Raw genomic sequence first — 57671 nt, forward strand, 5'->3', positions numbered from 1 at the left:
CATTCCAAAGGAGGTTTGGTTCCGCGTGGGAGAGGGACTGGTCCACTCTCTGGAGTCCATGGGGCTGGTGGACGGACCGGGGGTCCGCTCCGTGGTGTTTTTGCAGGGGTGCGCCCTGCGCTGCCGCTACTGTCACAATCCGGATACCTGGGCACGGGAGAACGGACGGGCGGAGCGGTATACCCCCCGGCGGCTGGTGGAGCGGCTGGCCCGCTTCCGCCCCTATTACGGGCAGGAGGGCGGGGTCACCTTCTCCGGCGGAGAGCCTCTGCTCCAGCCGGACTTTCTGGCCCAGTGCCTGGAGCTGTGCCATCAGGCCGGCATCCGCACCTGCCTGGACACGGCGGGCTGCGGCCTGGGGGATTACGGGGCCATCCTGGCCCACACCGACCTCATCCTGCTGGATGTGAAGCACTACACCCCTGAGGGCTGGCAGCAGGTCACCGGCGGGTCCATGGAGCCCTTCCGGCAGTTTCTGGCCGCCGCCCAGGCGGCGGAGGTCCCCCTGTGGGTCCGCCATGTGGTGGTGCCCGGCCTCACCGACGGGGAGGCTCACCTGGCAGGGCTGGAGGCCTATCTAAAGACCATCCGGCACATCCAGCGGGTGGAACTGCTGCCCTACCACACCCTGGGGGTCCACAAGTATGCCGCTCTGGGCATCCCCTATCCCCTGGCGGGGGTGCCGCCCCTGGCGGGGGACGCCCTGGCGGACTGGAATGAAAGACTCAACCGAACCTGTTGTGAAAAAAGTGAGGAGCGTTTATGAGCATTGATGTGAATTGCACCGCCTGGCAGGGTTTCCACACCGGTGAGTGGAGACATTTGGTGAACGTTCGGAATTTTATCCAGAAAAATTACACTCCGTATACGGGAGACGCCGATTTTCTGGCCCCGATTTCCACAAAAACGGCGGCGGTGTGGAAAAAGGCGGAGGCCCTCATCGTGGAAGAGGTGAAAAAGGGCATCATCGATGTGGAGACCCACGCCGTCTCCGGCATCGACAACTTCGCCCCCGGCTACATTGACAAGGACAACGAGGTCATCGTGGGCCTGCAGACCGATGCGCCCCTCAAGCGCATCGTCAACCCCTTCGGCGGCATCCGCAACGCCACCTCTGCCCTGGAGCAGTACGGCTATCAGCTGGACCCGGAGATCGAGCGCCACTTCCGCCTCTACCGCAAGACCCACAACGAGGGCGTGTTTGACGCCTACCCCAAGCGCACCCGCCTGGCCCGCCACGCGGGGCTGCTCACCGGCTTGCCCGACGCCTACGGCCGTGGCCGTATCGTGGGCGACTACCGCCGGGTGCCTCTGTACGGCACCGATTTTCTCATCGAGGAGAAGAAAAAGGACCTGGACATGATCGACGGGCCCATGACCGATGAGCGCATCCGCCTGCGGGAGGAAGTGCAGATGCAGATCCGCGCCCTGGAGGAGATGGCCCGTATGGCCGCCCGGTACGGCTGCGACATCACCCGCCCGGCGGAGAATGCCCATGAGGCGGTGCAGAACCTCTACATGGCCTATCTGGCGGGCATCAAGGAGAACAACGGCGCGGCCACCTCTCTGGGCCGGACCTCCACCTTCCTGGACATCTACCTCCAGCGGGACCTGGAGCGGGGGGTGCTGGACGAGCAGGGGGCCCAGGAGCTCATCGACCAGTTTGTCATCAAGCTGCGCCTGGTGCGGCACCTGCGCACCCCGGAGTACAACGAGCTCTTCGGCGGCGACCCCACCTGGGTCACCGAGTCCATCGGCGGCATGGGGGTGGACGGCCGTCCCCTGGTGACCAAGAACTCCTTCCGGATCCTCCACACCCTCACCAACCTGGGCACCGCCCCCGAGCCCAACCTGACGGTGCTGTGGAGCAAGGACCTGCCCGAGGGCTTCAAGCGCTACTGCGCCGACATGAGCATCAAGACCGATTCCATCCAGTACGAGAGCGACGAGCTGATGCGCCCCATGTACGGGGACGACTACTGCATCGCCTGCTGTGTGTCCGCCATGGCGGTGGGCAAGCAGATGCAGTTCTTCGGCGCCCGGGCCAACCTGGCCAAGAGCCTGCTGTATGCCATCAACGGCGGTGTGGACGAGAAGAAGGGGGGCGTCATCGTCCCCGGCATTGAACTGGACCGGGACGAGGTGCTGGACTACCCCAAGGTGCTGGGCAATTATAAAAAGGTGCTCGCCTACGTGGCCGAGCTCTACGTGGACACCATCAACATCATCCACTACATGCACGACAAGTACGCCTACGAGAGCAGCCAGATGGCCCTCCACGATACCCTGGTGGAGCGGCTGGCCGCCTTCGGCGTGGCGGGCCTGTCCATCGCCGCCGACTCCCTGTCCGCCATCAAATTTGCCAAGGTGCGCCCCATCCGCAACGAGGAGGGCATCGCCGTGGACTTTGCGGTGGAGGGGGACTTCCCCAAGTACGGAAACGACGACGACCGGGTGGACGACATCGCCGTGGAGCTGGTGTCCTACTTCTCCGCTGAGCTGAAAAAGCACCCCCTGTACCGGGGCGCCATTCACACCCTGTCCGCCCTCACCATCACCTCCAACGTGATGTACGGCAAAAAGACCGGCGCCACCCCCGACGGGCGCAAGGCGGGGGAGCCCTTTGCCCCCGGCGCCAACCCCATGCACGGCCGGGACAAGAGCGGAGCTCTGGCCTCCCTCAACTCGGTGGCCAAGATCCCCTACCGGGCGGTGTGCCAGGACGGGGTGTCCAACACCTTCTCCATCGTGCCCAATGCCCTGGGTAAGACCGAGACCGAGCGGGTGGACAACCTGGTGCACATCCTGGACGGCTACTTCATCCAGGGGGCCCACCACCTGAACGTCAACGTCATGAACCGGCAGCTGCTGGTGGACGCCATGGAGCACCCGGAGCAGTACCCCACCCTGACCATCCGGGTGTCCGGATACGCGGTGAACTTCTCCCGCCTGAGCCGGGAGCAGCAGCTGGAGGTCATCAAGCGCACCTTCCACGAGCAGATGTGACCGGAAAGAAAAACCCCCGGCGGGACGGCCTGGATGGGCCGACCCGCCGGGGGTTTTTTCTTTGGATTATTTCATCAGGGAGCACACCAGCTCGGTGTACCCCGCCGGGTCGGCCAGAGGCAGACCGGCGATGAGCTGAGCCTGGGCGTAGAGCAGCTGGGCGTACTTGCCAGCCAGGTCCTTGTCATCCGCATCCAGCGCCCGCTTGAGGGCGGCAAATGCAGAGGAGTCGGGGTTGAGCTCCAGCACCCGCTGGGCCTTCATATTCTGGGCGTTCTGGGGGTCCACACGCTGGAAATACTTCTCCATCTCCAGGGTGATGGGGCCGTCGGCGGTGAGGCACACCGCGCCGCTCTTCAGGATCTGGGAGATCCGGGCCTCCTTGATCGCATCCCCAAGGGTCTGCTTCAAGAAGTCCAGCACGGGCTTGTTCTCCTCGGCCTTCTGCTCCAGGGCGGCCTTCTCCTCGTCGGTCTCGGGCAGGGCGTCCTTATCGTCCACCGACTTGAAGGACACGCCGTCCACCGCGCCCAGCGCGTCCACCACGAACTGGTCGGGCTCCTCGGTGAGGTAGAGGATCTCATACCCCTTGTCCCGGATGCGCTCGGCCTGGGGCAGCTTGGCCAGCTGGCCGGCATCCTCGCCGCAGGCGTAGTAGATATACTTCTGCTCCTCGGGCATGCGCTGCTTGTACTCGGCCAGGGAGGTGAGCTTGCCCTCCTTGGAGGAGAAGAAGAGCAGCAGATCCTGCAGCAGGTCCTTGTGCACGCCGTAGTCGCTCACCACGCCCACCTTGATCTGGGTGCCGAAGGCCTTCCAGAACTGCTCGTACTTCTCCCGCTCGTCCTTCTGCAGGCGCAGCAGCTCGGCCTTGATCTTCTTCTCCAGATTGGTGGCGATGACCTTCAGCTGGCGGGTGTGCTGGAGCATCTCACGGGAGATGTTCAGGGAGAAGTCCTGGGAGTCCACCACGCCCTGGACAAAGCGGAAGTGCTCGGGCAGAAGGTCGGCGCACTTGTCCATGATGAGTACGCCGGAGGAATAGAGCTGCAGGCCCTTCTGGTACTCCCGGGAGTGGAAGTCGTAGGGGGCGTGGGCGGGGATGTAGAGCATGGCCTTGTACTCCACCGTGCCCTCGGCGGAGATGTGGATGACGCTCAGCGGGTCCTCCCAGTCGCCGTACTTCTCCTTATAGAACTGGTTGTACTCCTCAGCCTTGACCTCGCTCTTGGGCCGCTGCCACAGGGGGACCATGGAGTTGAGGGTCTCCCACTCGTCATAGTCCTCCCACTCGGGCTTGTAGTCGTCGCCGGCGTCCTCCGGGCGGGGCTTCTGGCGGGATTTGTGCATGAGCATGACGATGGGGTAGTGGATATAGTCGGAGTACTTTTTCACCAGCTCGGCGATGCGGTACTGCTCCAGATACTCGTCGTAGTGGTCGTCGTCGGTATTGGCCTTGATGTGCAGCACGATGTCGGTGCCCACCGTGTCCTTCTGGCAAGGCTCCAGCGTGTACCCGTCCGCCCCGTCGGAGGCCCACTGCCACGCCTCGTCCGAGCCGTAGGCCCTGGAGGTGACGGTGACGTGATCGGCCACCATAAAGGCCGAGTAAAAGCCCACGCCGAACTGGCCGATGATGTCGGTGGCGTCCCCCTCGGCCTTTTCCTGCTTGGCCATCTCCTGCTTAAACTGCAGCGAGCCGCTGCGGGCAATGGTGCCCAGGTTCTGCTCCAGCTCGTCATGGGTCATGCCGATGCCGTTGTCGCTGATGGTCAGGGTGCGCCCGATCTGGTCGGGGGTCAGGGTGATCTTCAGCTGGGAGCGGTCCAGACCCACCTTGTCATCGGTGAGGGCCTTGTAGGCCAGCTTATCCATGGCATCGCTGGCGTTGGAGATGATCTCCCGCAGGAAAATCTCCTTGTGGGTGTAGATGGAGTTGATCATCAGGTCCAGCAGGCGCTTGGATTCGGCCTGAAATTCCTTCTTTTCCACGGTATATGCCTCCTATATCAAACGTAATCGTTAAAAACATAGCGTTAGCACTCACCTGTCACGAGTGCTAACGCTATCATAATCCTTCGTACCGGAAATTGCAAGAGGGTTCAAGAAATGTTTACAATTGAGAACCGGGCGCATGGGCCGCTACGATGGCCTGCAGCTCGGCTGGGTCCACATCCTCGCCCCAGTGGTCCCGGATGAAGGTAAGGATCTCCTCCCCGAAGGTGATGCCCACCGGCGCGTCGTCCAGGGTCACCAGATAGACGTCCTGCCCGTCCAGGCCGTGGAGCAACAGGCGGCTGTCCACCCAGGCGTCCCCCTCCAGCAGGGTGGGGGCCAGCTCCGGCGGGTCGGTGCGGTAGGCGGCGTTCATCCGGAACGCCACGACGCCTTTCCCGCTCTGTTTGGTGGTGCCCAGCACGCCTATGAATTCGCTCAGTTCCCAGGAGACGCAGCCGGCGTCTTGCAGGTCTGTCAGCCGGCTGTCAAAGTAGCCGTCCACCAGGTCCCGGTATGTTTCATAAAAGCTGTCGTTGATAAAGCCCTCGTAGTCCCGGCTGACGCGGACCAGCTGGTAGAGTTCCGGACTGTTCAGATACACGGGGCCAGACGGCAAAGCCTCCCCGCCGCAGACCTCCACCACGTTCTCCTCCAGCCCGGCGTTCAGATACAGGGTGCCCGTGCCGGCAAAGTTGGTGGCGGGGACGATGGGCACCTCCAGCGTCCAGAGGACGGGCTTCGGCAGGGAAGGCAGATCCAGGGTGCTGATGGCCGCAGTGCGGATCAGCTTGGCCAGGTTGGCGGGAGGCAGGCACTCCTCATACACGCCGTACCAGGGATACTCACCCACCTCGTCTTCCCGCAGGCCGCTGAGCAGGGCGGACAGAGTGCGCTCCGGGTCGGGCCCGCCGTTGCGGAAGGAGCAGATCTGCCACTCCTCGCCCGCCTTCTGGGCGGTGAGTTCCAACCGGCTGCCGTCCGCCCCGCCGGGGGCCGACCACAGCAGGACGGTATCCCCCTGCATTTCACCGCCCACGCAGGTGAAGTAGTCCCCGCCAAAGTCACCGTCCACATACCAGGCGTCGTATGCCTCCAGATAGGGCGGGGACGAGGTGGCGTTCAGATCCGCCGTTGTAATACCGGCATATTGGGTCAGTACCTGATCCACCGCCTCCCGGTGGAGGCGGCGCACCGGAATGGGGAGCCGGGAGGGGGCGGGGTACGCCCCAAAGTCCCAGGGGGAATCGGGCAGGGCGCCCAAGGCCTCATACTCGGCCTGGTCGGCATCGGTGAGTACCTCATCGCTGGGAAAGCACCCAAGGAAGGCGGAAAAATCCAGGTCCTTCACATCGTCGTAGGTGCTGGTAAAGAAGCCGCCCACCGGCCGGGCCGTCACCCCATCCTCGTCTTCTTCCCAGGCGGCAAAGTACTGGTTGAACCGGTCCACCTCTTCCTGGGTCAGGGGACGGGGCTGGGCCGCTTCCGGCGGAGCGGACTGGGTGGTGCAGGCCGATAAAAGCAGGGCCGGCAGGAGCAGCAGGGGCAGAAGATACGGTTTTTTCATAGGTCACTCCGTTTCTATCGTCGTCTTGGTCTGGTGGGCACGGATGTGCCAGCACTCTCCGTCCCGCCCCAGGGTCAGTTCTGTGCGGGAGCCGTCCTCACGGGTATCGGTCCACAGCAGGGCGGTACCGGCGGCCTCGTCCACCTCGCCCCCGGCGCACACGAACATACCGGGGCCGAAGTCGCTGGTGAAGGTATAATAGGCGTCGTAGTCCTCCAGATAGAGCACGCCGTCGGTGTTGGTCAGCTCCGCGGTGGTGAGGCCGGCGTACCGCTCCAGGGTCTCGTCCACCGAGGCGCGGAGGATGCGGTGGGTGGGCACGGGCAGGTCGTTGGGGAAGGCCCACCCCAGTTCCTCCATCTCGCCGGCAAAGGGGAAGCCGGGCAGGGCTGCCAGGGCGTCGAACTCCGCCTGGTCCTCGTTCTCCACCAGGCCGTCGTCCGGGTAGTAGCGGAGAAACTCCTCCAGGTCCAGGGCGGTTACGTCGTCATAATAGCTGGTGAAGAAGCCGTTCACCGGGGCGGTGTAGGTCATGCCGTCCCGCTCGACCTGAGGGGAGAAGGCCTCGTTGACCTGGTCAATCTCCTCCTGGGTAAGGGCACGGGGCTCCTCCGGCGGCGGGGCGGTGGTCTCGACCGGGGCGGCTTGGGGAGCACAGGCGGTCAGGCAGAGGGTCAGCAGCAGGCAGAGCGGCAGATATCGTTTCATATCAATCCCACCCATCAATGTCAGGATTTTGCTCCCGGAAGACGATCCGGAAGCTGGGGATGTTGTCGAAGCCCAGGTTGGAGGACTCCACCGTGAAGCGGTAGGCGTGCTCGGTCAGGACAGCGGTCACCACCACGTCCTCCCCATCTTCAGCGATGGTCACGTCCTGCAAAAAGTGGCTGTCCCGCCCCAGGGAGCCCGCCGGGAAGGAGTAGGGGTACAGATCCGGGGGATAGCGCATCCCCTCCAGGTTCTTGTTCAGGGCGGCGCTGGCCGCCCCGCTCTCCAGACAGGTGTCGAACAGGCGGAGAGTGAAGACCCGGCTGCCCGGGTCAAATTCGGTCTGGATACTGGGGACAGAGGTGACCGCCGGGAAAAAGCCTTCGAACAGCTCCTCACTGTCCCCGTTGGGGATAAAGGAGAAGGAGAGCCCGTCGGCGTCGATGCGGGCGTCGTATACCTGCTCATGCCGGGCGCGGTCCTGCCGCTGCTCGGGGTAGACCGGACCGCCGGATGTGTCCCAGGCACCAGCGTAGAAAGGCTCTGCCGGGTCCAGCCAGGTGGTCTCCTGAAAAGACTGGACGGCGCTCCAGCTCTGGTCGGGGTCAATCCGGCCGTCCTCGTCCCCCAGCACCCACACGGTCATGTCCTCCGGCAGCCCTTTGTTCGGGGTGATGGCGGACACGCCGTCGGTCCGATAGTGGACCTGGGCGGGGCCGGTGATCTCATAGGACTGGAAGTGCTCCATAGCGGTGAGCTGCACCCGGCGGCCGGTCTGGCTGAATACCCAGGCCAGCAGAGAGAAGTTGGGGTCGCTTTGATCGCCGTACTCCACCAGAAAATCCCCCTCATAGGGGGTGAGGTTCCGCACCTGGTACCCCTCCCAGCCGTAGAGGGTGTTGATCCCCTCCTCGGTGACGGGCAGCACCTGAAAGTCATAGTTTGCCGCGGCGGGGGTAGGGGACTCCGGTACCGGCGCAGAGGTCTGGGCCTGAGGCGGCGGGTCGGTGGAGCAGCCGGCCAGCGTCAGGGCCAGGAGCAGCGCCGGGATCCACAAAGGGATGCGTTTCATGTCTCTAACCTCCTTTTCCGCCCCCATCCTACCATGGATACCGGTACAAAGGGTTACGGGAACGGTTTCAATCCGGAAACAAGAAACTACAATTGCCCTTTTGGGGAAAATCACATATAATAGAAGCTGCTTTTTACAACAGAGGGAGGCAGAGTATGATTCTGAACGTGCTGGCCGTGGGCGACGTGGTGGGAGAGGCCGGAGTGGAATACCTCAACCGGCATCTGCGCAGCCTGAAAAAACAAAAGGGCGTCCACTTCACCGTGGTCAACGGGGAAAACGCCTCCGGGGTGGGTATCCTGCCCCGGCAGGCCCGTGATATTTTTGACGCGGGGGCCGACGTGGTCACCCTGGGCAACCATACCTGGAACCGCATCCAGATCGCCGATTTTCTGGAGGATGACCGCTATACCCTCCGCCCGGCCAACTATACCAACCGTGTCCCCGGCCGGGGCTGGGGGGTCTATGAGGGCCCGGGCGGGGTGAGCATCGGGGTGGTCAACCTCATCGGACGGTGTGAGATGGACAGCAACTTTGAAAACCCCTTCACCACCGCCGACAAGGTGCTCAAGCGCATGGAGGGGGCCGACGTGGTGCTGGTGGACTTCCACGCCGAGGCCACCAGTGAGAAGGGGGCCATGGGCTATTACCTGGACGGACGGGTACAGGCCGTCTGGGGTACCCACACCCATGTGCCCACCGCCGACGGGCAGATCCTGCCCAAAGGGACGGGATTTGTCACCGACCTGGGCATGACCGGCCCGGCTCGCAGCGTGCTGGGCATCCGGCCCGAGCAGGCCATCAACCGTTTTCTGGGCGGGCTGCCCCGCCGGTTTGAGCCGGCGGAGGGGGCCTGCAAGCTGGAGAGCGTGCTCTTTTCCATCGACATCGACACCCGCCGCTGCGTGAAGCTGGAGCGGCTGGACATCCGGGACTGAACGCGGGCGGGGGGTTCCCCCGCCCCTTTCCTGCCGGAAGAGAAAGGAAAGGAAGAACTTATGCTGACGATCATTCACGGGGCAGACTTCCATCTGGACGCCCCGTTTGCCGCCCTGACCACGGAGCAGGCGGCCCAGCGCCGCGCCGAGCAGCGCCAGCTGCTGGACCGGCTGGCCGACCTGGCCCAGGAGCGGCGGGCCGACCTGGTGCTGCTGTCGGGGGATCTGCTGGACGGCGGACAGACCTACCAGGAGACGGTCCAGGCCCTGGCACGGTGCCTGGGCAGCATCCCCGCCCCGGTGTTCATCGCCCCGGGCAACCATGATTTCTATACCGCCCGCTCCATCTACGCCGGGACGGCCTGGCCGGACAACGTGCACATTTTTTCCACCGTGGCGGTGGAGGGGGTGGAGCTGCCCGAGCTGGGGTGTGTGGTCCACGGGGCGGCCTTTACCACGCCTCAGGCCGACCGCTCTCCCCTGATGGGCTTTTCCGCTCCCCGGGACGGGAAGATCCACTTAATGGCCCTCCACGGGGACGTGGCAGGCCAGGGGCGCTATGGCCCCATTGACCCGGAGGACATTGCCGCCAGCGGCCTGCGCTATCTGGCCCTGGGGCACGTCCACGCCTGCTCCGGCCTGCAGAAGGCGGGGGAGACCTTTTGGGCCTACCCCGGCTGTCCGGAGGGCCGGGGCTTTGACGAGACGGGGGACAAGGGTGTGCTGGCCGTCACCATCGGGGACGACCCCGGCCAGGTGACCGCCGAGTTCGTCCCCCTGGCCGGGCGGCGGTATGAGATCCGGACGGTGGACGTCACCGGGGCAGAGAGCGTGGAGCAGGCGCTGCGCGCAGCCCTGCCTGCCGCGGCTAGTCCCGACTGCTGCCGCATCGTGCTCACCGGCCAGCGGGAGGAGGGCCGCCCCGATCTGGCGGCCCTGACCGCTCTGGCCCAGCCATATTATTACAGCGTGACCCTCCGGGACCAGACCCGGGAGCGCCGGGACCTGTGGGACCGGGCGGGGGAGGACAGCCTCACCGGGCTGTTCCTGCGCACCCTGCGCACCGGGACGGCCGAGGGGCAGGACCTGGAGCTGGCCGCCCGCTTCGGCCTGGCGGCGCTGGAGAATGGGGAGGACCCCTGCCTATGAAAATCACACGTATGCGCGCCTGCTTCGGAGGGCTCCAGAACGCGGAGCTTACCCTGAAGCAGGGGCTCAATCTCATTGAAGCCCCCAACGAGGGGGGCAAATCCACCTGGTCGGCCTTCCTGCGGGCCATGCTCTACGGTATCAACACCAAGGAGCGGGACAAGCAGGGCTACATCGCGGAAAAAAACCGCTACCAGCCCTGGAGCGGCGCGGCCATGGAGGGTGTGCTGGAGCTGGAGTGGCGGGGGCGTCCCATTACCCTGCGCCGGGGCCCCAGGGGGAATACGCCCTTCGGCAGCTTTGAGGCGGTATACACCGACACCGGCGAGCCGGTGCCCGGCCTGACGGCGGAGAACGCGGGGGAGACTCTGGTGGGGGTTCCCCGGGAGGTCTTTGAGCGCTCGGCCTTTGTGGGCCAGGGGGCGACGGCCATCGACGGCGCCCCCGCGCTGGAGGCCCGCATCGCGGCCCTGGCCTCCAGCGGGGAGGAGGACGTATCCTATTCCCAGGTGGAGCGGACCCTGCGGGACTGGCGTAACCGCCGCCGGCACAACAAGACCGGCCTCATCCCCCGGCTGGAAGAGGAGCTGGCCCAGGTGGACGACGCGCTGGCCCGGCAGGCCAAAGCATTCCGGCTGGCCCAGGAGGCCCGCCGGGAGCTGGAACGGCTCCAGGCGGAGCTCCGCCAGCTGGAGCAGGAGCGGGACGCACACCTGGCCCGGGCCATGGCCCAGCGACGCCGCCGCTGGGAGCAGGGACAGGAGGAGCTCCGGCAGGCCCGGGAACAGGTGGAGGCCATCCAGGCGGAACTCAACCGCCACGGTTCCCCGCCGGATCAGGAGACCCTGCGGCGTGCCCAGGAGGAGCTCAACCAGCTCAACGCCCTGCACGCCAGCCGCAAGCGGACCGAGGGCCAGCTGGAGCAGGCCCGGCGGGCGGAAGAGGAGGCACAGGCCGCCGCGGCCGACCCCCTCTTCCCGGAGCTGACCCCCGACCAGGCCTGGCAGCAGGCCAGTGCGGACGCCGAGGCGGCGGGACATACCCCCCGCTGCGGCGGGCTGTACGCGGGGGGCGTGGTGTTGCTGGCCGCTGCGGCCGGGGCGCTGGCCCTGGCCTTTGCCGGCGTCATACCCCAGATGTGGATGGGGGGGCTGGCCTGCGGTGTGCTGGCGGGAGCGGGGATCGCCCTGCTGATCGCCGCCGGCGTGTGGAAAAAGCGGGCCGCCGCCCGGAGCGCTCAGCTGTTGGAGCGCTATGAGGTGGCGTCCCCCGAGGACATCCTGGGCCGGGCCAGTGCCTACCGGGAGGCCTGCGTGGTGGCCGCCGGGGCGGTTCGGCAGCGGGAGGAGGCGGAGCGGACCCTGGCGGAGCTCACCGCCCAGGACGAGCAGACCCGCGCACGGCTGCTGGAACTGGTCCATCCCTTTGCCCCCACGGTAAAGGACACCTTCGGGGTGTCCGCCGCCCTGTCCCGGGCGCTCAACCTGGGCGAGCGGCTTGCCACCGCCCAGGTGCGGCTGGAGGGGGCCGAAAAGCTGGCCGGGAGCCTGCCTGCCCCCGAGCAGGGCTATGATGACAACGGGGTGGAGCCCCGGTTTGACCCGGTGGAGACCGCTGCCCGGCTGGACAGCGCCGGGGAGGAGATCGCCCGCCTGCGCAGCGGGCTGGCCATGGCCCAGGGAGAGCTGAACACTCTGGGGGACCCGGTGGAGTTCCAGCAGCGCCGGGATACGCTGAGCGAGGAGCTGACCCGCCGCCAGCAGGAGCAGCAGGCGCTGGATCTGGCCCTGGAGGCCCTGGAGCGAGCCCACGAGAATTTGCAGGCCCGCTTCTCTCCGGCTCTCAACCGGAAGGCCGGGGAGTACCTGGCCAGCCTCACGGGGGACAAGTACGACAAGGTCTCCCTCACCCGGCAGTTTGAGGCCCTGGCGGAGGAGAAGCAGGGACTGCTGCCCCGGCGGGCCCTCACCCTGTCCCGGGGGACTGCCGATCAGCTCTATCTGGCGGTGCGTCTGGCGGTCTGCGCGCTGGTGCTGCCCCAGGAAGAGCCCTGCCCGCTGGTGCTGGACGACGCGCTGGCCAACTTTGACGATACCCGCATGGCTCTGGCCCTGGACGCTCTGGCCCGGCTGGGAGAGCAGCGGCAGATCCTGCTCTTCACCTGCCACAGCCGGGAGGGCAAAGCCATGGCCGGACGGGAGGACGTCGCGCTGGTTCGCTTGCAATAGCAGGAAAACTGAGCTATAATAACCTGAAATCCCATTTTGATGGAGCTGATAGCAGTGGCGAAAGACAGACAATTGACGCAGGAGCCGGAGGAGGAGCTCTCCAGCGGGGACTCCCTGAAACTGGACCTCTATTTCTGGCTGCAGGCCCTGGTGATGGCGCTGGTGACTCTGATCCTGCTGTTTACCTTTGTGGGACGGATCATCGGTGTGGACGGCAGCTCCATGTATCCCACCCTCCACGACCGGGACATGCTGCTGCTGCAGAGTGTGGGGTACACGCCCCGGCAGGGGGATGTGGTGGTGCTCACCAAGGCCTTCCGGGATGTGGACGGTCCCATCGTCAAGCGGGTCATCGCCGTGGGCGGACAGACGGTGGACATCGACTACGCTGCCGGCACCGTGAGTGTGGACGGCGAGGTGCTGGATGAGCCGTACATCAACGAGGCCATGCTTCCGCCTTCCTATGCCAACCAGACCCATATCGAAGTGCCGGAGGGTTCCATTTTTGTGATGGGCGATAACCGCAACCACTCCAGTGACAGCCGGGATGTGGCCCTGGGGGTCATTGACGAGCGGTATGTGCTGGGCCGGGCGGTGTGTGTGCTGCTGCCCTTCCAGCATTTCGGCCTGATCCCGGAGGGAGAACAGACGGCCTGAACGCGCAAAGCGGCGCGCATCCATCGGATGCGCGCCGCTTTTTCGTGCTTATCCGGCGTGGACCGGCAGGACGATATCGCCCACCGTCACGCTCTCTACTGTGCTCAGGTCCAAAATTTCATCAAAGATGCCGCCCTTCTGGCAGACCGTCTCTCCGGCTCGGGGGGAGATGCCGCCGCCGGAGTTGGACAGGTCCAGTACGGTGCCGTCGGTTCGGGTGATGGTGATGGGCAGAGACTCAAAGTACCGGTAGGATTCTTCCCGGTCGTGGGCGCTCTGTTGGCCGTCCTGGCCGGCATGGTCCCACTGGAGCTGCTGGTGGACGGTGTAGTCCACCTGGATGGACAGGGGGGAGATGGTCACGCGGTCCAGTGTGGCGTCCATGCCGTTGAGCTGGAAGGACTGCCCCGCAGGCAGGGAGAGGGAGGCGTCCTCAAAGGCAAAGTCGAACTTGAGCTTCCAGGTCCCCGCCGCCAGCAGCTGCCTTTGGGTGTAGTTGTCGGTATAGAGGAACAGGTCCTGGAATTTGACCCGGGCGGTACCCTGGCCCAGAGGCTGATCCTGGGTCATCATCTCCACGAACTGAATCGCGTTGTCCGTCGGATCGGCGTCAAAGAACCAGCTGGCGCCGTGGCTGCCACCGGGCTGGCCCAGCTGTGTGCCCCAATCGTCGAAGGTGAGGGCCAGCCGGCCCTCAGTGGAAGAGATATCCTGGGCCAGGGGCTGGCCGTCGTCCCGGCGGATGGAGTAGAGGATGGCGTAGCTGTAGCGGTCGCCGATGATGGCGTCGGCGGTGATGGTGACGCCGCCTGAGGTGGCACTGGCGTCGATGGGCCGGCCGATGCGGTCGATGATCTCGGTTTGGGCAGGGGCGCCGCCCAGCAGGTCAGACAGAAAATCGCTGGCGGGGCGCAGCGCACCAGTGGCCCCGGCGGCCCCCACGGTGAACACCAGTGCCGCCGCCGCGGCGACCACGGCCAGGCGGCGCACGGGGAACCGCCGGCGGGAACGGGCCGTGCCGGAGAGCAGACGGTCGGTCATAGCCTGCTTCTGTTCAGGGGTGAAGTGCAGCTGATCCATGCTGTCCCGGTAGGAACTCATACATAACCCTCGCTTTCCAGAAGTGTGCGCAGCCGGGCTCTGCCTCGACTGAGCTGGGTGGAGACGGCGGCAGGACTTTCGCCCAGCAGTTGGGCGATCTCCCGGGCCGCATAACCTTCGTAATAGTAGAGGTAGATGACCGTGCGGTACTTTGGGGGCAGCAGCTCCAGCGCGGTCAGCAGGCTGCCCTCCTCGGCCTCCGGCGCGGGTACCTGGCCCGCCGCGTCCAGCTCCACGGTGGTTTTGCGCCAGTGGCTTTTTAAAAGGTCCTTGCAGGCGTTTACCGCCGTGCGGATGATCCAGGCCTTCTCATGCTCGGCAGAGGCAAAGCTCCGGGGGTGTTCCAGCAGCTTGAGGAATACCGTCTGGCAGATGTCCTGAGCGTCCTCGGTCCGCTTTAAATAGGTGTAGCTCAGCCGCAGCACCAGATCGGAATAGCATTCCACCAGATGCTCGGCCTGGGCACGGTCCACGTTCGGTTTGATGGGACTCACATCCTTTGCTTGGATTGAAAAGCGCTTTCATCTACCATACGAATGAGGGACGTCAGATCTGACACCGGAACAGAAAAAAACCGGCCCCGCCGTTGGGCGGAGCCGGAATATGGAATCGGGCAGATCAGAAGTACTTCTTCACGCCGTCGGTGGCCAGGGAGGCGTCGGCGCTGATGGTGACGGTGAACTTGATGTTGTTCTTCTCGGCGAAGCTGTTGAGCCAGTCCAGGAACTCCTCCACCGCATGGTCGGAGGGCTCGGACTTGACGATCTTGGTCAGACTGTCGATAAAGACATGGGTGATGTCATAGTTGCCGGCGTACAGGCCGCTGATAAAGCCCTTCAGGAAGTCATAACTGCTCATATCATAATGGCTGGCTTCCACCAGGCGGATCTTATAATGAATATCATAGGTCAGCTTGGGCCCGCGCTCGATGCAGACCACGTTGCCGTTCTCGCTGTGGACAGCGGAATTAATGAGCTCGATCATCTGCTTGGTCTTGCCGGTACCCTTGACGCCCATGATCACTCTCACCATAGTTATCAACTCCTTCATTGTCCGCCGGAGCTCGTCTCCGGCTTGTGCCATTATGTTATCATTTTTACCATTGGATTGCAACTGCTTTGCGTAAGTTCACCAAAAATTAACGGGAACCGGTCCGCGCGTTACTTCAGGCGGGCCTCCAGTTCGGCCCGGCGGTCCTCATAACCGGGCTTGCCCAGCAGGGCGTACATGTTGTTCTTATAGGCCTCCACGCCGGGCTGGTCAAAGGGATTGACCCCCAGCAGATAGCCGGACAGGCCGCAGGCGTACTCAAAGAAGTAGATGAGCGCGCCCACGCTCTTGGCGTCCCGGCCGGGGACGGTGACCGTCAGGTTGGGTACGCCGCCGTCCACATGGGCCAACAGGGTACCCCGCATGGCTTGCTCGGCCACGAAGGACAGGTCCTTGCCTGCCAGGAAGTTGAGCCCGTCCACATTGTCCGGGTCGTGGGGGATGGTGACGCTGCCATGGCTCTTGGCGAAGCGCACCACCGTCTCCAGCATGAGGCGCTCGCCCTGTTGGATGTACTGGCCCATGGAGTGCAGATCGGCGGTGAACTCCACGCTGGCGGGGAAGAGTCCCTTGTGCTCCTTGCCCTCACTCTCGCCGAAGAGCTGCTTCCACCACTCGCCGAAGAAGCGGAAGGAGGGCTCATACCCGGCCAGGATCTCTACCTTGCGCCCGGTGGTGTACAGCGCGTGACGGGCGGCGGCGTACTGCCAGGCGGGGTTGTCGGTGCCCGAGATGGAGAGAGCCTCCATGGCTTCCTGGGCGCCTTCCATCAGGGCGTTGAGGTCCACCCCGGCGCAGGCAATGGGCAGCAGGCCCACGGCGGTGAGCACGCTGTAGCGTCCGCCCACGGCGTCGGGCACCACGAACTCCTCGTACCCCTCGGCGTCGGCCAGCCCCTTCAGGGCGCCCTTATGGGCGTCGGTGGTGGCGTAGATGCGCTTGCGGGCCTCCTGCTTGCCGTACTTCTCCTCCAGCAGGGCCTTGAAGATGCGGAAAGCCACAGCGGGCTCGGTGGTGGTGCCCGACTTGGAGATGACGTTGATGGACCAGTCTTTATCCTTGATGAGGTCGATGATCTCCAGCATGGCGTCGGAGGACAGGCCGTTGCCGGCGAAGTAAATGGCGGGGCCATCCTTGTGGGTCAGGTTGAAATTGGGAGAGTTGAGCAGCTCCACCACAGCGCGGGCGCCCAGATAGGAGCCGCCGATGCCGATGACCACCAGGGCCTGGGAGTTGCTGCGGATGCGCTGGGCCGCGGCCTGGATGCGGGCGAACTCCTCTTTGTCATAGTCGCGGGGCAGATGGACCCAGCCGGTGTAGTCGCCGCCGGGACCGTTGCCCTCTTCCAGCATGACACGGGCCTGTTCCAGCGCGGCGGTGCGGCCGGAGAGCCAGTCGGGGGGCAGGAAGGAGGCTGCGTGGGAGACGTCGAATTGAATCAGCATGGAAGGTCACTCCTTACAAACACGTGTGTTCTCTCTGCTGGGTCTATCATACACCGACTTGTCCTCTTTTTCCAGAGAAAAAAGGAGAATTTTTACAATGTAAGGGGGAATACCTCTACAGTGTTGTCATTAAGGGTGGTAGCCGCGCCCAGGTCGGACAGCCGGGCGTGGGTCAGGGCATTGACGGTGTCCCGGCCCGGATAGACCCCCTCGGCCACCACCGTGCCCGGGACCACGGCCCGGTCCAGGGCCACGGTGAAGCGCACCCGGCCCAGCTCATTGACGCACAGAGCCACATCCCCGTGGGCCAGTCCCCGCCGGGCGGCGTCGTCGGCGTTCATGCGCAGGGTCATGGGTCCCCGGGCCTGTTCCAGGGCCGGCACCTCATTGAACGAGGAATTGAGGGTGTGCACCGCCGGCGCGCACACCAGGCGCAGCGCCTCCGGCCCGCCGTGGGGGGGATACCAGGTGATGGGGGCGGGGTCGGCCAGGTGGATCTTGCCGTCCTCCGTCTCCACGGGCAGGGGGAAGGGCGTCTCCAGTACCACCGGCTCTCCCGCCAGTACCTGTGCCTTCTGTTCGCCGGTCAGCCAGCGGCTGCGCTCCACCATCTCCCGGCACAGCTCCCCCACGCTGCGGCCAAAGTGGGGATCGTCCAGCCCCATGGCCCGGGCCAGCAGGGAAAAGACCTGCCAGTTGCCCTTTACCTCTCCCGGCGGGTCTGTCACAGGCTTTACATACTGGATCTGCCGGTAGCCGTAGGGGGTATACAGGTCCTCGGTCTCCACCATGTAGGGGGCGGGGAGGATGAGGTCGGCGTACCGGGCGGTGTCGGTCATGTACCGCTCGTGGACCACGGTGAACAGGTCCTCACGCCCCAGACCGCGGAGCACCGCATTCTGGTCTGAGGTCACCGCCGCCGGGTTGGCATGGTAGACATACAGGCTGTGGATGGGAGTCCTGACCCCCTCTCCCGCCAGGGCGGGGCCCAGCTGGTTGATGTTCACCGTCTGGGTCTCGGGCCGGGCCAGATGGGGCAGTTTCACCAGGGATTTGTCCACCAGACTGGGGGAGGAGCACACCCCGTAGGTGCCGCCGCCCCGCTTGGCCCAGGCGCCCACCGCCGCGGGGAGGGCGGCGATGGCCCGGGTGGCCTCGCCTCCGTTGCCGCTGCGGGAGAAGCCGCTGCCCAGCACGATGCAGGGGGCCTGGGCCGCTCCATAGGCCCGGGCCAGGGCCCGAACGGTCTCCGGCGCCAGACCGGTGACGGCCTGGGTCTGTTCCGGCGTCCAGCGCTCCAGAGTGGCTTTGAGGGCGTCCCAGCCGGTGGTATGGGCGGAGAGATACGCCTCGTCTGTGAGACCCTCGGCCTGGAGTACCTGGAGCATGGACAGGGCCAGGGCCCCATCGCTGCCGGGGCGGACCAGGATGCTCCGGTCGGCCAGGGCGGCGGAGGGCGTCTCATATACGTCGATGAGGATGACCTGCGCGCCCCTGGCCTTGGCCCGTCGCACGATGGGGACCAGGTGGGCCCGGGTGGCGGGCAGGTTGGAGCTCCACAGCAGAATGAGGTCGCTGTGCTCTACATCCCAGGGGGACAGGTCGCAGGAGTCCCCCATCACGCTCTGCCAACCGGCGGATTTGCCCGAGCTGCACAGGGTGCGGGTCAGTTCGCTGGCACCCAGGGCCCGGAAGAAGCCCTCGCCGCAGTTGCGGTGGACCGCCCCCATGGTGCCGGCGTAGGAGTAGGGCAGGATGGTTTCAGGGCCGTATTGGGCGATGAGCTCCTTCCAGCGGCCGGCGATCTCCTCCACCGCCTGGGTCCAGGAGATGGGGACAAATTGACCGGAGCCCTTGGGACCGGTGCGGCGCAGGGGGGTGAGGATGCGGTGGGGACTGCGGAGGGCCGAGGGCAGATTCCGCAGCTTGGCGCACACCCAGCCATCGGTGTAGGGGTTGGCAGGGTCGCCGGTGATGGCGGTGACGGCCGCCCCGTCGGTCTCCACCAGGAGGGAGCAGCCCTCCGGGCAGTCGTAGGGGCAGGCGGAACGACAGGTGGGCATGAAAGGATTCCTCCTTTGGAAAAAGGCCGCCCGTAGGCGGCCTTTTCAAGATGGGATGATTTAGTTCTTCAAGCTCTGCATAGGAGCGGGGATGCGGCCGCCGCGGGCGATGAAGGCGTCGCTCTTCTCGGGGTGGACGGGCATCACCGGGGCCGAGCCCAGCAGGCCGCCGAACTCCACCGTGTCCCCCACCACCTTGCCGGGGGCGGGGATGAGGCGCACGGCGGTGGTCTTGGAGTTGACCATGCCGATGGCAGCCTCGTCGGCGATGATGGCCGAGAGGGTGGAGGCGGAGGTATCACCGGGCACGGCGATCATGTCCAGGCCCACCGAGCACACGCAGGTCATGGCCTCCAGCTTGTCCAGGTGGAGGGTGCCCGAGCGGGCGGCGGCGATCATGCCCTCGTCTTCACTGACGGGGATGAAGGCGCCGGACAGGCCGCCCACGTGGGAGGAGGCCATGACGCCGCCCTTCTTCACCGCGTCGTTGAGCAGGGCCAGGGCAGCGGTGGTGCCGTGGGTGCCGCAGGTCTCCAGACCCATCTCCTCCAGAATCCGGGCCACGGAGTCCCCAATGGCGGGGGTGGGGGCCAGGGACAGGTCCACGATGCCAAAGGGGACGCCCAGACGGCGGCTGGCCTCCTGGGCCACCAGCTGGCCCATGCGGGTCACCCGGAAAGCGGTCTTTTTGATGGTCTCGGCCACCACGTCGAAGGGCATGCCCTTCACTTCCTTCAGGGCATGGTGAACCACGCCGGGGCCGGACACGCCCACGTTGATGATGCAGTCCGGCTCGCCCACGCCGTGGAAGGCGCCGGCCATAAAGGGGTTGTCCTCCACCGCGTTGCAGAACACCACCAGCTTGGCGCAGCCGAAGCCGCCCCGGTCGGCGGTGCGCTCGGCGCACTCTTTGATGATGCGGCCCATGACGCCCACGGCGTTCATGTTGATACCCGCCCGGGTGGAGCCCACATTGACCGAGGAGCAGACGTAGTCGGTGATGGCCAGCGCCTCGGGGATGGAGGAGATGAGCTTGCGGTCGGCGGGGGTGGCGCCCTTCTGCACCAGGGCAGAGAAACCACCGATGAAGTTGACGCCGGTGGCCTTGGCGGCGTTGTCCATGGCCACGGCAAAGGGAACGTAATTGTCGGTCTCCGACGCGCCGGCCACCAGAGCCATGGGGGTGACCGAGATGCGCTTGTTGACGATGGGAATGCCGAACTCCCGCTCAATGGCTTCGCCGGTGGCCACCAGGCGCTCAGCCTTGCGGGTGATCTTGTCGTAGATCTTCTGGCAGGCGGCCTTGGGATCGGGATGGGCGCAGTCCAGCAGCGAAATGCCCATGGTGATGGTGCGCACGTCCAGGTGCTGCTGGTCAATCATATGTATGGTGTCTAAAATCTCATTGGTATTGATCATGTGCATTCACCCTCAAATCCTGTGCATAGCGTGGAAGATATCCTCCCGCTGGGCATGAATGTCCAGGCAGCGGTCCTTGCCCTCCTGCTCCAGCAGAGCGGCCAGGTCGGCAAAGGGGATATCGCAGTTGCCCGCGTCTACCAGCATGACCATGGTAAAGTCCTCCTGCAGGATGGTCTGGCTGATGTCCAGAATGTTGACGTTGTGCTGGGCCAGCAGGGCACAGACCATGGACATGATGCCCACCCGGTCCTTGCCCAGGACAGTAACGATTGCTCTCATGACAGATTCTCCTTTATTTTTCTTTCGGGGGTACGGCTTTATTGCAGCTCATCCAGAGTCAATTGGAAGGCGGGCAGGAAGTGCTCCAGAAAATAATCCACCTCGGGCAGCCCCATCTGTGTCAGTGCCTCCAGGGTCTGTTCCGCCGCCTGCTTGAATTCCGCGTTGCCCGCCTTGAGCTCTTCCAGACATTTGAGGTGGGCTGAGAGTTTGTCAGCCGCCTTCACCAGCGCCCGGGTGCCGGGATCATATTCCTCCAGCAGCAGGGGAGAGAAGGCGGGACGCAGCGCCTCGGGCAGCATGCCGAGCAGCTTGCGGGCCGCCACGGCCTCCACCTGCTTGTAGGCGTCCCGGATCTCCGGATTGTCGTATTTTACAGGGGTGGGCAGATCGCCTGTCAGGATCTCCGGCGCATCGTGGTAGAGAGCGGCCGCGGCTGCCAGGCCGGGATCAGCCTGCCCGCCCAGCACATCCCGACGGATGACGGCCAGGGCATGGGCCAGCACCGCCACCATGTGGGAGTGTTCCTGGATGTTCTCCTCCACGGTGTTGCGCATCAGTCCCCAGCGGTCGATGTACCGCATCCGGGACAGATAGGCAAAGAAATACTCCTGGTGCGCCATGGTATCCCCTCCCTCAAAAAACAAATTATTTTACCATGAATATAGTGCGCTTGTAAACGGGGAGGGGCGAAAAAACGCTAATGGAGGGAGAACAGACGCCGCAGATGGATCCCCTGGGCCTGGAGGGCGGCCAGATAGAGGGCTGCCCCAAACAGCAGGCAGGCAGTCACCGCGGCGGGCTGGCCGATGCCGTGGTCCAGCAGGACCTGAAAGAGCAGGTTGATCACCAGACCCATGAGCAGGGCTGCAAGGGCGGGGGCGGTGCACCACTGGAACAGCTGGGCCCGCAGCCCCGTGGTCCGGCGCACCGCGGCCCAGTTGAGCAGCATCCCCAGTGCGGCGGAGGCCACAAACCCGGCCACATAGCCCAGAAGGCCCACCCCGGGCAGTCCCATGAGGAAGAAGGTGCATCCCAGCTGCACCAGTCCGCACAGAATGCTGTTGCGGGCTGCGGTGCTCTGCTTCCCCACGCCGTTGAGTGCGCAGGCCAGCACGGACTGATAACAGGAGAAGAGTACGCCGAAGGACAAAGGCAGCATATACCGGCCCACTGTGGGTTCCCGGAAGAGCACCTCGCCGATGGCGGGGCCAAGCACCACCAGCACGGCCATGGCCGGCAGGATGAGCACCGACGTGGCCAGCATGGAGCGGTCCACCCGCCGCTGGATCTGGCTGCGCAGGCCCAGCGCGGCGCTCTCGGCCAGCCGGGGGACCAGCACCAGCCCCAGCGCCCCGATGAAGGCGGTGGGCAGGCACAGCATGGGCACCGTCATGCCGCACAGTACCCCGAAGGCCTCCATGGCCTGCCCCACCTCCGAGCCGGCATGGACCAGCCGCTGAGGGATGAGTACGGCGTTGGCCGAGCCCATCAGGTTGCCCAGCAGGCTGGTCAGACCGATGGGCACCGCGATGGCGCTGATGCGCCGGTCCAGGGCCCGGCGGGTCAGCGGCTGCCCGGGCAGTCCACCGGAGCGGCTCAGGTGCCGGCGGGCCAGCAGCAGAAGGGTGACTGCGGAAAAGAGCTCGCAGACGATCATTCCCAGCACGATCAGGGCCACCGTGCGCTCCGGGTTCTGGGGCAGAAAGAGGACCAACAGTCCCAGAACCGCACCGGTGCGGATAAACTGCTCACACAGCTCCACCGCTGCCGGCGGGCGGATGTTCCCCGTACCGTAGAAAACGTGCTTGTGCAGATTTTCCACCCCGGTGAGCAGCAGGCAGGGCAGCAGCAGGAGCAGGCCGGTCTGGGTACGGGCGTCCCCCAGCAGATAGACCGAAATGGGGTCGTAGAGCACCGCCACCGGCACGGCCACCGCCGCAAACAGGATGAGAAACAACCCGGTGCACCGCCGCAGCACCTGGGCAATGGCCGCCCGGTTGCCGGTGGCGTGAAATTCCGAGGACAGGTTGGATACCGCCACCGTCAGCCCCACAGCGGTGATGGACAGCACCACGGAAAACACCGGCATGATGAGCTGATAGAGCCCCATAACCTCCGCGCCGATCAGGCGGGAGAGCAGGATGCGGTAGACAAAGCCCAGCAGTTGGGACACGAGACTGGTGGCGGTGAGCACCAGCGTGCCATAGAGCATGGATGTACGGTCAAGTTTCACAGCGCGCGCCCCCTTTTCCTGGTTCCTTTCACTCTATTCCCCACCGGTTGTCCCCCATACATCCAGAAAGTTTTTGACAAACCGGAGGCGGAGCGGTATGCTATCATTTAGTGACACATTGCTGTATGAAAGTGAGAGAGCGCCATGATTGCCACCCTTATCAACGTCGTCCTGATCCTGTTGGGCACCCTGCTGGGCCTGCGCTTCAAGCACCTGATCCGCCCGCGCTTTGCCTCGGGAATCACTTTCGCGCTGGGACTGTGTGTACTTGGGATCGGTATCTCCAGTATGATCGCCACGGCCGATACCCTCTGCGTCATCGTATGTATGGTGCTGGGCACCCTGCTGGGAGAAGCGGTGGACATCGAAAAGCGCATGGACAGCGTGGGCGGCTTTCTGCGCAGCCGCCTGCTGCGGGGGGAGAGCAACAGCCGTTTTGTGGAGGGCTTTGTCAACGCCTCGGTGCTCTTCTGCGTGGGGGCGATGGCCATCAACGGCTCCATGGAGGCCGGCATGAACCACAACTATGACATCCTGATCTCCAAGGCGGTCATCGACGGCGTGACCTCCATCACCTTTGCCGCCGCCATGGGAGTGGGGGTGGCGTTTGCCGCACTGCCCATCCTGGTCTATCAGGGAGGGCTGACGCTTATTTTTGCCCTGGTGGGCCAGGGAATGGACCCGGCGGTGGTGAACGAGATGAGCGCCGTGGGCGGCACCATCATCGTGGGCATCGGACTGAACATGCTGGGTCTGCCCAAGGAGAAGCTGCGGGTGGGCAATATGCTGCCGGCCATTTTTCTGCCGCTGGCATATGTTCCGCTGAGCCAGTGGCTGGCGGGAATGCTGGGATGACAGGAGCAGCAGATTGCCCACGGGACCCGCGCAGCGGGACGGCGCTTGGCGCCGCAGGCCGCCGGGATTCAGTTCCGGCGGCCGCAGAGAAAAAGAAGGGGCTCCCGCCGGATACCATCCGGCGGGATACAATATGCTGCCGGCCATTTTTCTGCCGCTGGCATATGTTCCGCTGAGCCAGTGGCTGGCGGGAATGCTGGGATAAGGTTTGATTGCTTCAAAAGGCCCGCCGGGAACCTCCGGCGGGCCTTTTTTCTCCTGTGCCGCAAAAAATTTCAAAAAAATTCACGGATTTCTGAGATATCCCCCTTGCCTGTTTGGTCCGGAAGCGGTATACTAATTGGGTAAGGTTATGTTAAAAAAATAACAATCGCTTGATTGAGAGCTTAACAAGGAGGCAGAACAAATGGGATTTGTGAAGCTGGAAAAGCAGGGCCACGTCGGCATTGTGACCATCGACCGGCAGGAGGCGCTCAACGCGCTGAACAGCCAGGTCCTCAGTGATCTGGACGCGGTGATCGATCAGGTCGCGGCGGACGATGAGATCTATGTTATGATCCTGACCGGCGCGGGCCGCTCCTTTGTTGCGGGCGCCGACATTGGCGAGATGAAGGGCTTTTCTTCCATCGACGGCAAGAAGTTCGGCGTGCACGGCGGCGGCGTGTTCCTGAAGCTGGAGAACATGGCCAAGCCCGTCATTGCCGCTATCAACGGTTTCGCTCTGGGTGGCGGCTGCGAGCTGAGCATGGCCTGCGATATCCGTCTGGCCAGCGAGAAGGCCAAGTTCGGTCAGCCTGAGGTGGGCCTGGGCATCACCCCCGGCTTTGCCGGTACGCAGCGCCTGCCCCGCATCGTGGGTATCTCCAAGGCTATGGAGCTGATCCTGACCGCCAAGGTCATCAAGGCCGACGAGGCCAAGGCCATCGGCCTGGTCAGCGAGGTCTATCCCGCTGAGGAGCTCATGCCCAAGGCTCTGGAGCTGGCCAATGCCATCTGCGCCAACGCCCAGATCGCCGTGCAGGAGTCCAAGCGCTGCATCCGCATGGGCATGCAGACCGATATCGCTACCGGTTCCGCCTTTGAGGCCGAGGCCTTTGGCGTGTGCTGCGGCACCGCCGATAAGGACGAGGGCATGGGCGCGTTCCTGGAGAAGCGCGCGGAGAAGCACTTCCAGAACAAGTAATTCTGTTTGATAAAATCAGGAGGTTACATATTATGAAGAAGATTGTTGTCATTGGCGGCGGCACCATGGGCCTGGACATTGCTCAGGTCTTTGCCAAGAAGGAATTTGACGTGGTCGTCCGCGACATCAACGACGATATCATCAAGGCTTCTGAGGCCCGCCTGAACAAGGGCCTGGATAAGCTGGTTGCCAAGGGCAAGATGGACGAGGCCAAGAAGGCTGACATCCTGGCCCACATGACCTTTACCACCGACCTGAACCTGGCCGCTGATGCCGACCTGGTGGTGGAGGCTGCCATCGAGAACCTGGACATCAAGAAGAGCATCTTCGCCGAGCTGGACAAGATCTGCAAGCCGGAGACCATCCTGGCTTCCAACACCTCTTCCATCTCCATCACCGCCATTGCCGCGGCGACTCAGCGCCCCGACAAGTTCATCGGCATGCACTTCTTCAACCCCGCCACCGTCATGAAGCTGGTGGAGGTCATCCGCGGCGCTCACACCTCCGACGAGACCTATCAGGCCATTCACGACCTGTCCGTGGAGATCGGCAAGGAGCCCGTTGAGGTCAATGAGGCCCCCGGTTTCGTGGTCAACAAGATCCTGATCCCCATGATCAACGAGGCCTGCGACCTGCTGTACACCGGCGTTGCCTCTGCTGAGGGCATCGACACCGCCATGAAGCTGGGCGCCAACCATCCCATGGGCCCCCTGGCTCTGGGCGATCTGGTGGGCCTGGACGTCTGCCTGGCCATCATGGACACTCTGTACAACGAGACCCATGACCCCAAGTACCGCGCCTCCCTGCTGATGCGGAAGATGGTCCGCGCCGGCAAGCTGGGCCGCAAGACCGGCGTCGGCTTCTACGACTACCGCAAGTAAATCATCGCGTCTGATCGTGCGCATAACGACGGGCGGGAGCCCTTGACTCCCGCCCGCCCGTTCTGAAATATAAATCTAGGAGGAAGGCAACAAATGGATCTGCACCTTTCCAAAGAGCAGGAAATGCTCCGCAAGATGTACCGTGACTTCGCCGAGAACGAAGTCAAGCCCCTGGCCGAGTGGGTGGACGAGAACGAGGCGTTCCCCGAGGAGACCGTGAAGAAGATGGCCAAGCTGGGCATGATGGGCATCTATTTCCCCAAGGAATACGGCGGCGCCGGCGCGGATGTGCTGAGCTACGTCATGGCCGTCGAGGAGATGAGCAAGGTCTGCGGCACCACCGGCGTTATCATCTCCGCCCACACCTCCCTGTGCTGCGCTCCCATCTTTGAGAACGGCACCGAGGAGCAGAAGAAGTACTACCTGCCCAAGCTGTGCTCCGGCGAGTGGATCGGCGCGTTCGGCCTGACCGAGCCCGGCGCCGGCACCGACGCCCAGGGCCAGCAGACCACCGCTGTGCTGGATGAGAAGGGCGAGAACTGGATCCTCAACGGTTCCAAGATCTTCATCACCAACGCTGGCTACGCCAACGTGTTCGTGATCTTCGCCATCACCGGCGTGTCCACCGACAAGCGCGGCCGCAAGAAGAAGGAGATCTCCGCCTTCATCGTGGAGCGCACCGATCCCGGCTTCTCCGTGGGCAAGCACGAGAAGAAGATGGGCATCAAGGGCTCTTCCACCTGCGAGCTGATCATGGAGGACTGCGTGATCCCCAAGGACCGTCTGCTGGGCAAGCAGGGCAAGGGCTTCGGCATCGCCATGAAGACCCTGGACGGCGGCCGTATCGGCATCGCTTCCCAGGCTCTGGGTCTGGCCGAGGGCGCCATCGAGGAGACCATCAAGTACACCAAGGAGCGTGTCCAGTTCGGCCGCCGCATCTCCCAGTTCCAGAACACCCAGTTCCAGCTGGCTGACATGCACGCCAAGACCGAGGCTGCCAAGTGGCTGGTGTATTCCGCCGCTATGAAGAAGCAGAATCACGAGCCCTACACCATGGACGCTGCTATGGCCAAGCTGTTTGCGGCCGAGACCGCCAGCGACGTGACCCGCCGCTGCGTGCAGCTGTTCGGCGGCTATGGCTACACCCGTGAGTATCCCGTGGAGCGCATGATGCGCGACGCCAAGATCACCGAGATCTACGAGGGTACCAGCGAGGTTCAGCGCATGGTCATCTCCGCCAACCTGGGCGTGAACTAAAGGAACTGGAGGGAAAATTACGATATGAAATGCATCGTTTGTGTCAAGCAGGTACCTGATACCTCCGGCGTGGTTGCGGTGAAGGAAGACGGCACCATGGACCGTGCCGCCATGGCCACCATTACCAACCACGACGACCTGGCCGCTGTTGAGGCCGCGCTTCGCATCAAGGACGCCACCGGCTGCAAGGTCGTGGTGGTCTCCATGGGCCCCGCCCCTGCTGAGGGCATGCTGCGTGAGCTGCTGGCCATGGGCGCCGACGAGGCCGTGCTGGTCTCCGCCCGTGAGTTCGGCGGTTCCGATACTTACGCCACCTCTCAGATCCTCGCCGCCGCCATCAAGAAGATCGGCATCGAGGATGACGACATCGTGTTCTGCGGCCGTCAGGCCATCGACGGCGATACCGCTCAGGTCGGTCCCCAGATCGCCGAGAAGCTGCACCTGCCCCAGGTCTCCTACGTTGCCGAGATCAACGTGGAGGGCAAGGCTGTCACCGTCAAGCGTCTGCTGGAGGACGGTTACATGACCATCAAGGTCCAGACCCCCTGCCTGCTGACCTGCGTGAAGGAGCTCAACGACGCCCGCTACATGAGCGTTGGCGGCATCATGGAGTGCTACTCCAAGCCCCTGAGCGTGTATGACTACGAGACTCTGAAGAACGATCCTCTCATCGACGTGGATACCATTGGCCTGAAGGGCTCTCCCACGAATGTGTACAAGTCCTTCTCTCCCCCGGTGAAGGGCGCCGGTATGATGATGGAGGGCGCTGACAAGGCGACCGTCGAGAAACTGGTCTCCATCCTCAACGACAAGCACATCATCTGATTGAAAGGAGAGCAACACAATGGCTTTTGATAGTAAAGACACCGCCGCCTTCAAGGGCGTATGGGTTTTCTGTGAGCAGCGTGAGGGCGTCATCATGTCCACCAGCTACCAGCTGCTGAGCGAGGGCCGCAAGCTGGCCAACGATCTGGGCGTGGAGCTGTGCGGCGTGGTCCTGGGCAAGGACATCAAGGAGGACTACCTCAAGGCTCTGGGCGGCTACGGCGCCGACAAGGTCTACTACTGCAACCACGAGCTGCTGGACGTGTACACCACCGACGCCTACACCAAGGTCATCTGCGACCTGGTGGAGGATAAGAAGCCCGAGATCTTCCTCATCGGCGCTACCAACATCGGCCGTGACCTGGGCCCCCGCTGCGCTGCCCGGCTGCACACCGGTCTGACCGCCGACTGCACCCACCTCGACGTGGACGTGGAGAAGTACAAGGCCTTCCTGAAGACCACCTCTACCATCGACGTGGACAACACCGTGTTCGAGGAGAACACCAACCTGAAGATGACCCGTCCTGCTTTCGGCGGTCACCTGATGGCCACCATCATCTGCCCCCGCTTCCGTCCCCAGATGTCCACCGTGCGTCCCGGCGTGATGCAGACCCAGCCCTATGACGAGGCCGGCGCTGCCAAGACCGAGATCGTCAATGTGGACGTAAAGCTGGACAAGTCCGACATCCATGTGGATGTGCTGGAGGTCAAGAAGGCCGCCAAGAAGCTGGTCGATCTGATCGGCGCCGACGTGGTCGTGTCTGTGGGCCGCGGCATCAGCAAGGATGTCGAGGGCGGCATCAAGCTGGCTGAGGAGCTGGCTTCCGTCCTGGGCGGCGTTGTGGGCTCTTCCCGTGCCTGCGTGGACGCCGGCTGGATCGGTGCTGACCACCAGGTCGGCCAGACCGGCAAGACCGTCCATCCCCGCATCTATGTTGCCCTGGGTATCTCCGGCGCCATCCAGCACCTGGCTGGCATGCAGGACTCCGAGTGCATCATCGCGGTGAACAAGAACGAGTCTGCCCCCATCTTCGACGTGGCTTCCTACGGCATCGTGGGCGATCTGTACAAGGTCACTCCCATGCTCATCGAGGCCATCCGCGCCGCCAAGGCCGCGAAGTAAGGCAAAACCAAGCAGAATAAAAAGGAGCCCCTCCGGAAGGAGGGGCTCCTTTTTTGCGTTCAGAGAGGGAAAAGCATCACTTTTCCGCCCAGGTCCCGGTGGCTTCCGCCTTCAGATAGGCGTTGATGAAGCCGTCCAGATCACCGTCCATGACGGCGTTGATGTTGCTGGTCTCATAGCCGGTGCGGTTGTCCTTCACCAGCTGATAGGGCATGAATACGTAGGAGCGGATCTGGCTGCCCCACTCAATCTTCAGCTGCACGCCCTTGATGTCGGAGATCTTCTCCGCGTGGGCCTGCATCTGCAGTTCCACCAGCTTGGAGCGGAGCATCTTCATACAGGTATCCCGGTTCTGGAACTGGCTGCGCTCGGTCTGACAGGAGACCACGATGCCCGTGGGCTTGTGGATGAGACGTACGGCCGAGGAGGTCTTGTTGATGTGCTGACCACCGGCGCCGGAGGAGCGGAACACCTGCATCTCCACATCCTCGGGACGGATGTCCACCTCCACATCGTCAGGAATCTCGGGCATGACCTCCAGCGCGGCGAAGGAAGTCTGCCGCCGGGCATTGGCGTCAAAGGGGGAGACACGTACCAGGCGGTGCACTCCGTGCTCACTGCGCAGGTGACCATAGGCATTCTCGCCCTCGATCATGATGGTGGCGCTCTTCAGTCCGGCCTCGTCGCCGTCCAGATAGTCCAGCGTCTTGCAGACATAGCCGTGCCGCTCCGCCCAGCGGGTATACATGCGGAAGAGCATCTGGGCCCAGTCCTGGGCCTCCGTGCCGCCGGCACCGGCGTGGAAGGTGAGGATGGCGTTGGAGGCGTCGTATTCCCCGGTGAGCAGGGTAGACAGCTTGGCGTCCTCCACCTGGGCCTCCAGTTTGGCGAATCCTTCTTCCACCTCGGGCACCAGGCTTTCGTCCTCCATCTCGTTGCCCAGCTCACAGAGCGTCATCAGATCGTCCCACAGGGTCTTGCGTTTTTGCTGTCCCTCAATCTTGTCCCGCAGGTGCTTAACCCGCTGCTGGACCTTCTGGGCCTTCTCCAGATTATCCCAGAAACCGTCGGAGGCGCTCTCCGACTCCAGCATCTCAGCCTCCCGGGTGGCGGCTTCCAACCCCAGGGCCTGGTCCAGATCGTCCAGCTCTGGGCGGAGGTTATTCAGTTTCACCTTGTATTCATCAAACTGTAGCATCGATACCCACACTCATTTCCATAAAATAGCCCTAATATTATATCCAAACCAATAGAAATTGTAAAGAGATATGGGAAAAAAGCTACCTACAGCGCTATTTGTGAAATGCCCAAAATTATGACGTAATATGTAGCGTATAAACCAAAAAATGTATTGCATTCTAGGGCGATATTGACGGAGTAAACGATAAATGTTAGCATGTTGCTATAAGCATTGGAGGGGTATGCTTTGCTCTGGTTCAATGCATGTTCCAGAATATCAATGAAGAGGAGGAAAAAGCAATGCGTAAGCACATCAGACGCTGTCTGTCCCTGTTGTTGGTGTTGACGCTGCTGCTGGGTATGGTACCGGCGGTGGCGGCCCAGACCGGGGAAAGCCAGCCATCCGTTGCTGAGTCCTTTACCGACTTCCCGTCGGACTGGTCCAGCACGGCGCTGGAGCACGCTGTGGAAAACGGCCTGCTCAACGGAAACAACGGAAAGATCGATCCCCAGGGCCTGCTCAGCCGGGCCCAGATGGCCGCGGTGATCACCCGGGCCTTTGCCGCCGCTGAAACGGCGGATCTGTCCGGCTATACGGATGTGGCGGCCGGCGCGTGGTACTATGAGGCCATGCAGAAGGCAGTGGCCATGGGCGTGATGACGGGGGATGGGAGCCGGCTCAATCCCGACGCGGCCATCACCCGTCAGGAGGCCATGACCGTACTGGCCCGGGCGTTCTGCCTGAGCGACGGCCCTGCCAGCACGCTCAATGCGTTCCAGGATGGGGCGGCAGTGGCCAGCTGGGCTGTGGGTCCGGTGGCGGCCATGGTGTCCGGTGGGTACATCAGTGGAGACGGCAGTGGCCGGCTCAATCCCACGGCCACCATTACCCGGGCGGAGTTTGCCCAGGTCATGGACAATCTGGTGAAGTGCTATCTGCCTGCGGAGTTTGACGCGACGGTAGAGGGCAACGCCGTGGCCCGTGAGGCGGGTACGACCCTCACCGGTGCTCAGGTGACCGGGACGCTTGTACTGGCTGACGGTGTGGCGGATACGACTGTGAGCCTGACCGATACGAAGGTAAGCGACCGGCTGGTCGTCCGCGGCGGCGGCACCGTTCAGCTGACGGGCACAACCACGGTAGGCAGCCTCGTCGTGGCACGCAGCGGGGGCAGTGTGCGTCTGATCAATGAGACGGATACGGCCCTGGATGTGACCGTGCGCAGCGATGTGGTGCTGGAAGGCGCTTTTGGCACTGTGACGGTGGATACGGAAGGTACCGTGGTAACTGCGGCGGAGGGCGCCGTGGTGGACCAGGTAGCGGTACAGGCCGACCATGTGAGCGTGACGGGCGAAGGTACGGTAAAGCAGGTCCAGATCTCCGATTCCGTCACTGGCACGGATGTGACGACCGAAGGCACCGAGATAGACGGGCAGCCTGATGCCGGAACCGGTGAGACCGGTAAGCCCGGGCACTCGGATGAGGACAACGAGGGCCAGATCGTGGTGAGCGCGCTGGAGGATATGACTCTGACGGCAGGCGGCGAGGGTACCGCGGACGTGAGCGCCCAGCCTGCCGGATGCACGTTCTACGTTACCAGCAGCGATGAGCTTGTAGCCACCGCTTCCCTGAACGAGGGTGTGCTGACGGTCCACGCCTTGGCAGAGGGCACGGCACAGATCCGGGTGGAGGCCTCCCGCAACGGCTATAAGACCGGAACAGAGAGCTTTACGGTCACGGTAAAGGAGCCCGAGCCGGAGCAGGGGACCATCACCATCGCGCCCCTGTCCCCCATGGAGCTGGAGGTGGGCGCCAGCGCTGACGCGGCGGTGAGCGCCGTAGCCAGCAACGGCAACACGGTGACCCTGTCGGCCGTTTCCGGCGATCCCACCGTGGCCAGCGTTGCCCTGACCGGGAAGACCCTGACCGTGACCGGTGTGGCCCAGGGCGAGACCACCATCACGGTGACGGCCAGCGCCGCCAATTGCCCCGATGCGCAGCAGAGCTTTACCGTTACGGTAAAGGAGCCTGAGCCGGAGCAGGGGACCATCACCATCGCGCCCCTGCCTGCCATGGAGCTGGAGGTGGGCGCCAGCGCTGACGTGACGGTGAGCGCCGCGGCCAGCAACGGCAACGCAGTGACCCTGTCGGCCGCTTCCGGCGATCCCGCTGTGGCCGGCGTTACCCTGACCGGTGAGACTCTGACCGTGACCGGCGTGGCCCAGGGCGAGACCACCATCACGGTGACGGCCAGCGCCGCCAACTGTCCCGACGTGCAGCAGAGCTTTGCCGTCACGGTGGCCGATCCCGCTGCCCAGACCGATGGACGTATGGTCTTTAATTTCAATTCCGGCTGGATGTTCTCCAAGGGACAGGGCTATAACAACTCTGAGTCCAACCGGGCGGACAAGGAAGAAGTGGTGGTCATCCCTGACACCGAGACGCCCTGGGCGACGGACTATGTGATGGGAGACACCTGGGAGAGTGTCAGCCTGCCCCACACCTATAACGATGTGGATACCTTCGATAACTTTACCGAGACGGGTATGAACGGCGAGCGCAGCGTCTACGGCGGCACCGCCTGGTACAAAAAGACCTTTACCATTCCCGCCGAGTATGAGGGCAAGAAGGTCTTCCTGGAGTTTGAGGCCGCCCGTCAGGCTGCCGAGGTCTATGTAAATGGCCAGAAGCTGGAGGGCAAGAGCGAAAACGGCTTTATCCCCTTTGGCTATGATCTGACTCCCTATCTGAACTTCGGCGGGGAGAACGATATCACCGTCATGACCGACAACTCCTTCCCCTACTATCACATCGGTGAGGACGGCTCCAAGAACGAGCTGAGCTGGGCCGATTCCCACTGGCATCCCAACAACGGCGGACTGTATCGCAACGCGTATCTGTATGTCACCGATCCGCTGCACATCACCCTGCCGCTGTACAGCTTCCTGGAGACCCAGGGTACCTATGTATACACCCAGAATGAGACCGATACCTCCGCTGAGGTGGTAATGGATGCGGAGATCCAGAACGAGTATGACGAAGCCCGGACCTTCACCTATGTGTCCGAGGTGGTGGATATGGACGGCAAGGTGGTCCTCACCGCCCAGAGCGAGGAGCTGACCCTGGAGCCCGGGGCCAAGGAGGTCTTCCATCTGACCGGGACGCTGGACAATCCCAAGCGCTGGTCCACCGAGTATCCCTATCTCTACGAGGTGGTCTCCAAGGTTCTGGTGGACGGGAAGGAAGTGGACTCCACCACCACGCCGCTGGGCGTGCGCACCTTCCGCTTTACCAATGACAGCGGCTTCTTCCTGAATGAGAACTACGTCAAGCTTCAGGGCTGGGGCCAGAAGCCCACCGACGAGTGGGCCGGCCTGGGCGCGGCCTATCCCGACTGGATGCACGCCTTTACCCAGGAACTGATCAAAGACGCCGGCGGCAACTTCATCCGCTGGGGCCACTGCGCCGGTTCCCCCACGCAGATCGCCATCTCCGACCAGTATGGCATCGTTACCCTGCAGCCCGGCGTGGACGGCGAAGGCAGCACCGTGGGCGGCGTGTACAGCGAGTTGTCCTATGAGGTGCGCAAAAACGCCTTCCGGGACATGATCATCTACTACCGCAATAACCCCTCCATCTTCCTGTGGGAGCTGGGCAACCAGAGTATGCCCGATGAGGAGGCCAAGGCCCTGACCGAGATCGTCTACACCTACGACCATCACGGCATGACCGACCCCTCGGACAAACACAACAGCGGCTCCTACGATGAGACCGAGGACGCCTCCAACCGCCTCCTCGCCGTACGCCGGGGCAACAGCGTCATGTCCAAGTATGTGGACGTGTCGGTTACCACCGAGGGCGGCTGGGAGCTCAAGAGCGACGGTAAGCCCGGCGTAGAGGGTGAGTACAACCGCGAGGAGGCCCGCCGGGGTGTCTGGGACCGGTATACCCCCGGCTTTGAGGACTTCAAGACCCCCAGCGGCAGCAGCTATAACCTGACCGACGAGCAGTTCGCTGTCAACCAGGTCTCCAACTATGCCAAGATCTCCTCCAGCGACCACAGCGGCGGCGGCAACTGGATCTTCTCCGACTCCACCAGCCACGGCCGTGTGTACTCCGAAGTCTCCCGGGCCAGCGGTGAGGTGGATGCGGTGCGTCTGCCCAAGGAGGCCTACTATACCCTGTCTACCATCTACACCGACGAGACCGACGTCTATCTGGTGGGCCACTGGAACTACCCAGAGGGCACGGTGAAGGACGTCTATGCGACCTCCGACGCGGCCACTGTCAAGCTGGTGGTGACGGACGAGAACGGCGAGAAGACGGAGTACGACGGGGTCAAATCCAACGGCTATCTCTTCACCTTCCAGAATGTTCAGTACGTCCCCGGCGAGGCGACTGCCATTGCCTATGACAAGGAGGGCAATGAGGTGGGCCGCTCCACCAAGGCGACCCACGGCGAGGCTGTGGCTCTGCGCATCACGCCCATTACAGGTCCTCAGGGCCTGCTGGCCAACGGCTCGGATATCCTGCTGCTGGACGTGGAGGCCGTGGACGCAGAGGGCAACCGCTGCCTTACCTTTGACGGGACGGTAAACGGTCTGAAGACCGAGTTCACCATCAACGACGACAACGGCTGCAGCGTGTGGCGGGGCGGCTACAACAGCGGCATTGAGCACTCCACCAACAACAAGTACCTCTATCTGCAGGGCGGCATCAACCGTGTGGCGGTGCGCACCACCATGAAGGCGGGAGACATTACCGTCACCGCTTCCACCGAGGGACTGGAGAGCGCCACCATTACCGTGACCAGTCAGCCGGTGGACAACACCGGCGGCCTGAGCACGGTGATGAACGAGTTTAAGACCTTGCCGTTGGGCGAGGACCCGGGCGTGGGTGACGGCGAAAAGCCGGAGATCGACGACGGCACCGTCACGGAGCAGAAGTCGGCTCTGATGAAGGAGTCCTCCTACACCGGCAGCGACGGGGAGTTCAACGTCTGCTTCCCCGCCATCCCCGGCGAGCGGGTGTACAGCGATGAGAAGGAGATCGTCTTCGGCGACCTGCCCATCGAGCTGCTCAACAGCGAGTACCTCCAGATCCCCCAGGCCGACGCCAACCTGACCGGCGCCACCGACGTGCTGCAGCTGCGTTTTGCCCGGGATGTGGACCTCTACATTGCCCACGACGATACCATCCAGCCCCGGCCCGCCTGGATTACGGAGGGCTACACCGATACCGGTATGGACATTACGATCAACGGCCATACCCACTCGGTGTTTACCAAGTCCTTTAAAAACGATGAGAGCGTTACCCTCTTCAGCAACGTGGCTGAGGATATGACCCAGGGCGGCAACCAGTACGTGGTGTTCGTCAAGGAGGACGGCCAGGAGACCACCTTCCTCTCCGACAACTTTGAAGGCCAGACCGTAGGCGAGGCGCCTCTGGGCTGGGTGGTGAACACCGCACCCGACACCAGCGCCAAGATCGTGGAGCTGGACGGCAACAAGGCCCTGGAGCTGCTGGATACCAATACCGGCAGTGCGCCCAATATGGCCCTGGTCAGCCGCAAGTTCCTGCCCCAGTCGGGGAAATTCGCGGTGGAGTACCGCATCTATGACTATGACCTGACCGCAGCCGGTAAGGCACAGGACTACGTACGTATCCTGCTGCACAAGGGTGAGCCCAACTCTGACCCCAACGTCCACGACGGCACGGTGGTGGAAAGCTACCTGCGCAGCAACTCCACCCTCTCCGCCCGCTATTATGAGGGCAGCACCCGTAAGGACCTGACGGTCCAGCAGCTGACGGCGGAGCACTGGTACAAGATCCGCTACATCGTGGATATGGACAACGCCAGCTATGACATCTATGTGGACGACCAGCTGGCCAAGTCGGGCGTCAAGTTCCGCAACAATCTGGACTTTGTGGATCACCTGATCCTGGGGTCCGGCGGCGGCAGCGGTACCCACGTGCTTATCGACGATGTGAAGGTGGAGCTCATCGACAGCGCTCTGAGCTCCATCGAGGTCAACGGCGCGCCGCTGAGTGGTTTTGATCCGGATACGACCTCTTATGAGCACACCCTGCCCTTCGGCACCGAGCAGGCCCCCGTGGTGACTGCCACGGCCCGGGACCCCTACGCCACGGTAGACATCACCCAGCCGGAGAGCACCACCGGTACCGCCACCATCGTGGTCACTGCCCTGACCGGCGGCCAGACCACTTATACGGTGCGCTTCCAGGTGGCCGGAGCCCTGAACGAGACGCTGGATGACATCACTCTGGACGGCGTCTCCCTGAAGGGCTTCCAGAGCGATACCCACAGCTACGAGATCGTACTGGCGCCCGAGGCGGAGTATCCCCAGGTCAAGGGCACGGCCCCCGATCCCTCCGACGAGGTCGTGGTGACCCAGGCCACCCAGGAGAATCCTGTGGCCACCCTCACCGTCAACGGCACGGGAGTGTACACCATCTCCTTCACCAAGGCCGAGTATGAGCTCCAGGACGACTTTGACGGAGCGGAGCTGAGCTCGGTCTGGACCCAGAACACCTCTGCCGCTACTCAGGATACCGCTACTCTGGTGGAGGTGGACGGCCGGGGCAATGTGCTCAACCTGGCCGATACGGGCAGCACCATGCTCTTTGTCCATGGCCAGCTGGCCCACGAGTACACCACCACCGACCTGGCGGGCAAGAAGATCGTATTGGAGTGGGAGCTCAACCCGGGCGATGCCCAGCAGTGGATCCGCGGGCTGTTCTCCAAGTCCAATGACTGCTCGGACAACAACGGCAAGGCCGACATGGCCGTGGAGGTATACACCAGTGTGGCCTCCAAGGGTGCCGGCGACGTACAGTACAAAAACGAAGTGGACGGCGGAAACGTGAAGCTCTCGCCTCCGGCGAACAGCGGTACGGTAAAGAACGGCCAGTGGAACACCATGAAGCTGGAGGTCATGCCCGACAGCGGCACCTTCCGCATCACCGTCAACGGCGTCAGCTTTGTGGGAGACACGGACGGAGCTGTCCGCCTCAACGATGGGGATCAGACCCGGTTCTCCTTCGTTCAGTTTGGCACTGGCGGCGGCGCTACGGGCACCGTACAGATCGACAACGTCCGGGTGTACGTGTGCAGCGATATTGACTGAGTTTACAGCATAGACATTCAGCGGGCCGGGGCCGGCGGTCAACCACCGGCCCCGGCCCGCATCCTGCCGTAGAGCAGGGATACCCGGAAGGAGCGATTGCATGAAGTATCTGCCCATCAAGCTGGCGGCCCTGTTTACAGGTATCGCCGCGCTGATGTTTGAGCTGATCTGGACCCGGTATCTGGGGATCCTGCTGGGCAGTTCTACCTATGCGGTGGGCACGGTGACGGCCTGCTACATGGTGGGACTGGCCCTGGGCAGCTTTCTGTTGGGAGCGTTGGCCGGACGGCGCCCCATGGTGGCCGCGCTGGCGGCCATGGGCGGCTTTGGCGTGCTGTGCCTGCTCTCACCCCTGACCTATCGGGCGGTGCGGGCGTTGTCCGTCCAGCTGGGGGGCGGGCTGGGAGCGCGGGTGGCCGTGAGCTTTGCTGCCCTGCTGCTGCCTACGATCTTGGTGGGAGGTATGATTCCCGCTCTGGCGGTGCTGGCGCGACGCCGGGTAGGGGAGGGTGCCCTCTATGCCTTCCACACCCTTGGCTCGGTGTTGGGAGCCGGGGTCGCCGGCTTCTGGACCATTGGAACGCTGGGACTGAGCGGGAGCGCCGCTGTGGCTGGCGGCATGGCTATACTGTCCTGGGGACTGGCAGGCTGGCGGCGGCCAGAGCCTCCCCTGCCCCAGACGGCCGCCCCGGCTGGACGGACTTACCCCGTGTTCCTGCGGCGGGCGGCGGTGGCGGTATATACCATTTCGGGCTTTACCGCCATGGCGTTCCAGATGTATCAGACCAAGCTGCTGACCTGGTTCTTCATGGACAGCGCCTATGACTTTGCCATTATTCTGATGGTTTTCCTCACGGGGTCGGCGCTGGGCAACTTCCTCTTTTCCGCTGTGGCCCGTCGGGAGACAGACCACACCGCCTGGCTCATGGGCAGCCAGCTGCTGGTAGGCGTGTTCAGCGTGCTGGGCGTGCTGCTGGCCCAGCAACTGCCCTACTGGACCGAGCACATCCAGCGGACCAGCCAGCTGGTTCCTCAGTTTGGCGACGGCGCCTGGCTGATGGCCGTGCTGTGCAAGGCTGGAGTGGCCGCCCTCTTTCTGCTGCCGGTGACGGTGCTGTGGGGCGGTGCGTTCCCCCTGGTCAGCCGGATCTGCAGGGGAGAGGAGGCCCGTCAGGGCGCACGGCTTGGCTGGATGCTGGGGTGGAATACCGTGGGTTCGGCTGCCGGTTCCCTGCTGGGCAGCTTTGTCATGGTCCCGCTGGTGGGCTGGCGGGGGTCTATCCTGGTCAACGCCGGGCTCAATGTGCTGGCGTTTCTCATCCTCTTTGCCTTCTGGCAGAGAACCGCGGCACGGCGACGGGGGCTGTGTGCGGCGGCGGTGATACCTGTGGCCATGGCGGTGTTGCTGCCGGAATGGAACCGGTTTGAGATGTCCACTTCCTTCCTGGCGCCGGGACAGGATGTGGAAGGGTACGTGGATTACCTCTATTACCAGGAGGATGCCTACGGCGTCACTACGGTGGTGGATTTTCTGCCAAGTGCCCAGAAATATCTGATTACCAACCGCCTTTACTGCCAGAATACCTCAGTGATGGGGGGCGCGGAGGATCACCGCCGGCTGGGGTATATCCCCTTGCTCCTGAAGCCGGATGCCGAGACCATGCTTGTCACCGGCCTGGGAGCCGGCATAACGCTGGACGGCGCGGCCTCCCGCAGCAGTGTGCAGGTGGATTGCGTAGAGATCTCCGAGGCGGTCATCGAAGCGGCCCGCTGTTTTGAAGAGGAGAACCACGGCGTGCTGGACCGGGAGAACGTCACCGTGATCGCCGACGACGCCCGCAGCTATGTGGCCCGGTGTGAGGAGACCTATGATCTCATCGTGGCGGATATCTTCTTCCCCATGAGCTCCGGGTCGGGAAACCTGTTCAGCCGGGAGTACTATACCGACTGCCTGGCCCGGCTGAGTGAGGACGGCCTGATGATCCAGTGGCTGCCCCTGCATCAGTTTTCCGAGCAGACGCTGGAGATTGCCCTCAACACCTTTGCCGAGGTGTTTGACTATGCCTACCTATGGTATGGCCTGATTGGCGATTCCACGCCGGTGGCGGGCATTGTGGGTAGCAGGCAGCCCTTGGAGCTGTCTTTGGAAGAAGTGGAGGCGGTCTATGCGCAGGAACCGGAACTGGCAGAGCAGCTGGCACAGACTGCGCTGGACGACCCTTACATGTTCCTCAGCCACTTCATTGCGCCTGTTTATTATGACAGTGCCTTGCCTGTCAATACCGACGACCGGCCGGTACTGGAATACCTTACCCCCCGTATCCAGCAGGACTATGCCGTCTGCGGTCGGGAGAATTTGGCGGCGCTGACGCAGGCCAAGCAGAGTACGCTCACTTGTCTGGAGGATACTCCGGCGCTGGACAGCGTCCTTATGGAGCAATACGACCAGGAGATCCGGGACTTTGCCGGGCTTTTTACACAGGAAGATTAAAACCAAACGGCCCGCACGCTGCAGAAGCAGTGTGCGGGCCATTATTTCTAAGCTTAGGCAGGAAAAAACCGCCCATGGGCGGGCGGTTTTTAGCGGTCGCTGGCCAGCCAGTCGGGCGAAGCGCGGAAAATCAGATCATCCACATCCTCATGGGTGTCTGTAGCCTGGGCCGGTTCCTCATAGTGTTGCCGCTTCATGCGGATCCCTCCTTCATTGGTGATGTACACCTCAGTATATTCCAGATGCTGGGAGAATGTGCGGGAGTTCTGTCGGAGAAAAATTTAAAGATTGGGGTTGACAATTACAAGTGCTTATGATATTCTAAATAAGCACTTAAAACAAGAGAGACTGGAGCCCTCCACGCCGGAGTGGCGGAATTGGCAGACGCCCGGGACTTAAAATCCTGTGGGAGCGATCCCGTGCCGGTTCGAGCCCGGTCTCCGGCACCATATCGCGGGGTAGAGCAGTTCGGTAGCTCGTCGGGCTCATAACCCGGAGGTCGGTGGTTCAAATCCATCCCCCGCAACCATAAACCCGTCAGAATCCATGGATTCTGACGGGTTTTCTCTTGTTTTCATCATTTTTTCTGGATGATTATTTTTGCCGTTTTTATCTGACCCAAACCGTGACCCATACGGGATCTCGGAGCGTTCAGGGCTGGAGACTGCCGGAGAGGATACTGCCCATCGTTTTGGCCGCCTGGCGCTGGGAGGCCGTGGTCACATGGGCGTAGGTGTCCAGGGTAAACCCCGCCGAGAAGTGCCCCAGCATTCCGGATACCGTTTTCACGTCCACCCCGTTCTGGAGGGCCAGGGTGGCAAATGTGTGACGCAAATCGTGGAACCTCACTCGAGGTAGCCCTGCCCGTTTCAGCACCCGGTGGAGCATGTGCAGCACGCTGTCCGGTGAAATCGGCCTGCCGGTGGGGCTAGGGAACACCCACGGGCTGTCTCCTGTTTTCTGTTTCTGTGCTTTCAGAACGCCTATCGTATCCTCTGCCAGCGGCAGGGTGCGGTAGGCGTTTTTCGTTTTCAGGGGCGCCTCCACCACCTCGCCGTTGATCCGGGCGATCTGCCGCCGTACCCGGAGGTCACCCCGCTCCAAATCAATGTCCACCCATTTCAGGCCGAGAAGTTCTCCCCGGCGGAGCCCAGTAGCCAATTCCAGATAGTAGAGCTCAAACACGCCGCTGTCCTTGGACTCTCTCAGGAAGGACTGGAGCTGCTCCACCAGCAGGGTTTTCATCTCCTTGTGCTCCAGCCGGGGCAGGGCACAGCCCTCCGCAGGATTTGCGGTGATCAGTTTCTGCTCCCTGGCTAAGTTCATCGCAGAGGAGATGATCTGGTGGATGTTCCGCACGGTCTTGGGGCTCAGCCCCTTGGCCTGGTGCCTGGACTCCAGCCGGCCTGCCCTTCCCTGCTCCAGCAGCTTCTTGTAGAACTTCTGCAATTCCAGAGGAGTGAGTTTTTCCAGGGGGACCTTGCCAATGTTGGGTTTGATGTGGTTGTCGATGTAGCCCCGGTAGGTCTGGTGGGAGGATGGCCGTACTTTTATCTTGGCGTAGTGCTCAAACCACACCTCCATCCACTGCCCCACCGTGTACCGGCCAACCTTGGCCGTGTCCAGTCCTTTCGCTTCCTCGATTGCTTGTTTCAGCTTGGCCTTGGCCTCTGCCTGGGTTTTTCCCAGGACGTTCTTGTAGATGGCCCTGCCCGTCTCCGGGTCGCGGCCGGCGGTGTACCGGCCCTCCCAGCGACCGTCCTTGCGCTTGCGGAGGTTTCCCTCCCCGTTGGCTCTACGTTTTGCCATGGCTTATTACCTCCTTTGCAGCAACACAACATACCGCAGAAGAGGAGAAATAGCTAGGCCAACGACGCAGAGTTAACAGAACATTATCATTTGCCTTTTCTTTGTTACAACGTATCATTTCCCGTCCAGCGCAAAAGACCCTATCTTTGTTTTATGTGGCGCAGGATTTGCGTACCCCGGCGTGGAAGGATGTCCCCAGCCCAAACGCCCCCACAGCGGCGGTCAAAAAGGCTGGAACCAGCTGGTAACACTGCCTTTCTCAATACTACCGACCACCTAAAACTTCGAACTCCGCCTTCAGCGACCACCTAAGCTTGGTCTGAGCCGAAATCCCGCAACCCCTTGGCACGCCCCGCACTGCGGGGCGTTGTGATTGGGCCGGCGGCGGTTCACCGACGTCGGTCCTTTATCCTAGTACTAAAATCGAACGCCTCCGGAGAACCCAGAATCGGGCCCCCGGAGGCCTTTTCTCTCTGGAATTCATGCTACTCTGGGAGGGCAGATTTTCCGTGACACTCCCGCCCAGGAACCACTTGCCCACACGCGGCCCAACGCCGCCAAAATCCCGTTTCAGGGGGCCCTGCCCCACCCCTGCCCCGAAACCGGCACACAGGGGTGACACGGCCGTGACGGCGGTCGCTCCCTGGCTTGTCCCTCTCTGCACTTTGCCGCACGCTGTGCGCTTCTCCCGAGAAGTGGGTGCGGGTTTCCGCCCGCAAAAGGCGTTTGGCAGGCACTTACGGCAGTTCGCCTCCACCTCAGAATGGGCAAAATCTCTCCGAAAGGAAATTAACGATTGACAACGAATAAAATGGGGAATACAATCAAGTTGCTACAAATAAAATAGCGAACGCACAGGTGCGTCTCCCCTCCGGGTGGAGACGGAAAAGGGAAGCCGGGTGAAACTCCCGCACAGGGCCGCTGCTGTAATTGCGGAGTCCCGCCAAAAATGCCACTGGCAGGTAATGCCGGGAAGGCTGGCGTGGACGGAGACGCATGAGTCAGAAAACCTGCCTGCTGCGTGCACAGGACATGCTCTTCGGATCTCAGGAGCCAGTGTGCGGCAGAGGAATATCCCCCGTAGGCGGGGGATGAACTGTTTGCAGGAAAACCGGGATCGGAGCACGCTCCGACCCCGGTTTTTTGCGTTCATCTTCCCGATACAGAAAGGCGGTCATGCGCAAATGGAACGATACGAATACCCCTTCTCAGCCCTGGTGGGGCAGGAAAAGCTGAAAACCGCGCTGCTGCTCAACCTGGTGGAGCCCCGCCTGGGCGGCGTGCTGATCCAGGGGGAGAAAGGAACGGCCAAGTCCACGGCGGTGCGCGGTTTGGCAGAGCTGATGGACGAGGTGGAGGTGGCGGAGGGGTGCCCCTTCCACTGCCGGATGGATGGTGAGGCGCTGTGCGACGAGTGCCGGTCCAGCCCGGCCCGCCGCGCCGTTCCCTACCGCCGCCGAGTGGTGGAGCTCCCCGTAAGCGCCACCGAGGACCGGGTGGTGGGCACCCTGGATCTGGAGCGGGCGCTGAAGGAGGGCGTCCGCGCCTTTGAGCCCGGCCTGCTGGCCCAGGCCAATGGAAATATCCTCTACGTGGACGAGATCAACCTGCTGGAGGATCACATTGTGGACGTGCTGCTGGACTCCGCCGCCATGGGGGTCAACACCGTGGAGCGGGAGGGGATCTCCTACAGCCATCCGGCCCGCTTCATCCTGGTGGGCACCATGAACCCGGAGGAGGGGGATCTGCGGCCCCAGCTGCTGGATCGCTTCGGCCTGATGGTGGAGGTGCACGGCGAACAGGAGGCGGAGGCCCGCAAGGAGGTGGTGCGCCGCCGCCTGGCCTTTGAGGAAAACCCCGCCGCCTTCTGCGCCCGCTGGGCGCCGGAGCAGGAGGCCCTCCGGCGTCGGATCGGGTCGGCCCAGGCCCTGCTGCCCCAGGTGTCCCTGCCCGAGCCCCTGTTCGATACCGTGGCCCGGGTGTGCACCGCTCTCCAGGTGGACGGCCACCGGGCGGACATCACCATGCTCAAGACGGCACGGGCTCTGGCGGCTCTGGAGGGCCGGACGGAGGCCGGAATGGAGGAGCTGCGGCGGGCGGCGGAACTGGCCCTGCCCCACCGCCTGCGCCGGGCCCCGTTTGAGCAGGCTGGAGATGCCGGCATCGACTGGGAGGCGCTGTTCTATGGATAGGCCCCTGTATCCTTTCACCGCCGTGGTGGGGCAGGAGCGGGCAAAGCAGGCCCTCCTCTGCCTGGCGGTGGAGCCCCGCATCGGCGGGGTGCTGCTGTGCGGGGAAAAGGGGACGGCCAAGTCCACTCTGGTGCGGGCCCTGGGCGGCCTGGACGGAGTGCGCCTGCTGGAGCTGCCGGTAAGCGCCACGGAGGACATGCTGCTGGGCGGTGTGGAGCTGGAGGCGGCGGTGCGCACCGGCTGCAGAACCTTCCAGCCCGGTTTGCTGGCCCGGGCCGACGGGGCGGTGCTCTATGCCGACGAGGTAAATCTGCTCCCCTCCGCCCTGACCGCCGCCCTGCTGGACACGCTGGAGACCGGAGTGTGCCGGGTGGAGCGGGACGGCATCTCCCACACCTGCCCCGCCCGCTTCGCCCTGGTGGGCACCATGAATCCGGAGGAGGGGACGCTCCGCCCCCAGCTGCTGGACCGCTTCGGCCTCTATGTGGCGGTAACGGGGGAGCGGGAGCCGGAGGCCCGGAAAGAGGTGGTGCGCCGCCGCTTGGCCTTTGAGGAAAACCCCGCCGCCTTTCGCGCCCAGTGGGCCCGGCGGGAGGAGCGGCTGGCCGGGCAGCTGGCCGCCGCCCGCGCCCTGCTGCCCCAGGTGGACGTGGGGGAGGCGGAGGAGCAGGCCGCCTGCCTGCTGGCCCGGCAGGCCAACGCCGCCGGGCACCGGGCGGAGCTGGCCATCCTGCACACCGCCCGCGCCCTGGCCGCCTTGGCCGGGCGCACTTACATCAACTTGGAGGATCTCCACACGGCGGCGGAGCTGGCCCTGCCCCACCGCAGGCGGGAGGGAAGCGAAGGCCCGCCCCCGCGACAGGAGAGAGGGGAGGAGCCCCCTCGGGGATCTGGAGCGGACGGACAGGCCGGGGGCGGGGATGGACCGGCGGACGAGTCCCACCCCGCCGACGGGCCGCCGCAGGAGGGGGTTCAGGCCCCCGCGCCACCCACGGAGCAGGGGCCGTCCCGAGAGCGGTTGGAGCAGGGGGAGAACCTCTACGAGGTGAGAGCCCTGCTCACCACCCGGGCCGACCGCCTGGCCCGCCGGGGCAGCGGGCGGCGCAGCAAGACCCGCTCCGCCACCCGGCGGGGGCGGGCCGTGGGCGACCGCATCCCCCGGGGGAAGGCGGAAGATCTGGCGGTGGGCGCCACGCTGCGGGCCGCCGCCCCCTATCAGTGGAGCCGGGGCGGCGGGCAGTCCGGCCTGGTCATCCTGCCCCCCGACCTGCGGGTGAAGGTGCGGGAAAGCCGCGTGGGTGCGGACATCGTGTTCGCCGTGGACGCCAGCGGCTCCATGGGTGCGGCCAGGCGGATGAAGGAGGTCAAGGAGGCGGTGCTCTCCATGCTGATGGACTCCTACCAGAAGCGGGATCAGGTGGGGCTGGTGGCCTTCCGGGGCGGGGAGGCCGCCGCTGTGCTGGAGCTCACCCGCAGCGTGGAGCTGGCCCAGCGGGAGCTCCAGGCCCTCCCCACCGGCGGGCGGACCCCGCTGGCCGCTGGGCTAGAGGAGGCCCGCCGCATGCTGGAGCGGCAGCGCCGCCGGGTGCGGGATTCCCTGCCCCTGCTGGTGCTCATCACCGACGGCCGGGCCAATTTCAGCCGGGGCGGCGACCCGGTGGAGGAGGCCCTGCGGGCCGCCCGGCGGGTGGCGGAGGCCCACATCCCAGCGGTGGTGATCGACACCGAGCGGCAGTTTGTCTCTCTGGGGCTGGCGGCTCAGGTGGCCCAGGTGATGGGTGCGCCCTGCTACCGGGTGGAGGAGCTGCGGGCCAGGCCGCTGGCCCAGCTGGTGCGCGGCCACAGCCCGGCGGCGGGTTAAGGAGGCGTCTATGGTAAAGCTGCTTTTCGTGCTCATGAATGAATACCGGCTCTGGGCCCTGCCTCAGGCCCTGGCCGCCCTGGAGCGCCGGTACCCCGGCGCGGTGGAGGGCAGGGTCTACTCCGTGCGGGAGATAAATGCCGACGCCGGGCTGGAGCGGGCCCTTCTGGCCGACGGCGCGGCGGCGGACATGGCCTTTCTGGCCTCCCATGGCTCGATTCAGAACCTGTACTGCTTTTCCCGGCTGTGGGAGGCGCTGGAGGGGCGGCCGGTCTATTTTACCTCCACCATGGGGGACGAGCTGGCCGAGCTGCTCCCCAGGTTGGGGCTGGAGCCGGCCCTCTACGCCGCGCTGGACAGCTATTACCAGGCGGGGAGCCCGGGGGATCTGGAGGGGCTGGTGCTCTGCGCCCTCAACGGCCGCTTCGGCGGGGATTATCCCCTCAGCCCTCCGAGCCCGCCCCGGGGGCAGGGGGTGTACACCCTGGAGGGCTTCCTGCCGCCGGAGAGGGAGGCGGGGTACCGGACACGGATGGCCGCCGAGACCCGGCCGGTCATCGGTGTGCTGATCCATGACCACTACGCCAGAACCGGCAATCTGGAGCATGTGGACGCCCTGCTGCGGGCCATTCAGGCCCGGGGGGGCGTCCCATACGCCCTGTCCGACTCCTTCGCCGCCGACCACGGGACGGAGCAGGGCATCCTCTACCGGATGGAGCGGTTCTACCGCAGGGCGGACGGCACCCCCATTCCGGGGGCGCTGGTGGTGTCCTACGGCTTCAGCCTGACCACCCTGGCCGGGCGGGAGGCCCGGGCGGGCCAGGTGCCCGCCAGCGTGTTTGAGAACTGGGGCCTGCCGGTGATCCAGGGACTCACCACCTACTTCAGTGCTGACGAGTACCGGCGGGATATCCGGGGCCTGGATCTGGTCTCCCTGCCCGTGTGCGTCTACCAGCCGGAGTTTGACGGGCAGCTCATTTCCGTGCCCTACGCGGTGACGGAGCGGACGGCGGACGGGCGGAAGGTGTGCCGCCCCCTGCCCGACCGGGTGACGAGGGTGGCGGAGCTGGCCTGCCGCTGGGCGGAACTGGCCCGCAAGCCCATGCCGGAGAAAAAGGTGGCCGTCATCTTTCACAACATGCCGCCCCGCAGCGACACCATCGGCAGCGCCCACGGCCTGGACACGCCGGAGACGGTATTCCGGGTGGTGCGGGCCCTGGAGAGCCAGGGCCTGCGCACAGCCTACTCCTTTTCCAGCGGGGCGGAGATCATTGCCCGCATCCGGGCGGCGGTGACCAACGACAACCGCTGGCTCTCCCCGGAGGCCGCGCTGGAGCGGGCGGAGGCCACGGTGCCGGCGGAGCAGTATCAGGGGTGGTTCGACCGTCTTAACCCCGAGACCCGGGCCCAGATGGAGGAGAGCTGGGGCCCCGCCCCGGGCACCGTGATGGTGTCCGGGGGCCAGATCGTCATCCCCGGCATCCGAAACGGCAGCCTCTTTGTGGGGGTGCAGCCCATGCGCTCGGCGCCGGAGCGGGCGGAGGAGCTCTACCACAGCACCGACAGCACCCCGCCCCACTCCTACCTGGCCTTTTACCGCTGGGTGGACGAGGTGTTCGGGGCGGACGTGGTGCTCCACGTGGGCACCCACGGCACCCTGGAGTGGCTACCGGGCAAGGAGATCGGCCTGTCCTCCGGCTGCTTCGGAGACATCTGCATCGGCGGGGTGCCCCACCTCTACATTTACAACATCAGCATCCTGGGGGAGGGGATGCAGGCCAAGCGCCGCTCCTACGCCTGCATACTCGACCACCTGATCCCCTCCATGGACGACGCGGACACCTACGGCGGCCTCACCGATCTGGACGAGGCCATCGACGGCTACTATCACGCCCGCCAGGCCCGGCCTGCCCAGGTGCCCGCACTGCTGGAGCGGATCTTCACCTTGGCGGAGGAGCTGGAGGTGACTGCCGACCTCCAGATGGAGCGGGCGGATCTGGAGGCCGAGCCGGAGGATGGGGTGGCCCGCCTCCACCGCTGGATGAGCCGCATCAAGACCTCCCTGGTGCGGGACGGCCTGCACATCTACGGCCAGCCCCCAGAGGGGGAGCGCTTCGACCACCTGGCCCGAGCCCTGGTGCGGGTGCCAAACGGCGCCGTGCCCGCCCTGGAGGACAGCATACTGCTGGCCCAGGGGTGGGCGCCCGAGGAGCTGCGGGCCGCGCCGGAGCGGCTCTACCCCGACGGGCGCACCGCCCTGCGCATTGTGGACGGGGCGATTGCGACGGCCCGGCGGCTCTTTGCCCGCCTGTCGGCGGAGGGCTACCGGCCGGAGGCTGCGGCGGAGCTCCTGGCGGAGGAGGGCTTTCCGGGGGACACCACCCCGCTGGCGCGGGTGCTGGACTTTGTCTGCACCCAGGCGGCGCCCCGGCTGCGCCAAACCACGGACGAGCTGGATCTGCTGCTGGCGGGGGTGGAGGGGCGCTTTGTCCCGCCCTTGCCCGGAGGCAGTCCCTCCCGGGGGAATGCCCACATCCTGCCCACGGGCCGGAACTTTTACGCCATCGACCCCGCCGCCGTACCCAGCCGGGCGGCATGGACGGTGGGACAGGCGCTGGCGGAGCAGGCGGTCGACGCCTACCGGGCCCAGAAGGGGGAACCCTGGCCGGAGAGTGTAGCGATCGTGGTCTACTCCGACGAGTGCATGAAAACCAACGGAGAGGACATCGCAGAGGTGTTCGCCCTGATGGGGGTGCGCCCCCGCTATCTGGGCCAGACGGACAAGGTGGTGGGGGTGGAGCCCATCCCCCTGGCGGAGCTGGGCCGCCCCCGCATCGACGCGGTGCTGCGCATCAGCGGCCTGTTCCGGGACACCTTCCCCAACGTGGTGGAGCTGGTGGAGCGGGCGGTGCTGGCCGTGGCCGGCCTGGATGAGCCCCCGGAGCAGAACTTTGTCAAAAAGCACACCGACCAGGAGCGGAAGCGGCTGGTGGCCGAGGGCCTGAGCGAAAATGAGGCGTTAGAGCAAGCATCCCTGCGGGTGTTCGGCTGCCCACCCGGCACCTACGGCGCAGGGGTGAGCAAGGCCATCCACAGCCAGAACTGGGAGAGCTGGAGGGATCTGAGCCAGGTCTACACCCTCTGGAGCGCCCACGGGTACAGCAGCCGCTTCCACGGCCAGGCCATGCCGGAGCTGTTCCGCAGCCAGCTGTCCTCCGTGGGGATGACCATCAAGAACGAGTCGTCGGTGGAGATCGACATGCTGGACAGCGACGATTTTTACAGCTATCATGGCGGCCTGATCGCCTGCGTCCGGGACTGCAGCGGGCAGAGGCCCGTCTCCGTGGCGGGCCTCACCGCCGACCCCGCCCGACCGGAGACCGCCCGTGTAGAGACCGAGCTGGCCCGGGTCATGCGCAGCCGCATCCTCAATCCCAAGTGGCTGGAGGGCCTGAAGCGCCACGGCTACAAGGGCGCCCAGGAGCTGTCCACCACCTTTGACACCTTTTTTGGCTGGGACGCGGCGGCGGAGGTGGCCTCCAACTGGATGTACGACGCCATGGCGCGGCAGTTCCTCCTGGACGAGGAGACCCGCCGGTGGATGGAGCAGGTCAACGACGCGGCGGTGCTCCAGATGAGCGAACGCTTCCTGGAGGCCCACCAGCGGGGTATGTGGCAGGCGGGTGAGGAGGAGCTGCGGGCCATCCGGCGCATCTACATGGACATGGAGGGCGTGATGGAGGACGGCTTTCAATGAAGGGCGGGCTGGACACCCTGGTGCTGCGCCTCACCAACCGCTGTAATCTGGCCTGCGGCTACTGCTACGCCGGGAGCGGGCCGGCGGGTGAGGATCTCTCCCCCGAGCGGGCGGCAGAGGCCGTGGATCTGGCCTGCCCGCCGGGGGGAGCCCTGCGCATCCAGTTCACTGGCGGGGAGCCCCTGCTGCGCTGGGACACGGCGGCGAAGGTGCTGGACTTCGGCCGGGCCTCCGGACGGAGGTTCCACGCCGCCATCCAGACCAACGGCACGCTGCTCACACCGGCGCTCTGCCGGGAGCTGAGGGCCCGGCGGGTGGCCGTGGGGGTGAGCCTGGACGGGGTGGGCCCGGACAACGCCGCCCGCCGCACCCCGGAGGGGGAGCCCTCCTTCCAGGCGACGGCCCGCGGGCTCCAGACCCTGGCGGCGGCCGGCATGGCGGCCAACCTGACCGCGGTGGTGTCGGCGGGCAGTGTGCGCGGCCTGGACCGTCTGCTGGACTTCGCCCTGTGGTGCGGCAACGTCCACGGTGTGGGCCTGGATCTGGTGCGGCCCCAGGGCCGGGGCGCGGGGGCGGGGCTGTCCCCCTCCCCCCAGGCGCTGGCCGAGGGTTTGAACCGCCTGCTGGCCCGTCACGATCAGCTGGCCCGGCTGGGCCGCCCGGTGCGGCTCAAGGAGCTGGAGCGCCTGCGCCTGCTGCTGCGCACGGGCTGCAGACGGGACTGCTACTGCAACGCCCAGACCGGGCGCTCCCTGGCGGTGACGCCGGACGGCCGTCTGTGGCCCTGCTCCGCCCTGGCCGGGGCGGAGGGGTGCCTCCTGGGGACGCTGGGCGCGGGGACGGCCCTGCCGCAGAGTCCCTGCCCCGGGCTGGAACCGCCGGAGGAATGCGCCCGCTGTCCCGCCTTCGGCCTGTGCGGCGGGGGCTGTCCTGCCGCCCGGCGGGCCGGGCCCTCCCCCCTGGACTGCCAGATGCACCGGAGGATGCTGGAGCACGCCTGCCGGCTGGAGGGGAAATTGGAGTGGTGGAATACGTGGAAAACCGCGTTTCCAGATAGAGAAGAACCAGATGACAAGGAGGAATCGCAATGATACACCATCTGAATCGGGCGGCCGGGCTGTGCCTGACCGCCGCCCTGCTGCTCACAGCGGCGGGCTGCGGCCAGCAGACTGTGCCGGAGAGTCCCAGCCCGTCCCCCGTGGTGGAGACCGCTGCGGCAGACAAGAACGACCTGACCGTGGTGCGCAGCATGGAGCTCCAGTATGCCAACAACTTCGCGGTGGACTACTGTGCCAACGGCTGTAAGATCATCACCGACGGCGCGGGACAGAAGTTCCTGTGGGTGCCCGAGGGGGGAGAGGCGCCGGACGACACGGGGGACATGACCGTTCTCCAGGCCCCGCTGACCAAGCTGGGCTGCTTCTCCACCACCCACGCCACCCTGTTTCACGCCATCGGGGCGCTGGACAAGGTGAGTCTGGTGACCACCGACAAGGATAAATGGCATATCGAGCAGGTTGCCCAGCAGATTGAGGACGGCACCACCACCTATGTGGGCAAGAACTCCGCCCCCGACTATGAGCTCATCAGCGCCGCCGCGCCCCAGATCATCCTGATCTCCGCCAACACCATGCACGGCAGCGACGAGGTGCTGGCCAAGCTGGACGAGCTGGGCATCCCCTACATCGCCGACAGCCAGCACCTGGAGAACCACCCCCTGGGCCGCGTGGAGTGGGTCAAGCTGGTGGGCGCCCTGCTGGACATGGAGGAGGAGGCCGACGCCTACTTCGACGAAGAGGTGCAGCGGGTGAATGCCGTGGCCGAGAGCGTGGCCGGGGAGAGTGAGCACCCCACCATCCTCCAGACCTATATCTTCAAGGGTACCGTCTACGTGCGCAATGGCGGCGACTATGTCAACAAGATGCTGGAGCTGGCCGGCGGCACCTATCCCTTTGCGGAGCTGGAGCCCGGCCAGGGCGGCAACACCAAGATGACCGTGGAGAAGTTCTATCAGGGGGCGGTGGACGCCGAGATCTTGATCTATGACAACACCAGCGACGTCAGCGTGTCCACCGTGGCAGACATTCTGGCCAACGGGGACTATCTGGCGGATATGAAGGCCATCCAGGAGGGCAACGTCTGGGGCATCCAGAAGAACTACTGGCAGTCTGCCGACGACGTGGCCACCATGATCGAGGACATTGCCACCATTATCTACCACCCCGAGGACGCGGATCAGCTCCACTACTTCTATAAGCTGCCCGCCGAATAAGCCGCGGAGCCCGGCAGGGGAACGCGCGGAAAAGGAGAGAGGCCTATGAGACAACACACAAGAAACGCCGTGGGATTTGTTGTGCTGGCAATACTGATGGCCGCCCTGTTTTACTGGAACATCAATACCGGCTCGGTGCATCTGAGCCTGGAGCGCATGCTCACCCTCCTCCGCTGGGGCAACGACGGCACCACGGAGGGCAATATCCTCTGGAAAATCCGCCTGTCCCGCCTGCTGGGGGCTGCCCTGCTGGGCGGGGCGCTGTCCATCGCGGGCTTCCTGCTCCAGACCTTTTTCAAAAACCCCATCGCCGGCCCCTTTGTGCTGGGCATCTCCTCCGGCTCCCGCCTGTTTGTGGGCTTCTTCCTCCTGGCGGCCACCCCCATTGTGACGGAGGGCTTCTCCCCCTACGTCATCTTCCTGGCGGCCTTCGCCGGGGCACTGGCGGCCATGGCTCTGGTGCTGGCCGTGTCCAGCCGGGTGCAGAACCTAGCCATGCTGCTGGTCATCGGCATGATGATCGGCTACATCTGCGACGCGGGCACCGACTTCATGATCACCTTCGCCGAGAGCAGCCAGCTCCAGAATTTCACCATCTGGACGATGGGCAGCTTCTCCGGCATGACCTGGGCCACCCTGGGGGCCTCCGCCCTGATCACCATCCCCACGGTGGTGCTGGTGTTTCTCCTGTCCAAGCCCCTGGGGGCCTATCTGCTGGGTGAGAACTACGCCAAGAGCATGGGGGTCAACGTCAAGGGCTTCCGTGTGGCCCTGATCCTCCTGTCCAGCATCCTGTCGGCCTGCGTCACCGCCTTTGCCGGCCCCATCTCCTTTGTGGGCATCGCCGTGCCCCACATCACCCGCCTGATCTTCCGCACCTCCCGGCCCATGGTGCTCATACCGGCCACCTTCCTCACGGGAAGCGTGTTCTGCCTGGCCTGCGACCTCATCGCCCGCACGGCCTTTTCCCCCACGGAGCTCACCATCAGCACCGTCACCTCGGTGCTGGGCGCCCCCGTGGTGATCTGGCTGATGATCAAGCGCAGGAGGAATGGCTGATGTATTTTGAGACCCAGAAGCTGTCGGTGGGCTACCATCGCCGGCCCCTCATCGAGGACATCGATATCGGCATCTGGCAGGGGGGCATTCTCTGCCTGATCGGCCCCAATGGCTCCGGCAAATCCACCATCCTGCGCAGCATCACCCGCCATCTGACAAAGCTGGGCGGCGTGGTGGCCATCGGCGGCCGGGATTTGGACGGCATGAGCGACAAGGAGCTGGCCCGCCACGTGTCGGTGGTGCTCACCGACCGCATCGAGCCGGAGCTCATGACCTGCTGGGAGGTGGTGGCCGCCGGGCGCTACCCCTACACCAACCACTTCGGAAAGCTCTCCAGGGAGGATCAGCGCATCGTGGAGGACTCCATGGCCCGGGTCAACGCTCTGGAGCTGCGGGAGCAGCGGTTTACCGAACTCAGCGACGGCCAGAAGCAGCGGGTGCTGCTGGCCCGGGCCCTGTGCCAGCAGCCGGAGGTGATCGTCCTGGACGAGCCCACCAGCTATCTGGACATCCGCCACAAGATCGAGCTGCTGGACATCCTCCGGGAGATGACCGCCAGCCGGGGGCTGTCCGTGGTGCTCTCCCTCCACGAGGTGGATCTGGCCACCAAGCTGGCCGACGTGGTGGTGCTGGTAAAGGATAACGCCATCTTCCGCTGCGGCGCGCCGGAGGACGTACTGGATGACGACACCATCCGCCAGCTCTACGATATCCACGACGGCAGCTTCAACCTGCTGCTGGGCAGCGTGGAGCTGTGCGGCGCGGCAGGGGAGCCGCGGGTATTCGTGGTGCCCGGAGAAGGCAGAGGGGCCCCCTGCTTCCGGGCCCTGCAAAAGAGGGGGCTCCCCTTTGCCACCGGGATTCTCCAGCGGTGTGACGTGGACTGGGCGGTGGCGGAGACCCTGGCCGCCCGCCGGTATGAGGCGGAGAGCTTTTCCCCTCCCGCGCCGGACACCCTGCGCGCCGCGGTGGCGGCGGCCTGTTCGTCCGCCTGTGTGGTGGACAGCGGGGCCGCCATCGGCCCCTACAACCGGGAGAATCTGGAGCTGCTGCGGGCGGCGGCCGGGGCGGGGGTGCCGGTGCTCACCCTGCGGAGGGAGCGGCTGGAGAGCCTGGAGGCCGCCCGGCCATTTGACACCGTCCGGGCCCTGATGGACGAGGCCGCCCGCCTGGCGGCCGGAAAGGGGGGAGGGGTGTGTCCCTCGTCTGGCGCTGCCTCAGGCGCTATCGCTGGTACTGTCTGACGGCCCTCCTGTTTGTCCTGCTGGAGGCCAACTGTGAACTGCTGCTGCCTACCCTGATGGCGCGGATGATCGACGAGGGGGTGCGCACGGGGGAACTGGGCCGCGTCCTGGAGCTGGGGGGCTGGATGGCGGTGGCGGCCCTGGCGGGCATCCTGTGCGTGCTGGTGCGCAACTTCTGCTCCGGCACGGCCTCCCAGCGGTTTGGGGCCGAGCTCCGCCGGACGCTGTTTGCCAAATGCCTCCGCCTGACCGAGGGGGGCGTGGATCAGCTCGGGAGCGGCGCCCTGGTCACGCGGATGTCCAGCGACTGTGACCAGCTCTCCAGATCGGTGAACTCCGCCCTGCGCATTGGTGTCAAGGCCCCCGCCCTGTGCGTGGGCAGCGTGGTCTATGCCATGGGGCTGGACATGGGGCTGAGCTGGATTGTGCTGGCGGTGGTGCTGGGGGTGACGGCTCTCATCACGGCCTATCTGGCGGAGAGCGGCCGGCGCTTCCGCCGGGTGCGGGAGGCCATGGACCGGGTCAACACCACCGTGGAGGAATTTCTGCGCGGCATCCGCCTCATCCGGGCCCTGGGGCGGGAGGAGTGGGAAAACCGCCGCTTTCAGGCGTCCAACGGAGAGCTGGAGGAGTCCGGCATCCGGCTTCAGCTCCTGTCGGCCTGGTTCGCCCCCCTGGTCACCCTCACTGTCAACCTGGGCATCGCGGCGGTGCTGTGGGCGGCGGGGTGCGGCGGGGCAGAGGCGGGCACGGTGTCCGCCCTCGTCACCTATATGACCCAGATGCTCACCTCCCTGATGACTCTCATTGACGTGTTCAAGCTGCTCATCCGGGCCAGAACCTCCGTCCGGCGGGTGGAGGAGGTGCTGGCTCTCCCGGAGGAGGGAACCCTGGAGGGGCCGGAGGAGACAGGCGTGGAGGAGCCGGTGCTGGAGCTGCGCCATGTGACCTTCGCCTACCCCGGGGGAAGCGGCGTGCCCGCCCTGCAGGACATCTCCTTCACACTGCGGCGGGGGGAGCGGCTGGCGGTGGTGGGTCCCACCGGCGCGGGCAAGACCACCCTGGCCTGGCTGTGCGCCCGGCTCTATGAGCCCCAGAAGGGAGAGCTGTACCTGGGCGGGCGGCCCATGAGTCGCCTTCCCCTGGTGCGGGTGCGGCGGCAGGTGGTGGTGGCCGCCCAGCGGAGCGCCCTCTTTTCCGGCACCATCCGGGAAAATCTGTCCATGGGTGACCGGGGCGCGGGGGAGGCACAGCTCTGTGCCGCCCTGGAGACTGCTCAGGCCGCCGACTTCGTGGCGGAGGCCGGCGGCCTGGACGCCGTGCTAGTTCAGGGGGGCGTCAACCTCTCCGGGGGACAGCGGCAGCGGCTCTCTCTGGCCCGGGCTCTAGTGCGGGGAGGCGCGGTGCTGGTGCTGGATGACTGTACCAGCGCCCTGGACCCGGCCACTGAGCGGAGGGTGCTGGATGGATTGGAGCGGCGGCCGGGGCAGGCGGTGCTCCACATCACTCAGAAGGTGCGCGCGGCCCGCACGGCAGATCGGATCCTGGTGCTGGAGGAGGGGAGGCAGGTGGGTCTGGGCACTCACCGGAGCCTGCTGGACACCTGCCCCACCTACCGGGAAATCTGGGCCTCTCAGGCCCCGGAAGAGGAGGGAGAAGATGGCACACGGTGAAGCGTCCGGCGGCCCTGTGCTGCCTCCCCAGCGGCGGAGCCTCCAGCAGCGCTTCGGCCCCCACGCCAGGGCCAGGGACGGGCGGGGCACCGTGCGGCGGCTCCTGGCCCTCTACGCCCGCTGGGGCAGGGAGCTGCTGCTGGTGGTGTGCCTTACCCTGCTCTCCACCGGGGCGGCCCTGGCGGTACCCTATCTGCTGGGACGGGCGGTGGACTGCTTTCTGCCTTGGGGCGGCGTGGAGCGTGCCGCTCTGTCAGTGCTGCTGCCCACTCTGGCAGGGGCCGCGGCGGCACAGTGGCTCGGCAACTGGGGCCGACGCCGCTGGATGGAGATCCTCTCCCAGCGGATGGTGGCCCGCATCCGGAGGGAGTGCTTTGCCAAGCTGGGGCGGCTGCCCCTGTCCTACTTTGACCGCCACCCCCATGGGGATACCATGAACCGCCTGGTCAGCGATGCCGACAACGTCAGCACCGTGGCGGCTGAGACGGTGACTCAGCTCCTGTCCAGCCTGCTGATGGTGGCGGGGGCGTTGGCCATCATGGCGGCCCTCAGCCCGCTGCTCACTCTGACGGCCCTGGCAACTGTGCCGGTGATCGCCCTGTGCACCCGCCTGATCTCCCGGCGGAGCAGGACGCTCTACCGCCGGCAGGCCGATGAGCTGGGCCGCCTGAGCGGCCTGGTGCAGGAGTCCCTCTCCAACAGCCGCACGGTGAAGCTCTACCACCAGCAGGAAGAGCTGTTGGCGCGGTTTGACCAGATGAACGGGGCGCTGTGCGCCACATCGGTGAAGGCGCAGATCTGCGCCGGCCTGCTCAGCCCGCTGGTGAACATGGTCAACAACCTGGGCTTTGCCCTGATCGCCTGCGCCGGGGGCGTGCTGGCCCTCCGCGGCGCGGTGAGCGTTGGGCTGGTGGTCAGCTTCCTGGGCTACTCCCGGCAGTTGGGGCGGCCCCTGAACAGCATTGCCGCCCTCTTTTCCAGCATTCAGCAGGCCGTCGCTGGGGCCGAGCGGCTCTTTGAGATTTTGGACGAGCCGGAGCTGCCCCCCGATGTCCCGGGTGCAGTCTCACCCCGGACGGTGCGGGGAGAGGTGTCCTTTGCGGATGTGTCCTTCTCCTATGAGCCGGACAGGCCGGTGCTGGAGCATGTGAGCTTCCGCGTCAGGGCAGGGGAGGTGGCCGCATTTGTGGGGGAGACCGGCGCGGGCAAGACCACCCTGGTCAACCTGCTGATCCGGGCCTATGAGCCGACGGCGGGGGAGATCCGGCTGGACGGCGTGCCCCTCGGTCGGTACAGCCGGGAAGGACTGAGCCGGTGCTTCTCCGTGGTGCTCCAGGAGACCGTCTTTTTCCGCGGCACGGTGCTGGACAATCTGCGCTATGCCCGCCCGGAGGCCACGGAGGCGGAGGTTGTCCATGCGGCAAAACTGGCCCATGCCCACGGTTTCATCCAGCGCCTGCCCCAGGGGTACCAAACCCTCATGTCGGGGGCGGCCGGGGAATTCAGCCAGGGGCAGTACCAGCTTTTGGCCATGGCCCGGGCCCTGGTGAGCCGGGCGCCTATCCTCATCCTGGACGAGGCCACCAGCAGTGTGGATACTACCACGGAGCAGCGGCTCCAGCAGGCCACCCTCCGCCTGCTGGAGGGCCGCACCTGCTTCCTGATCGCCCACCGTCCCTCCACCATCCGCCGGGCCGACCGCATCTTTGTGGTGGGGGAGCGGGGGATCGTGGAGTCCGGCACATATGATGAACTGATGAAAAAGCGAGGAGTTTATTGGAGTGTGCTTCAATGAATCAGTCGTTTTGAATGTAATTTATGACCAGCAGGCCATTGTTCTTTTGACCTTGCGCCTCCGTTGGGGTGTTTTGTCTTATAGTGACGAATTTCTGATAACGTGTTGCTACTTTGACCCATGACTTGACCCAGAACGGGAAAAATCCCA

At 64.6% G+C, this 57671-nt stretch carries 39 protein-coding genes, 2 tRNA genes and 1 riboswitch; of the genes, 26 read left to right on the forward strand and 15 right to left on the reverse strand.

What is annotated here, in order from left to right; all coding sequences use genetic code 11:
- The first annotated feature begins 25 nt into the window (after window positions 1-25).
- Complete coding sequence (pflA, locus tag WMO45_RS10945; RefSeq protein ID WP_349140801.1) at window positions 26-766, forward strand: pyruvate formate-lyase-activating protein; 741 nt, start codon at window positions 26-28, stop codon at window positions 764-766.
- Window positions 763-3006 (forward strand): formate C-acetyltransferase, encoded by a 2244-nt coding sequence (gene pflB, locus WMO45_RS10950; RefSeq protein ID WP_349140802.1) that lies wholly within the window; start codon window positions 763-765, stop codon window positions 3004-3006. Before pflA ends, pflB begins: the two co-directional genes overlap by 4 nt.
- Before the next feature lie 66 nt (window positions 3007-3072).
- Here pflB and htpG read toward each other — a convergent pair whose 3' ends face one another.
- From htpG to WMO45_RS10970, 4 genes are all read right to left on the reverse strand, one after another.
- On the reverse strand, window positions 3073-4998 hold the full coding sequence (htpG, locus tag WMO45_RS10955; RefSeq protein ID WP_349140803.1) for a molecular chaperone HtpG: 1926 nt from the start codon (window positions 4996-4998) through the stop codon (window positions 3073-3075).
- 121 nt (window positions 4999-5119) lie between these two features.
- Window positions 5120-6568: a hypothetical protein gene (locus WMO45_RS10960; protein ID WP_349140804.1), complete on the reverse strand. Its 1449-nt coding sequence runs from the start codon at window positions 6566-6568 to the stop codon at window positions 5120-5122.
- Between the two features lie 3 nt (window positions 6569-6571).
- A complete protein-coding gene (locus tag WMO45_RS10965) occupies window positions 6572-7276 on the reverse strand; it encodes a hypothetical protein (RefSeq protein WP_349140805.1) in 705 nt (234 codons plus the stop codon).
- A 1-nt stretch (window position 7277) separates the two neighbouring features.
- Window positions 7278-8348, reverse strand: coding sequence for a hypothetical protein (locus WMO45_RS10970; protein WP_349140807.1), 1071 nt, complete (start codon window positions 8346-8348; stop codon window positions 7278-7280).
- Between the two features lie 155 nt (window positions 8349-8503).
- On the opposite strand from WMO45_RS10970, the gene WMO45_RS10975 reads away from it, so the two are divergent.
- Genes WMO45_RS10975 through lepB form a run of 4 tightly spaced genes read left to right on the forward strand, consistent with a single transcriptional unit; the run spans window position 8504 to window position 13320 of the window.
- Entirely contained in the window at window positions 8504-9286 is a 783-nt protein-coding gene (locus WMO45_RS10975) for a TIGR00282 family metallophosphoesterase (RefSeq protein WP_349140808.1), read from the forward strand.
- A gap of 60 nt (window positions 9287-9346) precedes the next feature.
- Window positions 9347-10435, forward strand: coding sequence for a metallophosphoesterase family protein (locus WMO45_RS10980; protein ID WP_349140809.1), 1089 nt, complete (start codon window positions 9347-9349; stop codon window positions 10433-10435).
- Complete coding sequence (locus tag WMO45_RS10985) at window positions 10432-12663, forward strand: ATP-binding protein (RefSeq protein WP_349140810.1); 2232 nt, start codon at window positions 10432-10434, stop codon at window positions 12661-12663. The genes WMO45_RS10980 and WMO45_RS10985 overlap by 4 nt, the downstream gene beginning before the upstream one ends.
- A gap of 39 nt (window positions 12664-12702) precedes the next feature.
- Window positions 12703-13320, forward strand: coding sequence for a signal peptidase I (gene lepB, locus WMO45_RS10990; protein ID WP_435387687.1), 618 nt, complete (start codon window positions 12703-12705; stop codon window positions 13318-13320).
- A 48-nt stretch (window positions 13321-13368) separates the two neighbouring features.
- On the opposite strand, the gene WMO45_RS10995 is transcribed toward lepB, so the two are convergent.
- The 9 genes from WMO45_RS10995 to WMO45_RS11035 all read right to left on the reverse strand — a co-directional run bounded on the left by WMO45_RS10995 (window position 13369) and on the right by WMO45_RS11035 (window position 22916).
- A complete protein-coding gene (locus tag WMO45_RS10995; protein ID WP_349140812.1) occupies window positions 13369-14421 on the reverse strand; it encodes a DUF4179 domain-containing protein in 1053 nt (350 codons plus the stop codon).
- The gene (locus tag WMO45_RS11000) at window positions 14418-14915 is read right to left on the reverse strand and encodes an RNA polymerase sigma factor (RefSeq protein ID WP_349140813.1); all 498 of its coding nucleotides are present in this window, start codon (window positions 14913-14915) and stop codon (window positions 14418-14420) included. Before WMO45_RS11000 ends, WMO45_RS10995 begins: the two co-directional genes overlap by 4 nt.
- Before the next feature lie 124 nt (window positions 14916-15039).
- Window positions 15040-15453, reverse strand: coding sequence for a hypothetical protein (locus WMO45_RS11005; protein ID WP_349140814.1), 414 nt, complete (start codon window positions 15451-15453; stop codon window positions 15040-15042).
- Between the two features lie 128 nt (window positions 15454-15581).
- Window positions 15582-16916, reverse strand: a complete 1335-nt coding sequence (locus WMO45_RS11010) for a glucose-6-phosphate isomerase (RefSeq protein ID WP_435387688.1) — start codon at window positions 16914-16916, stop codon at window positions 15582-15584.
- 92 nt (window positions 16917-17008) lie between these two features.
- Window positions 17009-18979, reverse strand: a complete 1971-nt coding sequence (locus WMO45_RS11015) for a molybdopterin-containing oxidoreductase family protein (protein WP_349140815.1) — start codon at window positions 18977-18979, stop codon at window positions 17009-17011.
- Window positions 18980-19039: 60 nt separating this feature from the next.
- Window positions 19040-20398: a PFL family protein gene (locus WMO45_RS11020; protein WP_349140816.1), complete on the reverse strand. Its 1359-nt coding sequence runs from the start codon at window positions 20396-20398 to the stop codon at window positions 19040-19042.
- 12 nt (window positions 20399-20410) lie between these two features.
- Complete coding sequence (locus WMO45_RS11025) at window positions 20411-20680, reverse strand: ACT domain-containing protein (RefSeq protein ID WP_349140817.1); 270 nt, start codon at window positions 20678-20680, stop codon at window positions 20411-20413.
- Between the two features lie 38 nt (window positions 20681-20718).
- Window positions 20719-21303 (reverse strand): 5'-deoxynucleotidase, encoded by a 585-nt coding sequence (gene yfbR, locus WMO45_RS11030; RefSeq protein ID WP_349140818.1) that lies wholly within the window; start codon window positions 21301-21303, stop codon window positions 20719-20721.
- A 77-nt stretch (window positions 21304-21380) separates the two neighbouring features.
- A complete protein-coding gene (locus tag WMO45_RS11035) occupies window positions 21381-22916 on the reverse strand; it encodes a putative polysaccharide biosynthesis protein (RefSeq protein ID WP_349140820.1) in 1536 nt (511 codons plus the stop codon).
- Between the two features lie 144 nt (window positions 22917-23060).
- On the opposite strand from WMO45_RS11035, the gene WMO45_RS11040 reads away from it, so the two are divergent.
- From WMO45_RS11040 to acrA, 7 genes are all read left to right on the forward strand, one after another.
- The gene (locus WMO45_RS11040) at window positions 23061-23771 is read left to right on the forward strand and encodes a DUF554 domain-containing protein (protein ID WP_349140822.1); all 711 of its coding nucleotides are present in this window, start codon (window positions 23061-23063) and stop codon (window positions 23769-23771) included.
- 13 nt (window positions 23772-23784) lie between these two features.
- The gene (locus WMO45_RS11045; RefSeq protein ID WP_349140823.1) at window positions 23785-23976 is read left to right on the forward strand and encodes a hypothetical protein; all 192 of its coding nucleotides are present in this window, start codon (window positions 23785-23787) and stop codon (window positions 23974-23976) included.
- Between the two features lie 201 nt (window positions 23977-24177).
- Entirely contained in the window at window positions 24178-24954 is a 777-nt protein-coding gene (locus WMO45_RS11050) for an enoyl-CoA hydratase-related protein (RefSeq protein ID WP_349140824.1), read from the forward strand.
- 32 nt (window positions 24955-24986) lie between these two features.
- Window positions 24987-25835, forward strand: a complete 849-nt coding sequence (locus WMO45_RS11055; RefSeq protein WP_349140826.1) for a 3-hydroxybutyryl-CoA dehydrogenase — start codon at window positions 24987-24989, stop codon at window positions 25833-25835.
- A 93-nt stretch (window positions 25836-25928) separates the two neighbouring features.
- Window positions 25929-27092 (forward strand): acyl-CoA dehydrogenase, encoded by a 1164-nt coding sequence (locus WMO45_RS11060; RefSeq protein ID WP_349140827.1) that lies wholly within the window; start codon window positions 25929-25931, stop codon window positions 27090-27092.
- A gap of 24 nt (window positions 27093-27116) precedes the next feature.
- The gene (acrB, locus tag WMO45_RS11065; protein WP_349140828.1) at window positions 27117-27917 is read left to right on the forward strand and encodes an acryloyl-CoA reductase electron transfer subunit gamma; all 801 of its coding nucleotides are present in this window, start codon (window positions 27117-27119) and stop codon (window positions 27915-27917) included.
- A 19-nt stretch (window positions 27918-27936) separates the two neighbouring features.
- The gene (gene acrA / locus WMO45_RS11070; protein WP_349140829.1) at window positions 27937-29040 is read left to right on the forward strand and encodes an acryloyl-CoA reductase electron transfer subunit beta; all 1104 of its coding nucleotides are present in this window, start codon (window positions 27937-27939) and stop codon (window positions 29038-29040) included.
- Window positions 29041-29116: 76 nt separating this feature from the next.
- Here acrA and prfB read toward each other — a convergent pair whose 3' ends face one another.
- Entirely contained in the window at window positions 29117-30238 is a 1122-nt protein-coding gene (gene prfB / locus WMO45_RS11075) for a peptide chain release factor 2 (RefSeq protein ID WP_349140830.1), read from the reverse strand.
- A 281-nt stretch (window positions 30239-30519) separates the two neighbouring features.
- Here prfB and WMO45_RS11080 point away from each other — a divergent pair, with 281 nt between their 5' ends.
- The 4 genes from WMO45_RS11080 to WMO45_RS11095 all read left to right on the forward strand — a co-directional run bounded on the left by WMO45_RS11080 (window position 30520) and on the right by WMO45_RS11095 (window position 40388).
- Complete coding sequence (locus WMO45_RS11080; protein ID WP_349140831.1) at window positions 30520-37368, forward strand: S-layer homology domain-containing protein; 6849 nt, start codon at window positions 30520-30522, stop codon at window positions 37366-37368.
- Between the two features lie 100 nt (window positions 37369-37468).
- Entirely contained in the window at window positions 37469-39859 is a 2391-nt protein-coding gene (locus WMO45_RS11085; RefSeq protein WP_349140833.1) for a spermine/spermidine synthase domain-containing protein, read from the forward strand.
- Between the two features lie 362 nt (window positions 39860-40221).
- Window positions 40222-40308: transfer RNA gene (locus tag WMO45_RS11090), tRNA-Leu, on the forward strand.
- Between the two features lie 3 nt (window positions 40309-40311).
- Window positions 40312-40388 (forward strand) — tRNA-Met (locus WMO45_RS11095).
- 122 nt (window positions 40389-40510) lie between these two features.
- On the opposite strand, the gene WMO45_RS11100 is transcribed toward WMO45_RS11095, so the two are convergent.
- Entirely contained in the window at window positions 40511-41668 is a 1158-nt protein-coding gene (locus WMO45_RS11100; protein ID WP_009260727.1) for a tyrosine-type recombinase/integrase, read from the reverse strand.
- 840 nt (window positions 41669-42508) lie between these two features.
- Window positions 42509-42700: riboswitch (cobalamin riboswitch) on the forward strand.
- A gap of 152 nt (window positions 42701-42852) precedes the next feature.
- Here WMO45_RS11100 and WMO45_RS11105 point away from each other — a divergent pair.
- From WMO45_RS11105 to WMO45_RS11145, 9 genes are read left to right on the forward strand one after another with little or no spacing between them, the layout of a single operon-like run.
- Window positions 42853-43860 (forward strand): magnesium chelatase ATPase subunit I, encoded by a 1008-nt coding sequence (locus tag WMO45_RS11105; RefSeq protein ID WP_009260728.1) that lies wholly within the window; start codon window positions 42853-42855, stop codon window positions 43858-43860.
- Window positions 43853-45721 (forward strand): VWA domain-containing protein, encoded by a 1869-nt coding sequence (locus WMO45_RS11110; protein WP_131971054.1) that lies wholly within the window; start codon window positions 43853-43855, stop codon window positions 45719-45721. Before WMO45_RS11105 ends, WMO45_RS11110 begins: the two co-directional genes overlap by 8 nt.
- A gap of 10 nt (window positions 45722-45731) precedes the next feature.
- Entirely contained in the window at window positions 45732-49478 is a 3747-nt protein-coding gene (locus tag WMO45_RS11115; RefSeq protein ID WP_131971052.1) for a cobaltochelatase subunit CobN, read from the forward strand.
- A complete protein-coding gene (locus WMO45_RS11120) occupies window positions 49475-50569 on the forward strand; it encodes a radical SAM/SPASM domain-containing protein (RefSeq protein ID WP_131971050.1) in 1095 nt (364 codons plus the stop codon). Before WMO45_RS11115 ends, WMO45_RS11120 begins: the two co-directional genes overlap by 4 nt.
- The gene (locus WMO45_RS11125) at window positions 50566-51750 is read left to right on the forward strand and encodes an ABC transporter substrate-binding protein (RefSeq protein WP_131971048.1); all 1185 of its coding nucleotides are present in this window, start codon (window positions 50566-50568) and stop codon (window positions 51748-51750) included. Before WMO45_RS11120 ends, WMO45_RS11125 begins: the two co-directional genes overlap by 4 nt.
- A 45-nt stretch (window positions 51751-51795) precedes the next feature.
- Window positions 51796-52809, forward strand: coding sequence for a FecCD family ABC transporter permease (locus WMO45_RS11130; protein ID WP_131971046.1), 1014 nt, complete (start codon window positions 51796-51798; stop codon window positions 52807-52809).
- Window positions 52809-54053, forward strand: coding sequence for an ABC transporter ATP-binding protein (locus tag WMO45_RS11135; protein ID WP_055181425.1), 1245 nt, complete (start codon window positions 52809-52811; stop codon window positions 54051-54053). The genes WMO45_RS11130 and WMO45_RS11135 overlap by 1 nt, the downstream gene beginning before the upstream one ends.
- Window positions 54005-55726, forward strand: a complete 1722-nt coding sequence (locus tag WMO45_RS11140; protein ID WP_131971044.1) for an ABC transporter ATP-binding protein — start codon at window positions 54005-54007, stop codon at window positions 55724-55726. Before WMO45_RS11135 ends, WMO45_RS11140 begins: the two co-directional genes overlap by 49 nt.
- Window positions 55713-57521, forward strand: coding sequence for an ABC transporter ATP-binding protein (locus tag WMO45_RS11145; protein ID WP_009260740.1), 1809 nt, complete (start codon window positions 55713-55715; stop codon window positions 57519-57521). The genes WMO45_RS11140 and WMO45_RS11145 overlap by 14 nt, the downstream gene beginning before the upstream one ends.
- Window positions 57522-57671 lie beyond the last annotated feature (150 nt).

This window comes from Flavonifractor hominis (genome assembly GCF_040095835.1).
Classification (GTDB): Bacteria; Bacillota; Clostridia; order Oscillospirales; family Oscillospiraceae; genus Flavonifractor; species Flavonifractor hominis.

Bases quoted from the DNA above. Each gene is read 5' to 3' on its own strand.
- pflB (WP_349140802.1), top strand. From the start codon at position 763: ATGAGCATTGATGTGAATTGCACCGCCTGGCAGGGTTTCCACACCGGT.
- WMO45_RS10960 (WP_349140804.1), bottom strand. From the start codon at position 6,568: ATGAAAAAACCGTATCTTCTGCCCCTGCTGCTCCTGCCGGCCCTGCTT.
- WMO45_RS10965 (WP_349140805.1), bottom strand. From the start codon at position 7,276: ATGAAACGATATCTGCCGCTCTGCCTGCTGCTGACCCTCTGCCTGACC.
- WMO45_RS10970 (WP_349140807.1), bottom strand. From the start codon at position 8,348: ATGAAACGCATCCCTTTGTGGATCCCGGCGCTGCTCCTGGCCCTGACG.
- WMO45_RS10975 (WP_349140808.1), top strand. From the start codon at position 8,504: ATGATTCTGAACGTGCTGGCCGTGGGCGACGTGGTGGGAGAGGCCGGA.
- WMO45_RS10980 (WP_349140809.1), top strand. From the start codon at position 9,347: ATGCTGACGATCATTCACGGGGCAGACTTCCATCTGGACGCCCCGTTT.
- WMO45_RS10985 (WP_349140810.1), top strand. From the start codon at position 10,432: ATGAAAATCACACGTATGCGCGCCTGCTTCGGAGGGCTCCAGAACGCG.
- lepB (WP_435387687.1), top strand. From the start codon at position 12,703: ATGGAGCTGATAGCAGTGGCGAAAGACAGACAATTGACGCAGGAGCCG.
- WMO45_RS10995 (WP_349140812.1), bottom strand. From the start codon at position 14,421: ATGAGTTCCTACCGGGACAGCATGGATCAGCTGCACTTCACCCCTGAA.
- WMO45_RS11005 (WP_349140814.1), bottom strand. From the start codon at position 15,453: ATGGTGAGAGTGATCATGGGCGTCAAGGGTACCGGCAAGACCAAGCAG.
- WMO45_RS11010 (WP_435387688.1), bottom strand. From the start codon at position 16,916: ATGCTGATTCAATTCGACGTCTCCCACGCAGCCTCCTTCCTGCCCCCC.
- WMO45_RS11015 (WP_349140815.1), bottom strand. From the start codon at position 18,979: ATGCCCACCTGTCGTTCCGCCTGCCCCTACGACTGCCCGGAGGGCTGC.
- WMO45_RS11020 (WP_349140816.1), bottom strand. From the start codon at position 20,398: ATGATCAATACCAATGAGATTTTAGACACCATACATATGATTGACCAG.
- WMO45_RS11025 (WP_349140817.1), bottom strand. From the start codon at position 20,680: ATGAGAGCAATCGTTACTGTCCTGGGCAAGGACCGGGTGGGCATCATG.
- yfbR (WP_349140818.1), bottom strand. From the start codon at position 21,303: ATGGCGCACCAGGAGTATTTCTTTGCCTATCTGTCCCGGATGCGGTAC.
- WMO45_RS11040 (WP_349140822.1), top strand. From the start codon at position 23,061: ATGATTGCCACCCTTATCAACGTCGTCCTGATCCTGTTGGGCACCCTG.
- WMO45_RS11050 (WP_349140824.1), top strand. From the start codon at position 24,178: ATGGGATTTGTGAAGCTGGAAAAGCAGGGCCACGTCGGCATTGTGACC.
- WMO45_RS11055 (WP_349140826.1), top strand. From the start codon at position 24,987: ATGAAGAAGATTGTTGTCATTGGCGGCGGCACCATGGGCCTGGACATT.
- WMO45_RS11060 (WP_349140827.1), top strand. From the start codon at position 25,929: ATGGATCTGCACCTTTCCAAAGAGCAGGAAATGCTCCGCAAGATGTAC.
- acrB (WP_349140828.1), top strand. From the start codon at position 27,117: ATGAAATGCATCGTTTGTGTCAAGCAGGTACCTGATACCTCCGGCGTG.
- acrA (WP_349140829.1), top strand. From the start codon at position 27,937: ATGGCTTTTGATAGTAAAGACACCGCCGCCTTCAAGGGCGTATGGGTT.
- prfB (WP_349140830.1), bottom strand. From the start codon at position 30,238: ATGCTACAGTTTGATGAATACAAGGTGAAACTGAATAACCTCCGCCCA.
- WMO45_RS11080 (WP_349140831.1), top strand. From the start codon at position 30,520: ATGCGTAAGCACATCAGACGCTGTCTGTCCCTGTTGTTGGTGTTGACG.
- WMO45_RS11085 (WP_349140833.1), top strand. From the start codon at position 37,469: ATGAAGTATCTGCCCATCAAGCTGGCGGCCCTGTTTACAGGTATCGCC.
- WMO45_RS11100 (WP_009260727.1), bottom strand. From the start codon at position 41,668: ATGGCAAAACGTAGAGCCAACGGGGAGGGAAACCTCCGCAAGCGCAAG.
- WMO45_RS11105 (WP_009260728.1), top strand. From the start codon at position 42,853: ATGGAACGATACGAATACCCCTTCTCAGCCCTGGTGGGGCAGGAAAAG.
- WMO45_RS11110 (WP_131971054.1), top strand. From the start codon at position 43,853: ATGGATAGGCCCCTGTATCCTTTCACCGCCGTGGTGGGGCAGGAGCGG.
- WMO45_RS11115 (WP_131971052.1), top strand. From the start codon at position 45,732: ATGGTAAAGCTGCTTTTCGTGCTCATGAATGAATACCGGCTCTGGGCC.
- WMO45_RS11120 (WP_131971050.1), top strand. From the start codon at position 49,475: ATGAAGGGCGGGCTGGACACCCTGGTGCTGCGCCTCACCAACCGCTGT.
- WMO45_RS11125 (WP_131971048.1), top strand. From the start codon at position 50,566: ATGATACACCATCTGAATCGGGCGGCCGGGCTGTGCCTGACCGCCGCC.
- WMO45_RS11130 (WP_131971046.1), top strand. From the start codon at position 51,796: ATGAGACAACACACAAGAAACGCCGTGGGATTTGTTGTGCTGGCAATA.
- WMO45_RS11135 (WP_055181425.1), top strand. From the start codon at position 52,809: ATGTATTTTGAGACCCAGAAGCTGTCGGTGGGCTACCATCGCCGGCCC.
- WMO45_RS11145 (WP_009260740.1), top strand. From the start codon at position 55,713: ATGGCACACGGTGAAGCGTCCGGCGGCCCTGTGCTGCCTCCCCAGCGG.